This window comes from Algoriphagus ratkowskyi (genome assembly GCF_002150505.1).
GTDB classification, from domain to species: Bacteria; Bacteroidota; Bacteroidia; order Cytophagales; family Cyclobacteriaceae; genus Algoriphagus; species Algoriphagus ratkowskyi.
Genome location: NZ_MSSV01000002.1, coordinates 115343 through 173013 on the forward strand (window position 1 = coordinate 115343; position 57671 = coordinate 173013).

Sequence of the window (57671 nt, forward strand, 5' to 3'; positions counted from 1 at the left end):
ACACCGGACAAAATTCTCAAAAAGCTGAAATTGGATAAGGCAGATTTCTTCGCCACTGGCGTATCAATTGTCCTGCATCCTAAAAGTCCAATGGTCCCTATCATACATATGAATATTCGATATTTTGAGATGGACAATGGGGAACATTGGTTTGGAGGAGGAATAGATCTGACCCCACATTATCTCAATGGTGCCGACGCATCGTATTTTCATCAGGAAGTGAAAAAGGTCTGTGATCTATATGATGACAACTATTACCCGAAATTTAAGGACTGGGCTGATGATTATTTTTACATCAAACATAGGGATGAGACCCGTGGTATCGGTGGGATTTTCTATGATAGACTAAAGCCAGTAGATGATATTGAATTTGAAAACACACTTCAATTCAGCTTATCACTAGGTCGCTTATTTCCAGAAGTTTATGGATATTTCATGAATAAAAATTCTCAGATTCCTTATGGGGAAAAAGAGAAAACATGGCAAAGTCTGCGAAGAGGCAGATACGTAGAATTTAACCTCGTGTGGGATGCTGGAACCAAGTTCGGCTTGGATACAAATGGCCGAACAGAAAGTATCTTAATGAGTATGCCTCCGATGGCAGAGTGGGAATACATGCATGAAGTTGAGTCCGGCTCTCAGGAGGAATTCACCCAAAACAACCTTAAAAAAGGGATTGACTGGATATCTTTTGCAAAATGATCGAAAAAATTATGAAGTGGGATGAGGATTTATTCCTCTTGCTAAACTCCTTTCACACGGACTGGTTGGATGCAGTTTTATTCCAAATGACTCAGACCGTGACGTGGATACCCTTCTATCTTATACTAGCCTTTTTCATCTACAAAGCGGAACCAAAGTACAGTTGGTGGGTTTTTGGCGGCATTGCATTGACTATACTTATTGCAGATCAGACCACCTCCGGACTGATGAAACCTTATTTCGAAAGATTGCGGCCTTGTCATGATGAGCGCTGGGATGGAGTGATTCACAATTATGGGAGATGTGGTGGTTTGTTTGGATTTGCATCCTCACATGCTGCCAACACCTTTGGCTTGGCTGTCTTTCTCAACTTAAAAATGAAAGGCAAACTTCGATTTCTTCCTTGGCTTTTTCTTTGGGCTGCTTTAATCTCGTATACTAGAATTTACCTGGGAGTACATTACCCATCGGATATTTTAGTTGGAGCGTTTATAGGCGCTTTAGCTGGATTTGTCTCTTGGATAATTGTAGTTTTTATAAAGAGAGAAATCTTAAAAAAGATTTTGAGATAAAATGATTAAACACCTTAGATGCTAAGTAATTATAGGTTCTTCAGTATATGAAAGTGAAGATTTTTTGAATGTGGAAACAGCGATGAAGCTTGTTACCAATTTCGCTATAGAGTATGAAATCCGCCTGAAAGAAAACCTTTCTAAACTTGGAAGTTTTAGAACAGATTTTTCGTATTTTGATAAGGAGGAGATAGAAGGCAACCAATTGAAAACAGAAATTCCGCAATGGAATATTTTCGATGTCTCTCTGGGAACTGAAATAAAAAAATCAAGAAATAGCCTAACATTAGGCTTGGTTATTAGTTTTGAATGTACCCAAGAGTATTTTCAAAGAGGTTGTTTTAGTAGCTCAGAATCAGATAATATTCTAGAGGGAGCATTGGTCCTTACGAGAGTGGGATATTCTAATTTTATTCTTTTAGTGGTTATTCATTTAAGTTTAAAAATTCAACTAACAAATTATGAAAAAAATCATACTACTTATATTAGTCCTTGCAGTAGGCATACTAGAGCTAAAGGCTCAAGTGACTACTGTAAATCTAGACTTAATCACTAGCAAAATAAATGGGGGAATGCCGCTCCCAGCGGAGGAAGAATTCTACGTTCGTGGCGCTATTCCAGAGAAAATAGAAATGGTGAAACTTTTGATTTTCCCCTCAAACAAAACAGAGAAGTCAGGATATACCTATTTCTGGAAAGCTCCTTTTGGATATAAAGAACTCTCCTATCAAGTATTGATGTCCCAACCTCTACGCTCTAACACAGATTACCATCTGGAATTCGGCTATTATCAGAAAGCTGGTTCAGATCAGATTTCGGAAGTTAGAAACCTCATTCAGCAAAACATTAAAACCTATCTTAGCACTGTCACCTCAATCAAGAGGGGCGGAATCAAGTTCTCAGAATCTGATCAAATCCTGATTAATAATCTTTCCAAAATCGTTGAACAGGGCGCATTTTATTTTGAATTGCCTAATGGTGCTAAATTCCCAGGCTTCAGCGACATTACCCGAGCTAAACTAGAGCAAAGAGGAAGGTTGAAAATGGGTAATGCGAAGTTCAACGTGCTAGGGCTTAGAAAAGAAGATAATGTGCGTGCAGTATTTGCAAATGACTACCTCACCGAATTAGAAGACATCCTATTTTCAGAAGTAAATCAATACCTGAGTCCAAACATGCTGGTACGCGTAGATGAAACTATTTTTGAAAAGTATGCAACAGAGAAAACAGACAATTCCTTACCCATCAATATCGGATATGGAGCTATTTCCCTTAGCAATGATTTGACAGATCGAGAATATGTTACGAGTCCCTATGTTGGTCTCTCCTTTCCTCTCGGCAACCGTACCTTCGCAAGGTTCATGAATAATATGTCGGTTTCCACTGGTTTCTTTTTATCTGATAAATTAGAAAATCAACTCGGTGAAACTATTTCTGGGCCTGTTTTAGATCGTCCCATTTATGTGGGACTGGGTTACAATTTCTTCAGATTTATTAGGCTAAATGCCGGCGGCACATTTATTACTACGGAGCAACTTGGAGGTTCTAAGGCGAATAGCTTTCAGCCTTTTGTTGGGATCAGTGCAGAATTCAACATTTGGATGGGCATAGGGAGCAAAAAAAGATAAAGACATGAAAAAGCTAACTTTATTAATTCTCGCTTTCGCTTTTGCTTTTTCTGCACAGGCTCAAATGCATGGCTTCAAATGGAGATTTGGTGTCAGTGCTGGTACGACCAATTACTATGGAGACATTCGCCCTTTCAAAGTGGATAACTTCAAGGATGTCACTAATTATTACAAGCACTACAAAACCTATTCAGATCAGCTTTCTTATCAAATTTCGATAGAATATGCACTCGGCAATTCTGTAGGCTTGATGCTCACTGGAGGCAGTTACCAATTCGGATCAAGTGACCGCCTGATACAGAATGACGGTACTTTATTTACTGAGAGTGCTTCATTTGACCGGGCGTTGAATTTCCAAACAGAGGTATATGACGCAGGATTATCATTTGTATTTAAACCCGATAATAACTGGCTCTTGTCAGGCAAATCGTTCTTTGCTCCATACCTCACCTTAGGCGCAGGCGTACTAAGCTTTAGTGTTCATGGAGATCTTTTGGATGCCAATGGAAATCGATACAATTATACCAACCCAAGTATAATCCCTGACGGAAAGTTCGAAACAAATCTTTCCACCTTAGGAACTGAAAGTTCTACGAATTATGAGACTACTTCCTTCTATGCCAACGTAGGGTTAGGCGTACGTTTTCGGATCACCAAAAGCATAGAAATATTCGCTCAGTCAGACTTCAAAATGACCAACACTGATTACCTTGATGACGTGTCAGGAGTATATAGAACTTCTTATGATAACGCTTTTCAAAGCTATGCAGCAAAGCCAGGTACTAATAGAGTAACAGCCGACAACCCATATCGAGGCATGGAAAACGGAAATCCTGACTGGTATGTATATCATGGAATGGGAATCAAGTTCAGTTTGGGAGCTAACAAAAAGTCTTTCAATCCACCAGTAATTACCCAACGTTATACTTACATACCTACTGAGCTTTCAAACGCTCAAATGGTAAAAGAAGATTCCTCCGCCAACCGTGATCTGAGTAATCTTCCAGTGACTAATAATTACTTCACAGTTATCCAGCTACCAGGTTACAACCAATCAAGTATTCAGGGTAATAAATCAGAATTAGATTCTGCTTCATTGGCACAAATTAACTTTGCCATTGACTCGCTTGGAACCAGTAAATCCCATCTAAGAGCAAAATTAGCTTCTGCTGTATGTGAACTGGTAGAAATAAATCAAACAATGTCTAATGCGAAGCAGGATACGAGTGTATCTGCTGAAATGACCCAGACTCTTGTTCAAAATCTGGAAGAAGAAAGATTAATTGCCCAAAGCAAATTAAAGACCTTGAACATGACTGCTGAGGAAAATCAGTTCAAAATAGATTCTCTAAAATCTTTGCAAACTAAGACCACTCCTAAAGTTTCAATAGATTCTGTTTCAATGATGAAAGAATTAATTATTTACCCAGGTCAGGTAAGTAGAATTCTCTATTCTAGTACTCCCTCAGTCCTCACTATAGACTCTGCTACGCAAACAACTGTCACTTCCTCGATGGCAGCGAAACCTAAAGAAACGAGTGACCCAGAGACTATGACCAGAGGTGAATTTGATGAGGAAATGGCCAAATTTCGTGCGAATATGCTCTCATCACAAGCAACTCGAGACTCAGCTATGATGATAGCTTTTGCTTCTCGTGCTCGAGCCGAAGAAATTGTACAAAGTATTCCTCAGGCATTAACTTACAATGGGACTTTAGTTGATAACACAAGCAAGAAGCAAGAGCGGCTGAATAAGGAAAATAATGAACTTCTTAAAGATGCCTTGCTCGTAGGCGCCACGGCTACTACCACAGCAGCTATTAGCAACAGTGGAGATAGGAAAATGGCTAATGCTTCTGCTCAAAATGATTCTATCCTACGTGCCAGAATTGCGCTGGACTCTGTATTGATCGACAGCTTATCTAATATTCCAAGAATTGTAGATACTGTCACGGTCACAAAAATCCAAGAAAAAACAGTTGAGACATTACTTCATGAGAGCAAAGTTGAAGTTTACTTTGGAATCAATGAGGACTCCATATCAGATCTAGAGAGAGATAAACTAACCCCTATTGCAGAATTTTTGAAGAAAAATCCAAATGTTGCCGTGGAACTCGTAGGCTTTGCAGACAATACCGGCTCAGTAGCTTATAATATCTCACTTACCGAAAAAAGAGTAGCAGCAGTTACCCAAATGTTAACTGATTATTTCAAAATTGCCAAAGATAGAATTGCGGTAAGTAATGGAGGATTGATAGTCAGAGGCTCGACAAAAGGCACAGTAGAAAAAGATCGAAAGGTTGAAATTCGTGTAGTAAAAAAGTAAAAGGCACAAAAGGCTAATGATTGGTTCTAGCTAAATAGTAAAAAGTATTTTCATCAACTGTAGCGTAATAAACAATATTGAATTCAGGAAAGGAAATGGATATAACTGATTTCAAGGATAAGGATTTTGCTGCATAAATCGCAAGGTATTTCATGGTTGAAATAGACAATCAAAACAGGTTATCAAGTTCCAATTTGGACCTGATTGAGCTTGGACGACAAGTCTTCTTTAAGTATTCAGACAAATTTTGCTAGCTGATTTAGTCGAAAAGCATCGGGAAATTCAAAAAATTCCCGATGCTTTTTGCGTTCTTTGCCCTTTAAATTCTTCTTATTAATTTATGTTTCAGGTGTACCACAGAATTTCCTCAACAATTGTATTACTGTGTTTAGTTATTTTTTTCAGAGTAGAATCAACAATTGCACAAGAATTAGATAGTACACTCACCAATCCCGAGAAAAAAGAAACTTTCCTTAACCACACCTCCAAAGGATTTATACTTGCGTCTGAAGATGGTAAATATGAGATGCAGATCGCAGCAAGATTACAACTACGGTTTGCAGTACCGGATGATCAGGATCCAATTACATTCTCAGATTTTGCAAATCAGGATCAGCGGATTTTTAAAATCAACAGAGCTCGACTAAAAGTAGGAGGACATGCCTATCAACCTTGGCTCAAATATTATTTTGAATATGAACTTTCCAGAAGTTTACTCCTTGATTATAGAGTGATGATCGAAAAATGGCCTTGGCTGAATTTCAAAGCCGGTCAATGGAAAGTAGAATTCACAAGAGAGCGATTCATCAGTAGTGGGGAGCAGCAAATGGTTGACAGGTCACTACTCAACAGGAAATTCACTGTGGATAGACAACAAGGAGTTGAAGTTTATGGAAATCTTGATGGTGGCGGGATCGCAAACTTCAATTATTGGGCTGCCGCATTGACAGGAATGGGGCGAGGTGCTACGCAAAATGATGATTCCAAAATGATGTATTTTGGGAGATTTCAGTGGAATTTCTTAGGAAGAGAAGTACCTTTCTCAGGAGGAGACTTAACTATTTCTCAAAAACCTGCAGCGATTATAGCCATTGCAGCAATCAGTAATACAAGCCCTTATACACGTTTCTCTACATCAGGAGGTGGAAATCTGTCAGGTTTTGAAGGAACAAACGACTCGCAATACACCGTAAATCAATATCAATTAGAGACTGCTTTTATATACAAGGGCTTTTCTTGGGCGAGTGAATTTCATCGCAAAAATATCTTAGACAACTTTGACGAAGAAGAAACATTGCTCGGGGGCTTCTACATAACAGCCGGGTATCTAGCCCATCAAACCTTAAACTTTTGGCCAGAACCTTTGGAAATTGCAGTTAGATACGCTGAAGTGAGACCAGACTTATCTATATCAAATAATATTCAAAGAGAAACTGCTATAGCATTTAACTGGTTTTTTGCAGACCATAAAAACAAGCTAACTACTGAGCTTACTCGATTTAAATTTCAGGATCAGGAACTTGCTCAAGACGATGAAATAAGATTCAGGTTACAACTTGACATATCTTTTTGATGAATCGCATCACGATTTTTCTGCTTTTCTTTTGGATTTCCTCACCTATCCTAGCCCAGGACACAATAGTATATAAGTCAAATCAGATTCGAGATTTCAAATTAATTCCATTACCCGCTATCGCTTCAAATCCTGCAAATGGCTGGCTATTTGGCATTGCTCCCTCAGCTACCTGGAGAATGGGCAATCCAGAAAGAACTCATTTGTCAAACTTGGTAGGAAATCTTCTCTACACTACAAAAAAACAGTGGCTAATTAGCTCTAGAAGCAATATTTTCCTTGCAGATGACAATTGGATTTTAGTTGGTGATTGGCGCTATTTCATTACATCACAGCCGACTTTCGGCTTAGGTAGTTCCACACCCAACTCACCTCAAGAAAACCCAAATCAACCTGGAGTGTGGTGGGGAGAGCAACAAATGGATTACAATTGGGTAAGATTCTACGAAACTGTTCTGAAACGTATCTCGTCCTCTAAGTTCTATTTAGGAGTAGGCTATCACTTAGATATCTATTCCAAAATTGACAATTTTATGGATGCTGAAGTTACAAAGGAGCTTACATTCTCAAACGACTACTACAACCAGCGCAAGGGGATTAATTTAGATAAGAACACTGTATCTGGAATTACCTTGAATGCTGTGATGGAAAACCGGGACCTTGCAGTATCTCCTTATGAAACCAACTTTGCGTTAATCTCTTTTAAAATCAATCCTGAATTTTTGGGATCAAATCAATCTTCTTCCACTCTCCTACTCGATTATCGGCATTACTTTCCATTGAGTCAAACCAGAAAACGTCATTTATTGGCGGTATGGAGTTATGGCAATTTTCTAGTATCAGGCCACCTACCCTATATGGCATTACCTTCCATAGGCTATGATATGTTTGGACGCGCAGGCCGAGGGTACTCTCAAGGACGATTTAGAGGAGAAAATATGGTCTATTCGGAGGCGGAATATAGATTTCCGCTGCAAAAAAACAAGGAGACCTTTGGCGGGACAGTTTTCGTAAATGCTGCAAGTTTTGGAAGTAAACTAACGAAAGAAAACTTATTTGCAAAGATCAATCCTGGCTATGGTTTAGGATTTCGAGTAATGATCAACAAAGAAAATAGAACCACTATTTCGGCTGATTACGGCTTTGGTCAAAAGGGGAACTCGGGTTTTTACCTCAATATTAATGAGTCATTTTAAGCTAGAATTGAAGTTTACCCTTATTCAAGGATATCATCAGATCTATTCTTTTTAAGTTATTCACGTCCTTTTTGAATCTAGTTTCGCTTTCCACTTAAGCAATCCCCTTAGATCAAATCATGTTTGTTTTTTGCCAGTAAATCAAAAAGCCCCGATAGAAAATTCTATCGGGGCTTTTATTGTACTATACTAAATTGAATTATTTAGTCTCGTTTTTCTTTGCTGTAACTTCAGCTCTGATTTCTTGTGCAAGATTTTTGATGGCTTGCATGCCTGTTCTTACTCTAGTACCAGCTGCTTTGTTGCCATTTTCGTAGAACTTTGCAAAGTCTGCTTCTAAAGAATCGACCAAATCTTTTACTTCTTGGTGTCTGCTCATAATCGTTTTTTGGTTGGTTATAAAATGTAATTGAATACAATAAACATCATTTATAGTGCCTTAAGAAGTCTTTTGACGTTTATTTTTAATTTTTAGTGCAGAAAAATGATGTTTTCATCAAAACACTCATTTTTTTCAACTTTTAGCAATATTTCTTACTTAACATTACGTTTAATGTGCTTTTGAAAAATGACTCTATCCTCCCCAGATTGGGATATTGGCTACCTAAAAGGACTAGACTTGTCTATATCAGTATTCTCTTGCCCGTTTTCGCAGACTCTAATATAGCTTCAACAATTCGAATGTCACGAAGTCCTTCCTCTCCAGGCACAGCTTGAGGTTTGCGTTCCATAATTGTTTGTGCATCATTATCCATTTGCCAGACCTGCTCCATTGGAAGTTGAAATGGAAAATTAATTTCTCCCAATGGGCTTTGCCCTTTGTTGCCGGCATATGCAGAAAAAGGTGCCATCTCTATCATTCCGTTTTCACAGTTAATAGTGAGAAAATTCATATTGTCCCCAAATGAAGTTTTAATTGTCCCGATCACTCCTCCTGGAAACTCCAGCTCAGCTTCCACTATTTCACCGAGCCCATCCTTGTAAATAGCTGGACGTTCGGTCCATACTTTGGCAGAATTAACTGCAATAGGCTCCATACCCGAACCAAGTCTAGCTCCCTGGATCGCATAAACACCCATATCGTAGATCACTCCTCCACCCATCTCAGCCTTTTGTTTCCAGTGGTCAGTACGATTTTCCCTGTAGCCAGCTGCACAATCCAGCCCCATTACCTTGCCAAGACTTTTCTCTTGTACAATCTTCTGATAAGCCAGCGTATTCGGCTCATGCTGGCATCTGTAGCCTATCGACAGAGAGACATTCGCTTGCTTACAGGCATCAATCATTGCCTGACAATCCTCTACTGTCACAGCCATAGGCTTCTCACACCAGACGTGCTTGCCTGCCTTGGCTGCGCGTATCACATATTCCTTGTGCATTGAAGGTGGTAATACTATATATATTACATCTATATCTGGATTCTCAGCAATAGTGTCGAAGGTTTCATAATTGTAAATATTCTTTTCTGGAATCCTGTACTTAGCTTTCCAAACTGCTGCCTTAGAAGGAGTGCCAGTCACAATTCCAGCCAGGTAGCAATTTTCTGTTTTTTCAAGCGCTGGAGCCAATAAGTCATTACTATAATACCCTAGACCTACTAAGGCTACTCCAAGTTTGTCTTTGCGCGATTTAGTAGATGATAATACGCTAAAAGGTGAACTCATGCTCACGCCAACTCCGAGAGCGAGAGATTTCAAAGTGGTTCTTCTGGAGATAAAACTCATAGGTTATAGGTTTGGTGTTTGAATTTTAAAAGGATTATCAAGATAATGCTTTTGGCTATAGCTCCAAAAAATCGCTAATTTCAATGACATTTACTATCTCCATTAATTTCGTACCCATGAAAAAACTAGCACTACTCATTTTTCTTCTTTTTCCAATTATCACTCAAGCGCAAGACTACATGCAACCTTATTTAACGCTGGAAGACGCAACTCGCATTTCGAATGCTGCAGAAGCCAAATCAAAGGCTGAAGGATGGAATATGGTAATTGTAATAATGGATGCTGGCGGCCATATTATTTCCCTTCGGAAAATGGACGGTGTCCAAATTGGAAGTATAGATGTAGCTATAGCCAAAGCTAAATCTGCTGTCTATTTCAAGCGTCCAACCAAAGTCTTTGAAGACGCAATGAAAGCAGAAGGAGGAACTAGAATAGTCACCTTACCAAACGCTGTGGCCATTGAAGGCGGATTGCCTATATTTAAAGACGGAACTATTATAGGATCTATTGGGATATCTGGTGCTAGCTCCGCTCAAGATGGAACTGTAGCATCTTTTGCTGTGGCGGCGTATTGACTATTATATACGTTGTCAAAAAGCTACTATACAAAATTGCCTCCGATAACTTTTTATCGGAGGCAACGATTAAATCTAGTTCTAAGAGTGATTTAGCTACAAATGAATTTCTGACCTGAAAAGGGTTTTTCAATTATATACGTTAGAAATAATAGAATGCCCGGCTGATTTACAGCAATTCTCGCATAAATCCACGTCTTGTTTCAGTGTCAGCGCTTTTCTCAAGGCCTCATTCCCTGTATTATATGGACCTAGGTAATCCCTGTCATAGGGATCAGGAATTAGGACACAATCTCGATCATGAACCTCATGCAGCCCTTTATTATTTGGTTTGGAAGAAAGGTAAAAGAATTTCATAGCTAAGTCGATGATTATATATTTCATCAAAATTACCCATCTCATCTATATGAAAACATACCCTATACAGGGTATTTATGGTATGAAAAAGTGAAAATTTTATTTATTATCCTCGATTCTGGACTGTATTTCTGATTGGCGCATGGGCATTTGATCAATCAATGAAAATACTTGCTTCATTGAAAATTCCTGAAAAGTCCCTGAAGCTTTCACACCACCATCTAGTCCTATAAGCACCCATTCGGTTGTTGAGCTTGTTTGAGATAGGACTTTCAGAAATCCAGTGGAATCTATCTCATCCTCCCCGGAGGTTTGTATGAATTCATCCTTGTTGAACTCCACTAGAAGGAGCTTCCTTTCCTCAATTTTCTTCTCGGAACTCTCCAAAATGGAGTCGAGAATTGAGTTTTCAAAATTGATGATAAGCAAACGGTTTTTCCACCGAAAGTCTTCAAGGGTTTTACCGGTCTGAGGCACCATAAAAAAAAGATACGTTAGCAAAATGCATGAATTCATAAGGACATAACTACCAAGTGTCCTTTTGGTTACAAAATTTCCTTACTAATTCAAATATCGACCAAGCAATTCAGCCCATTCCTCATCTAGGGTCATATCTGGACAAGGCTCACCCGCTCTCCTATACCAATAGTCCGCATTCCATTGATCTCCTTCCTTTCTGTGCAGATAGGCATGAATTCTGGCGGCAGCCTTTCCATCAAGACCATCTACCTCATTATGGGCTTTTTCCCAATCGCCATTTCCATCAAACCATAGTGCCTTTACTATTGGACTGTAAGCTTTGATTTTATCTGCAGATCCTAAAAATTCAGCAATTAATATTTCATCAATTTTCATAGTTACCTTAATTTACTCCTCCAATAAAAGACTCTCTCATCCAAATGTCCTTACTCATGTTCTAGAATTTTAAATATTTCATTTAAAATTGCCTCAGATATATTTGCACAAATACACACCATATCTCCCCAAATCATGCTTTTGCAAAGATAACTGATATTTTTCTTCATCATTTTGGTTAATTCCAATGGCCTAACTACCCAGACAGACAATGCTCCTCATCTAAAAGCAATTGTGAACGAACTTGAAGATACTTTTGATGGTGATATAAGGTTTTACATCAAAAATCTAAAAACTGAAACGTTAGTAGAAATCTATTCAAAATCCATTTTCCCAACCGCCAGTATAGTAAATAAAGCAATCCTCTTGGACATTTTTAATATAATAAATGATGGGATCTGTGCTTGAAGACAGCCTTTGATTTTTCAGAATTCCATCAATAATGGTTGTTTTAGTATCATGCATTTTTTTTTAGGATTAACCACAGACGAATCATTACATGTTAATCGCATTCATGCTGAGTTATTCATACAACATTACTTCACTTTGGAATTATGCACTAGCAGGCGGAGGAGTCCAAATAAGTGAGTCAATGAATAATTTGGGATAAAAATACGACAAAGTTAACAGTCGCAGACTTGGAAAAGAGGGAGTCTTGGAAAAGTACGACTATGACCATTCTACCATCAATGAAATGAATGTCATCCTTATCAGATTAAACAACCTAGAATAAACACCCTGTGAGGGTTGGCTTACTAAAAAGTCAAATTGCGGCTTTAGATAATTTGTCAATTTGAGACTTAAGAAATTTCAGATTCTTGTCTTTACCAGGCTTAAAAAACTTGAGAGCATAAGTTGTATGGTATTGGTGATCCACCATGAATTTCTCAGAGTTTCTCAACCAATCTAAAAGATCTACTTTTTGCTCGTTTAACTGCTCGAATTCCTGCTTCAGTAGCAAGGTCTGCGCATAACATTGATCCGAGCTCAAATGATACAGGTCAGCATCGCATAAAATTGACTCAAAAAGATTACTGGGCTGTTGTGGAACTTTGGTAGCAAGTATTGCCCTGCAGATATTATCTATTCTCTTTTGCGTAAGCCCTAACTCCTGCAAAAATGTTTGAGCAAATTCTGCTCCTCTGAGCTCATGTTCAAGTGCCTTTCCATTCCAATAACCAACATCATGCAACCAGCCAGAAAAAAACACTTCCTCCAACTCTGACTTTTCTAGTTTATAATACAACCCGATCTCCCGCACCCGATCTACTATAGATAAGGTATGCTCTAGGTTATGATAGCAAACGTCTGGATTTAATTGCTCTTCAAACATTTTTCTAATGATGATTTCAAAGTTATCTAGATTTCTATCCACAGGTTTTTTATAGATTATTCAAGTTTAAAGAAAACTAATTTACTATTTATATTGAATTAGTAACATTTAAGCTCTTGAATTTTAGCCAATTGAAATAAATACATCAGCAACTAGGCTATAAAAACATTGGGATTCTATAAGAACAATAACATTTCACACCTCAAAGAATTATTACAAATCGTGAGAACTCGAATTGTGTTCTCAATTTACATTTCTTCAACTAAACCAAAATCTTTTCTAGAATATGGAATTTAAAGCAGGATTTCATTACACAATCATTAATAAATCTTGCAAAAACAGCAGTATAGCACATAACATTTTGTAATTGGTCAGTAATGTAGAAGTTATATATTTGCTCAATTAACATTTTCAAAATAACAGTTCGACTTACTTTATGGAACAAGCTTTAATTTATGCAGTCCCCGCGCTGGGGCTGGTGGGCCTGATCGTGATGGCCATTAAATCTGCCTGGGTGACTAAGCAGGAAACAGGTGACGAAAACATGATAGAGCTTGCAGGCTATATAGCTGATGGAGCAATGGCATTTTTGAAAGCCGAATGGAAAGTACTTTCCTATTTTGCAGTTATTGCCGTAATTCTATTGATATGGTCAGGAATGTCCGTTGAGACATCAAGTCCTGTGATTGCTATTTCCTTCCTTATCGGAGCTGTATTATCAGCCTTAGCAGGATATATAGGAATGAACATCGCTACCAAAGCGAATGTGCGTACCACTCAAGCTGCTAGAACTAGTTTGAAACATGCCCTTAAGGTATCCTTCACCGGAGGCTCTGTCATGGGACTTGGCGTTGCTGGATTGGCAGTATTGGGACTCGGTTCCTTGTTTATCTTATTTTACAATATGTATGTTCTGAACGTTGCTGGTGCAGGAGTGAATGGTTTGGAAATGGAAAAAGCACTTGAAGTTCTTGCAGGTTTTTCATTAGGAGCTGAGTCTATTGCACTTTTTGCGCGTGTAGGTGGTGGTATTTATACTAAAGCTGCTGATGTCGGGGCCGATTTGGTAGGAAAAGTAGAAGCTGGTATCCCGGAAGATGATATCAGAAATCCTGCAACAATAGCTGATAATGTCGGTGACAACGTAGGTGACGTAGCAGGAATGGGCGCTGATTTATTTGGTTCTTATGTAGCTACGATCCTTGCTACCATGGTATTGGGACGTGAGATTGTATCAATAGATAATTTTGGAGGAATCGCTCCTATCCTACTTCCAATGGTTTTGGCAGGTTTGGGGATTGTATTCTCTATCATGGGAATGTTCTTCGTGACTATCAAAAATGATAAAGGAGATGTGCAGCATGCACTGAACATGGGCAACTGGTCATCTATAGTTTTCACGGGTATTGCTTCATTTTTTGTAGTGAAATATATGCTTCCTGAGACCTTGTCGATTAGAGGATATGACTTTACTAACATGGATGTGTTCTATGCAATCATACTTGGCTTAGTAGTAGGAACTCTGATGAGTATCATCACAGAATATTATACAGCTATGGGTAAGCGACCTGTGCAATCAATTATCAAGCAATCTGCTACTGGACATGCTACCAATATCATTGCAGGACTAGCAGTCGGAATGGAATCAACAGTTCTCCCTATCCTAGTTTTGGCAGGTGGAATCATGGGTTCCTACGCTTTCGCTGGACTATATGGAGTAGCAATCGCTGCAGCAGGTATGATGGCGACTACCGCTATGCAACTTGCGATTGACGGCTTTGGCCCGATAGCGGATAATGCTGGTGGTATCGCAGAGATGAGTCAACTGCCGGAAGAAGTGAGAGAACGTACAGATATCTTGGATGCCGTGGGTAATACTACAGCAGCTTCAGGCAAAGGCTTTGCAATTGCTTCTGCTGCTTTGACTTCACTTGCGCTATTTGCAGCATTTGTGGGTGTGGCAGGGATTGATGCGATTGATATTTTCAAAGCCCCAGTTTTAGCTGCTCTTTTTGTGGGTGGTATGATTCCATACATTTTCTCATCCTTGGCTATTGCCGCTGTCGGTCGAGCAGCTATGGAAATGGTGAATGAAGTAAGGCGCCAATTCAGAGAGATTCCAGGGATCATGGAATACAAAGCCAAACCAGAATACGATAAGTGTGTGGAGATATCTACCAAAGCTTCTCTTCGCGAGATGCTTCTTCCAGGAGCTATCGCTTTGATCACTCCTCTTATAGTTGGATTTGGTTTTCAAGGTGTTTTTGAGCAGGTTTCTTCTGCAGAGATGCTTGGAGGATTACTTGCAGGTGTGACAGTTTCCGGAGTATTGATGGGAATGTTCCAGTCCAATGCTGGTGGCGCTTGGGATAATGCAAAGAAGTCTTTTGAAAAAGGTGTAGAGATCGATGGTGAGATGTATTATAAAAAATCTGAACCACATAAAGCTTCTGTCACTGGAGATACGGTAGGTGATCCATTCAAAGATACCTCTGGACCATCTATGAACATTTTGATCAAATTGATGTCTATCGTAGCACTGATTATAGCCCCTCATATCAGTCAAAAACCTCACCTCGATACTATGTCAGGAAAAGTAGAGGTCAAAAAAGAAATCAGGTATGAAAACCGGGAAAAAGTGGTAACTGAAACTATCACTAAAATTAATGAGGTTAATTAATACCCTCCTACTTTTCAACTATTAAAAGACTGCCTCACACGGGGCAGTCTTTTTTTTGCTCTCATCTCCAGCATTATAGCTCACTATTGCGGGTATCAAAATTGCAATACCGCAAAAACACGCAAGAACAATTTTATTTAGGCTTAAAAAAATATTTAGAGATTTGTTAAAAATCAGCTGATTAAGATTAAAATAACTGATTCATTATTCTTAATTTAAGATGTTATGCTAGGTAGATTAACCAAATTAAGCAGGATTATCAGTTATTTTCGATATGAGTGATGAATATTGAAGCAGCTATTAGACCTGCAATAGTATGCCAGAGTTTTAAAATTTAAGCAATTAATAAGGAGCTAGCACACTGACAACGCGCCACTTAAGCTCCAAAAACATTCTAAACAGTTCAGTAATTTGCCATATATCAAATAAAACAGCAAACCAATTAATATATTATAACTAACAAACACATGAAGAAAAACTACGCAATAACATTGCTTTTTCTTTTGGGGTTTCTGGTCAGCATACCGCTGTATGCCCAGCAAACTGTAAAAGGTAAAGTATCCGCCCAAGAAGATGGTGCACCACTTCCTGGCGTAAGCATAGTCGTTCAAGGTTCCTCCACAGGAACTGTGTCTGACTTGGATGGAAACTACTCCATCTCCGTACCCGGATCTGAATCAGTTCTGGTGTATTCCTTTATAGGATATACAACCCAAAGAAAAATAGTAGGCAATTCCGCTGAAATCAACATCATCTTAGGAGAAGATATTTCTCAGCTGGGTGAAGTAGTGGTGACTGCGCTTGGAATCACCCGAGATGAGCGATCAATCGGTTACTCGACTCAGGAAGTGAAAGGTGAAAACCTAACGTACACGAAAGAACAAAACGTACTAGGTTCACTTTCTGGTAAAATAGCAGGTGTACAAGTCACAGGATCATCCGGAGCAAGTATGGGTGGGACTCAGAAAATCAAAATCAGAGGGGTTAACTCCATTTCAGGAGGAGGCGAACCATTGATGGTTATCGACGGCACCCCGATCTCAAACTCTAATTTCTCCGGTTCATCTGGACAGGATTACGGTAATCTTGGTCAGGATATTAACCCTGAGGACATAGAAACAATCAACGTATTGAAAGGCCCCGCTGCTTCAGCACTTTATGGGATCAGAGGACAATATGGTGTGATTATGATAACTACCAAAAAGGGTAAGAAAGGTTCAGATGTAAAAGTGGAATTGAGCTCTGCAGTATTTGTAGATAAAGTAAGTAACCTAATGCCCTATCAGAATCAATATGGTGGAGGCTCCAGCCAAACTTGGAGAACACTTCCTAATGGTGACAAATATGTTGATATGTCTGTAGATGAAAGCTGGGGACCAAAAACTGACGGAACATTGGCTCGTCAGGTTATGAGTTTCTATCCTCAGGACCCTACTTTTGGTCAGTTGACGCCTTTCGTGTCTTATCCAGATAATATCAGAGACTATTACGAAACAGGTACAAACGTAAACAATGGAGTCACTATTACTGGTGGTGGTGCCAATTCCAACTTCCGAGTTAGTGTAAATGACACTAGAATTCAAGGGGTTGAGCCTAATACCTCGTTGAAAAGAAATAATGTGGGAGTTAGCTTAGGGGTTGATCTTACTAAAAAGCTTAAGGTAACGACTAATGTTAACTATGCTGCAAACAATGGCCGCAGGCCTGGGCAAGGTTCTGAAGATGGTTCAAGATATTTGGGACAATGGTTCCAAAGATCTATGGATATGAATAGACTTAAAGACTATAAGTATGATGATGGTACATTCCTAAACTGGAATTTAAGAAGACCAAGCACTTCCACAGGAGAAATCACAAATTTCAATCCCCTCTATTGGGCAAATCCTTATTTCTTAGCTAATGAAAACTTTAGCGATGATAATAGAGATCGATTCTTCGGGGATGTAGGTATTTCATACCAAATTTTACCAGAGTTAAAAGTAAGTGCATTTGTCAGATCTGACATGTATACACAAAACATTAACTCCAGAGCATCATTTGGAGGAACGGGTAACCCGGGATATTCTATAGGAAAATATCAAAACACAGAAATGAATTATGAGTTTTTGGCCCAATACAATAAGGTTTGGAATAAATTCTCATTGGATGCAAATGTTGGTGGAAATTTTTATGACAGAGACTATTCTTACCTATCTATGGCGACAGTGGGTGGTCTTACATCACCAGGATTCTATAATATTAATGCATCAATAGATAGACCATCTACAACCTCATATCAGCAAAACAAACAAATCAAAAGTGCTTACGCAATGGTTTCTTTAGGATATAACAACACCTATTTCATAGATGCTTCCATAAGAAATGACAATTCTAGTACACTTCCAGTTGAAAACAACTCGTATTGGTACCCATCTATTTCTACATCATTGGTATTTAGCGAGTGGATCAAATCTGACGTAATGACACTTGGTAAACTCAGACTTAGCTACGCTCAAGCAGGTTCTGATTTGAATCCTTATAGCACAACCTCCTTCTTTAATGTGGGAAGTACTTATACTGGATCCTCTACTGTGAATACACTTTCTGTTCCTGATAACTTGAACAATCCTAATATCAAGCCTTCATTTGCTCATTCTTATGAAGCTGGTGTGGATTTCAAATTTTATGAGGGAAAAGTAGGATTATCCTTTACTTATTACAATCAAAGAAATGAGAATCAAATCCTAAACTTAGATGTTTCTGGAACGAGTGGATATGGATCTGCCACTATTAACGCTGGTGAGATTGTAAATAAAGGACTTGAGTTGGCCATTACAGCTACTCCATACCGAAATGACAACTTCAGCTGGGATATGTCATTCAATGTTAGTAGAAACAGAAATGAAGTAGTGGAGCTATATCCGGGTATAGACGTGTATCAATATGGAAGCACGACATATTCTTCTACAACCAGTTATTTGAATTCCTACGTTGGCAAACCATTTGGAAGCTTGGTGGGTCAAGCATACAAAAGAGACGAAGCCACAGGTAAAATCCTTTTAGGAGGCAATAATTTACCGCTTTATACGGATGCTACTCATGATTTCGGAACAGTTTTACCTGACTTTAATGGAGGTTTTCAAAACGTCTTAAATTATAAAAACTTCCAATTGGCAGCCATGATTGATTTCCAAGCTGGTGGTCAGTTTTTCTCCAGATCAAAAATGCTTGCCGTAAGAACTGGATTGGATCCACTATCTGCAGCTACTAATGAAAATGGAATGAATGTCAGAGATCCACTTGCAGAAGGTGGTGGCGTGAGAATAGAAGGAATTTCAGCGGAGACTGGAGAAGAGGTGACAGCCTTTGTTGATGCAAAAGCTTATTACGGCGTAGTGGCTCGAAGAATCTACGAAGATTGGTTGTATGACGCTTCTTTCATCAGATTGAGAGAAGTTAGCTTGAGCTACAATTTCTCAAAAGCTCAATACGCTAAACTGCCTGTGGAAAATGTAAGACTTGCACTAGTTGGTAGAAATTTGGGAATGCTTTTCCAAAATGCTCCTAAAGGAATCAATCCAGCCGAGCTATCTACTGGTTCACAAGCAATAGGCTGGTATGAATCGGGTCAATTGCCAAGTGTACGTTCGTTTGGTTTCAATCTTAACGTTACATTCTAATTACAGAAATCATGAAAAAATTAAATATAATGATCGTTGCAGCCCTTGTATTGGTAGGCTGTAACAATTTCGATGATAATATCAACATCAATCCAAACGTACCAAGTCAGGCTTCTGGAACACAGCTGATTGCCAATGCTATGTTATCACTATCTGGGCTCAGTTCCTCTCCACAAGGAGAGTTCATGTCTCAATATTTGAGTGAAACTCAGTATGTAAATGCATCACTTTACCCACAATCATCAACAAGCTTCTATGGTTGGTACCAAGGACCCTTAATGAATTTGGAGACTGTACTTACTGCTGATGATCTCAGTGGAGTGGAAGGTCCAGTGCCTAATCAGCTTGCGGTTGCAAAGATCCTGAAATCGTATTATATCTGGCATCTAACTGATCGATGGGGAGACATTCCCTACACCCAGGCATTAATGGGAGCAGACAATTTCACTCCAGCTTATGATTCACAGGAATCCATTTATACGGATTTGTTCAAGGTCCTTGATGAAGCTACGAGTCAAATAGTCTCAGGTAGTATTACCAATGACATAATTTTCAATGGTGATATGACGAAATGGTCAAAACTAGCTAACACCCTGAAAATGTTAATGGCACTTCGCCTTTCTGAAGTTAATCCCACATTAGGGAAAGAAAAGTTTGCTGCAGCTTTGCAAGCCGGCGTAATTACTTCCAATAGTGGAAATTTAGTGTTTAAACATTTGGCAGATGCCAACAATCAAAATTATTGGTATAATCAAATTGACCTTCAGGGAAGAGAATGGTGGGCAATTAGTGAAACTTTGATGGATAAAATGAAGCCTGTCTCTGATCCTAGACTCATGGTTTATGCTGCTCCAAATCGTACGGATGGAAAATATACAGGATTGGTTTTTGGAGAAACTGTCAATATTGACACCGAAAAGTATGCTCTTCTAGGTAAAGCTATTCATGCTCAAGATGCCCCTATTTATTTAGTAACTTATGCTCAAGCTCTTTTTGCACAAGCAGAAGCTGCTAAGCGCGGCTGGATTTCCGGTGGTGATGCTTCAGCAGAAGACAATTACAAAAAGGCAATCGTAGCATCTATGGATCAATGGGGAGCTGATAAGAGCACACTCAATAATTTCATGACTCAACCAGAAATCGCATATTCCCCAGCAATGGCTATGGAGCAAATCGCTACTCAGCGATGGGTTCACCTTTTCATGCACGGCTATGAGGGTTGGGCAGAATATCGTAGAACGGGCTATCCAAATAATATGGTGTCACCTGGCGGATCCGATGTACCAAATAGGCAAATCTATATAGAAACTGAGCAGTTTAACAATACAGACAACTACAACGAGGCTGTTCAAAGACAATTCGGAGGACCCGAAAGTCTATACGGAAAAGTCTGGTGGGATGTCAATTAACCTGTAGTTAATAGAAAATCTTTTATAAATAATCCGCTTTAATTTAAATCCCTTGGTACTTTATCAAGGGATTTTTTTTGATTAAAAATTCTGCATTCTGCTCTATTTGAACCCAGAAAAAAGCAGAATATTGCAAATTTATCTCCCTATTAGTTCGAATAAATCATAAATGTATTGTGAAAAATTGATTGGTTAAATTTAATTATCACATCTATTCTCATTAAATTAAGCTATCAATAGATGATTTCAACTCATAATTAATTGAATAAAACGGAAGTTTTACTAATAAGAAATTTGATTTTTTACAGTTTTAGATCATTTCTGTAATTGATTCTTACCTAATTATGGATAGACCTTAAAGTACTATTGAGCAGTAAAAAACAGCATTATAAATTTAAACCAATATACACATGAAGAAAAACTACGTAATGACCTTGCTTTTTCTTTTAGGGATTCTGGTTAGCATACCCCTGTATGCCCAGCAAACTGTAAAAGGAAAAGTAATAGCCCAAGAAGACGGGAAACCGCTTCCTGGTGCTAGTATTTTGATCCAAGGTACCAATACTGGCACTGTGACGGACATTGATGGATTTTATAGCATTAATGTTCCAAACGCAAAATCAGTATTGGTTTTCTCTTTTATTGGCTTTGATTCCAAAAGCCTGCCTGTAGGTTCTGCTACTATACTTGATGTAGTCTTGGCTACTTCAGCATCTGATCTTGATGAATTTATCGTAACAGCATTTGGTATTTCTCAGGAGAAAAAATCTTTAGGATATGCAGCTCAAAGCATAGACTCAGAGGCGATCACAGCCACTAAACAAGTGAATGTAGTCAATGCGCTACAGGGGCAGGTTGCTGGAGTCCAGGTAACTAATTCTGGTGGCGCACCAGGACAATCTGCTAGGATTATTATACGCGGGATCAATTCACTCGACCCTAATGCAGATAATCAACCATTATTTGTAGTAGACGGTGTTCCTGTGGACAACTCTACAGTCGAGTCTGCTGGGACTCCTAGAGGAATGACCAACAGAATTGCCGATATCAATCCGAATGACATAGAGACTATGTCCGTATTGAAAGGTGCTGCGGCTACAGCCTTATATGGTGTACGTGCAGCAAATGGTGCGGTAATTATTACAACCAAAAAAGGTAAGTCAGGACAAGTCCAAGTAAACTTCTCTAGTTCATTTGGCATGGATGAGCTCGTAAAGAAGCCAGCACTGCAAGATGAATATGGTCAAGGATTTAGTGGAGTTAGAGATGACAGCAGCTTTTGGCCTTCTTGGGGAGCTAGTTTTGCTGAAGAAAATGACCCTAATTATGTTTTTCAGGATAATTGGACTAATGCCTTCAATACCGGGAAAACTTTTGACAATAACTTAAGTGTATCAGGCGGAAATGATAAGGCTACCTTTTACGGGTCTTTTGGCCGATTAGATCAAGAAGGAATTATACCTTTCTCCAATTGGGAAAGAACTACTGCAAAACTTTCTGGTACAGTCACCGCAAGTGAGAAATTTAACTTCTCAGGATCGATCAATTACAGTAATTCCGGAGGAAATAGAGTCCCTCACGACAGATTTCTTGAACGGATGATGTATTGGTCAGAATCAACAGATGTCACTGATTACATTAATGAAGATGGCACCATGAAAACTTATGGTAACACCAACCCAATCTACGATGCTAGATTTGCCACCTATGAGGATGATGTAAATAGAGTAATCGGTAATATCAATTTCAATTATAGTCCAACGGATTGGTTGATGTTCTCCTATAGATTGGGAACTGACTTCTACAGTGATAGCCGAACAGAAATCACTCCGGGTCCGATGGGGATTGTTGGTGAACAAGCATTGGATGATATAGGGTTTTTAGAAGAAACAAGAATCAACAGCAAAGACCTGAACTCCAACTTCTACATCACTTTGAAAAAACAATGGAACGAAAGTTGGAACACACAATTAAGGGTAGGTAATGATATTTTTCAAAGAAAATACGACAGAATTACTGCTACTGGGAAAGAGTTTGTAATTCCAGGATTTTATAACCTAAGTAATACAACTCAGATTTTCGCTAGTCAGGGAAAAAGTGTCCGCAGATTGGTAGGTTTTTATGGTGACTTGATGGTTGATTACAAAAACTTTCTGTTCTTAAACGTAACAGGAAGAAATGACATCTCTTCTACCCTACCTAAGGAAAATAATTCCTTCTTTTATCCATCTGTAAGCTTAGGTTATGTGTTCAGTGAAAATTTTGACATGCCATCTTGGTTTACCTTCGGAAAGCTTAGAGCATCATGGGCGCAGGTAGGTAAGGATACCAATCCTCACATCTTAGGAGCAACTTTTGTTTCTCCATCTGTTTTCCCATTGAACGGTCAAGTAGGATTCTCTAAAAACTCTACTTTCGGAGATCCTGCCTTGAAACCAGAGAGAACAACCTCCGTTGAGTTTGGAACTCAACTGGCATTCTTTAACAATAAGTTGAATTTGGATGTGACTTACTATAAGTCCAACTCAAAAGATCAAATCATTCCAGTTCCTATTTCCGATGCAACAGGTTTTTCATCCTACATCACAAATGCAGGAGAGATCGAGAATAAAGGATTTGAATTCGTCATTGGTGGAACTCCTCTTGAGCGAGGCGATTTCCGTTGGGATGTAACTGCTAACCTTACTACTAACAATAATGAGGTGAAAAGTATCCGTGAAGGTATAGATCAGATTGTAATTGGTTCGCAGTATGGTTATGCATCAGCGACAGTAACTATGATTCTTAAAGAAGGTCAATCTTATGGTAATATATATGGCGCATCTTATGTGAGAGCTGGAGCTGATCCAGAATCTGAATTTCTAGACAGAAGCCTTCCGCAGGTAATTGCAAGTAATGGGTTCCCTTTAAGAAATGGCAATCAGCTTATACTAGGAAATGCAGTCCCTAAATTATTTGGAGGCTTGAAAAACCAATTCAATTACAAGGGATTTGAATTCTCCTTCTTGGTTGATTTCAGAACTGGGTTAGAGCAGTATAATCAATTTGGCAACTTCCTTTCCGCGTTTGGAAAGCAAGAAGATGCCGAAAGAAGAAATGAAACTGTAGTATTTCCAGGAGTTTTAGCTGATGGATCACAAAACACAAAACCTGTATGGCTTGGTCAAGGTAAAGGCCCTGATGGAGTGGATTATGGTGCTGGATATTGGAGAAATAATTACAGAGGATCTTCAGAGAATTTTGTAAATGATGCCAGCTATATCAAGCTTAGAAATATCACACTGGCTTATAATTTACAACCAGAGGTACTTAATAAAACACCATTTAGAACTGCAAGAATTGCTTTGGCAGCAAACAATATTATCCTTTCCACACCTTGGGATGGATTTGACCCTGAGTCCTTCTCAGCAGGCGCAGGTGGTAATGCTGTAGGATTCACCGGACTAGGATTTCCGGGTGTACAGAGCTATTTCGTTACTTTAAACCTGGGATTCTAACCTCTAAAAGACTAGAAAATGAAATTAAAAAATAAAATAAAAACACTTTTGGGCGTATCTCTGGTTCTTTCGGCTTCTGCCTGTGAATCATATCTTGATGTGAACGATAACCCAAATAATCCTCAGGACGCACCAATCTCAGGGCTTATGACAAACATTACCTATGAGACAAGCTGGAATGTGTATCGGGAAGGAAGCGCTGTGAGTAATTATGTCCAGTATTTGGCTTCGCCAAATCCTGGAAGCAGCTCTGATACCATGGAGCCTTTAAATTTCAGCTCACTTTGGTTCAGTCTTTACAATGTGATGACTGATCTATATACTATGAATGAAAAAGCTGAAGCTGAAGGAGCGCGGCATTACCTAGGCGCAGGCCAAGTCTTGATGGCTCTCAATCTTGGAATGACCGTAGATTTATTCGGTGATGTACCGTTTTCTGAAAGCTTCAATTTCACCACTGTAACCCCTGCTTATGACGATGACAAAGCACTTTATGGTAACATAATGAGTCTTCTTGACCAAGGGATTTCTAATCTTCAGGCCACCACTACTTCATCAATGGGTAATGACGATTTCATATACGGTGGAGATCTCGATTTATGGTTGAAATTTGCGCACACCCTGAAGGCACGTTACATGATCCACCAGAAAGGTGACCCAGGATATAGTGCTGCAGAGGTGCTGGCAGCAGTGGATAAAGGCTTTAAGACAAATGATCAAAATGCTCAAGTCGTTTTCTTTGAGCAACGTTTTAATCCTTGGGCTTCAGACGCGATCGCCAATGCAAACCTTAACCTAACCGGATGGATCTCAGAGCAATTTATCCAAGCATTGGACGGAACTTCCTACCCTACGGTGGATCCAAGACTTAAATTGATGGTAGGAACTACTAAAGAAGGTAAATTTGTCGGAACAGTGAATGGTGCAGGTCGAGGAAATGCACCTGAGCAAGGAGCTAGATCTACGCTCGTGGAAGGTCAATATTACACTAGCAGACAGGCTCCATTGTTGATCGCTACCTTTGCTGAATTGAAGTTCATCGAGGCAGAGGCCGCATTCGCCACTGACAAAACCAGAGCTTATGCAGCGTATTTGGCTGGAATCGAAGCACACATGAATATGCTAAGTGTAAACTCTACTGAAAAATCTGCTTATTTAACACATCCTAGCGTAAGTATGGGCGCAGCTGCATTAACAATCGATGCTATTTTTAAAGAGAAATACGTAGCGATGTTCTTGCACCCAGAAACATGGAACGATGCTAGAAGGTATGACTATGGATATAAGAACATGACTTTGCCTGAAAATCTCAACCCTGATCTTGGTGGTAAGTACCTCAGAAGACTTGCATATCCAGATAGTGAAGTGAGTAGAAATGGTGCAAATGTACCAGTTGTATCTTTGCTTGACCGAGTTTGGTGGAATCAATAGTTTTAACTTCTTTTTTAAGTCTCCTGCCAATTGGCGGGGGACTTTTTTGTTTAAATTGAATTGTAAAAAATTTCGAAATGAAAAAACTCCTTATTGCCTGTCTGATACTATTTAGCTCATGCACCGTACAGAAAATAAATAATTCACTCACCAAATCTGACATCTTTGACAAAGGTCATTTGGGATTTATGCTCTTGGATCCTGATAAGGATAAAGTGCTAGTGGACATCAATTCAGATAAGTATTTTATCCCAGCTTCTAACACCAAACTTTTTACTTTCTACACTTCCTACACCATTCTAGGTGATAGCCTGATCAATGGACTGAATTATCTGGAGCGGGGAGATTCATTAATATTCTGGGGTACCGGTGATCCAAGTTTACTTCACCCCGATCTGAAAAATACTGTAGCGCTAGATTTTCTAAAAAATCAAACCAAGCAGCTCTATCTGCTCGATAACTTTGATCAAGTGGATGCATTCGGTCCGGGATGGGCGTGGGATTGGTACAATTACTATTATGCCACCGAGCGATCTGCTTTTCCAATCTATGGTAACGTAGTGCGATTTGACAAGAAGGATGAGAATTCAAAATTTGAGATCATCCCAAGTCAATTCAAGAATTTACTAAAAGCAGAAACCCCAGAAAACTGGAAAAGTTATAATTTCCAGCGAGATCAAAATGCTAATCTTTTCACCTATCAACTTCCAGAAAAATGGGAAGGTACTTTTGAGACTGATATCCCTTTTATGACCTCACCCGAATTAGCTGCTTATTCCCTTACAGAAGTACTTGGTAAAAAAGTGACGTTGATCAAGAATGAAACCTATCTCAGCGCCAATTCAAAAAAACTTCAAACAGCCGCCGCCGACAGCATTTATTCGCAGATGATGAAAATCTCTGACAATTTCCTAGCAGAACAACTTTTGCTCTTGGTTTCAGACCAACTAGACAACAAGCTAAGTACAGCTGACGCCATTGCTTATGCCAAGGAAAATCTTTTGGCAGACCTACCTGACGAACCTATTTGGGTAGATGGTTCTGGGCTTTCTTCCAAAAATATGTTCACTCCCCGAAGCATCATTGCATTGCTTGGCAAGATCCGATCGGAAGTTCCTTTGGAGAAAATCAAAGCGTATTTCCCAGCGGGTGGTGAATCAGGAACGATTCGTAATTGGTATCCTTCAGACCCAGGTCAACCTCCCTACATCTATGCCAAAACAGGCACACTATCTATGAGCAATGCCTTGAGTGGCTACTTACTGACTAAAAGTGGGAAAATTCTGCATTTCTCCTGCCTTATGAATAATTATCCTATCTCGGGAAATGAGCTAAAAACTGAGCTCACGAAGGTGCTTTATTACATTCACGATAAGTATTAAGACCCACTGATGAACTAAAAGAAGAACTGCCATGACCTCAAAGCCAGAAGTGAACAAATACGAATCGCTCAAAAGCCGGATTGGAGAACTTCTTCTTCTCGGTCGGGAAAATGCAGGACGAGCAGTGAATACTATTCTGGTACAGACCTACTGGCATATTGGAAAACATATTGTTGAATTTGAGCAGGGCGGCAACGAAAAATTGGAATATGGAAGTTCTGTTTTGGATCGTCTTTCTAGGGATTTGACATTACAGTATGGAAAGGGATTTGGTAGATCCAACTTGTTTTACATGCGTAAACTTTATCAAGCAATTGGAAATAGTGGGACACTGTCCCACAAATTGAGCTGGGGACATTATTATGAAATCCTGAAAGCTGATAATAACCTAGAAATCGGATTCTACTCCAAAGAGTGTGAAAAGGAAAAATGGAGTGTACGAGAATTGAAGAGACAAATGAAGAGCATGCTTTTTCACAGATTGGCACTGAGCAAGGACAAAAAAGCTGTCTTAAAACTAGCAGAGAAGGGTAGCGAAATTCAGAATCCAACCGACATACTCAAAGATCCTTACGTATTTGAATTTCTAGGTATTCCAGATCCACTGACCTATTCAGAAAGTGAATTGGAAAACAGATTGGTTGCTAACCTGCAAAGCTTCCTTCTAGAACTAGGAAAAGGCTTTGCCTTCCTGACAAAGAAGCACTTGCCTATGAACTGGAAAAATTTCTAGAACAAGAGTCAAAATCCTAAACACTATATTTTTAAAACCATGAAGATATCTACACTTCCCAAATTCATCATCGGACAGTCTTTCTACCTCTTACTATTTACTATTTACCTCTTACCTCAGACTGTCCATTCCCAATCCTTCACTATGGAGCAGGTAGGAAAGTTCAGTTTCCCTTCTGAACTCACCTCCTCACCTACGGGCGAGAAAATAGCTTGGGCGATGAATGAGCAAGGAAAACGTAACATCTATTTTGCAGAAGGTCCAACGTTTGACCCTAAAAAATTGACTGATTTCAATGAAGACGACGGACAGGAAATTAGTAGTTTGCAATTTACGCCAGATGGTAACTGGATAATATTTGTACGCGGCGGGGATCATGGAGGTGGCAATGCTTCCTCCACCGTTAATGCTCAAAACCTCCCTACTCTGCCTAAAGTACAGATTTGGAAAATCAACCTAGCTGGTGGAAAAATAGAAATTGTCACCGAAGCAGACGATCCTATAGTTGGGGCACCTAACCAACTCGCCTTTCTAAAAGGTGGGCAAGTTTGGACAGTTGATTTAAAAAACTCAGCTAAGCCAGCCCAGCTTTTTGAGGTCAAGGGAAATGTGAATTACGCTCAATACTCGCCTGATGGGAGCAAGTTGGCTTTTGTCTCCAATCGAGGATCACATTCCTTGGTGGGAATTTTTCAGGATAACTCTACACCTATCCAATGGATTTCACCTTCATTTCATCGTGATGTTATACCTCAATGGTCACCCGACGGAAAGCATCTTTCTTTTATCAGACTTCAAGGAGGAAAAGGAGCTGAATATCCAGTGCTAGAGCCGCGACACACGCCTTGGGAAATCTGGATCGCAAACGCATCATCAGGCACAGCTAAAAAACTATGGAAAGCTCCTGAGACACTTAGAGGTTCATATCCAAACCCATTCTTTTCCTTTAGTGCAGATGGAAACTTAATCTTCCAGTCTTATGAAGATGGCTGGCAACATTTATATGCACTCGAAGTTGCTTCAGGTAAGACTACATTACTTACACCAGGTGATTATATGGTCGAGCAGGTCAACCTAAGTTCCGATAAATCAAAGTTGATTTTCTCTGCAAATACTGGATCTCAACCTCAAGATTTAGATCGTCGACACATTGGAGCTATAAATCTAGCAAGCAAAAAACTTAATTGGATAACGGAGGGAGAAGGTATAGAAGCCTATCCTGTATGGATCGGAAACGCTGGAAAAACAGCATTTTTCAGCGCTAATTCACAGCGTTCACACCTTATTGCAGTTAATGATGGCATCAATACCAAGCTATTACAAGAGAGTATTATCCCGGCAGATTTCCCTCAAGCCTCACTAGTAGTTCCCACACAGGTGAAATTCACCGCTCCAGATGGCACCACGGTCTATGGACAATTGTTCCAAAAAGAAGGCGGATCAACTTCAAAACCAGGAATTATCTTTGCCCATGGCGGACCACAGCGGCAGATGCTTTTGGGCTGGAGCTACATGGATTACTATTCCAACACATACGCACTCAACCAGTATTTGGCAGAGCTTGGCTTCGTGGTGCTATCTGTGAATTTCAGGTTAGGGATCGGCTATGGGTATGAATTCCACCGCCCGGCCAATGGCTATTATCAAGGAGCTGTAGAATACCAAGATATCAAAGCAGGAGGAGAATATTTAGCTAAGTTATCTCAAGTAAATGGCGATAAAATCGGGATATATGGAGGAAGCTACGGTGGATACTTGACAGCATTAGCGTTGGCTAGAGATTCTGATCTCTTCAAAGTGGGCGTTGATATTCATGGAGTTCACGACCTAGATGGACGATATGAGTTACCAGAGACTTATGAAGCTGCCCCTGATCTAGACAAAGCCAAGAAGATAGCATGGGAATCTTCACCCATGGCAGATTTGGCTACGTGGACTTCTCCTGTACTGTTTATTCATTCTGATGATGACCGAAATGTCGATGTTGCTCAAACAGCTTATATAATTCGGAGATTTGAAGAATTGGGGAACCCTTACGAATCCATCATTATTCCTGGAGATACTCATCACTGGATGAAGTGGTCAAATATGATAAAAGTGGATCAAGCGACTGCTGATTTTCTGAAAAAACATCTAATGGACTAAATAGACTTCCGTGATTCAATTATTAAATATTCATCATATTGCCATTATCTGCAAGGATTATGAGCGCTCCAAAAAGTTTTATACTGAAGTATTAGGACTTGAGATAGTAAGAGAAGTTTATCGTGATTACAGGAAGTCTTACAAACTAGACTTGAGTCTGAATTCAAATTATATTATCGAACTATTTTCATTTCCTTCACCTCCGGATAGAGCATCTAGACCGGAGGCAGCTGGATTGAGACACTTGGCTTTTGCCGTGAAAAACCTGGATGAATGCATTCAGCATTTGGCTGTGCATGATGTCACTGCTGAACCTATCAGAATGGATGAGTTCACTGGAAAACGATTCACTTTCATAGCTGATCCAGACGAGTTGCCAATAGAATTTTACGAGGTTTAGTCGGTAAAAAATATCAAAAAAAAGCCCGAGGATTTCTCCACGGGCCTTTTACATTTTCAAAAAACCTTATAATGGATTCTGCACCATGTTGTCATTGGCGTTAATCTCACTGATAGGGATCTGCCACTGCCAGTTGTTAGTGCCAGCTTCCTCAGTGTATTTACCATTGATAACTGATCCAACGTGATTGGAACCAACTCTATCAAGTGGTAAGTTAAGGCGCTTCAAATCATAAAATCTGAAACCTTCACCCCATAGTTCAACTCTTCTTTGAACCATGATTTCCTCAATTAATTCATTGCCCGTTTTAGTTGATCTAACATATTCAGGATTTCTTGTAGAAGCGAAATCAAATAGAACCTGAGCAGCGTCAGCATCATTTCCGCTTCTAGCTAAAGCTTCAGCTTCGTTCAAATACATCTCAGCCGCTCTCATATATGGCACATCACCTACAGATGACGCATTTGCCTGAGCAAGAAACTTACGATTCATGTAATTGATTTTAGAGAAACTAGTCAAGGTCACCTCATCAATAAATGGATCTCTCTTAGAAGCAGTCCCTGCATTGGCATCCCATAAAATTTTTCTGTAATCAGTAGCAGGGATCTTGTCGTAAAGCAACTTATTAATTGCTTTAGGATTACCTCTGATGTTTGTAGAGCTAAAGTTAACAGACATGTAAGCAAAGAAAGATGCAAAGAATGTACCTTGATCATCTACCTGACGACAACCCCAAATCCATTCTGGATTGTCTACGCTATTGAAACCTTGATACAATTGGCTTTCAGACATTAAATCATAGCCTTCTCGGGAAGCTTTGGCAGCCTGAGCTGCCTCCGTGAACTTGCCTTGTGCCATTGCTACACGAGCTTTAATTCCATTTGCCACATCAATATTGATGTGAGAAGTAGCATTTCTACTCGTGGATAGAAGAGCTAAAGCATCAGTAAGGTCTACGTTTATCTGTGCATAAACTTCTTCTACAGTATTTCTAGCACCACCTTCTGATATTGGCTCTATTACGATAGGCACTCCTAGCTGAGAGTTACTGCCACCAGCGTTATAGCGTTCGGCAAACATTTGCACAAGGTTGAAATGAGCCCAAGCTCTGTAGGCTAAAGCCTGACCTTTTATCTCATCTTTTTCGGCTTGAGGACCTACAACATTGTCAATTTTGGAAATAATCATATTAGCGTTACCAATAACCTTGTAGTAATATCTCCAGACAAAGCGAACATCTCCTGAATTTTCATTAACGTGATTCAACCATCTAACAGTAGATACATACCACCCATTTCCTGAAGTAGTAAATACAACATCTTCCGCTAGTACATCACGCATGATCATCACGCCACTCTCTGCAGCCTGTCCTTGACTGTCAAATCGGATATGAAGCATTCTGTGAATCCCATTTAATGCAGCCATTGCATTCTGAGTAGAAGTAAATACTGCCTCTTCAGATACTGCATCGGTTGGAACTGTGTCCAAGTAATCATCTGCGCAGCTCGTGCCTACTAGTAGCGCTCCTGCAATAACTATTTTACTTATAATATTTTTCATAGTCTTTCTAATTAAAGGGTTAGATTAACTCCCAATGTGAATGATCTCGCTGGAGTGAAGGTATTAGAAGTAGTACCACTAAAAGTACCAGATACATACATACCTTTTCTAGAAGAACCCCAACCCAAGTTTTCACCTGCTAGATAAACCGAAGCATTTTTAACCTTTATTCTGCTCAAAAATGGCTTAGGTAAATTATAAGCAAGATTCACAGATCTCAGGTTTATATAACTAGAAGATACCAACCAACGATCTGATGCAACATTCGTATTAGCTGAACCTGTAACGTCCATTTTTGGAACGTCTGTGATATCACCTGGCTTCTGCCATCTATTAAGAATATCTGTATGCAAAGCTCCACCTTCAGTACCTGCATCCATCAATCCTCCATAAATACCATCGTAGATATCTCCTCCTACAGAGAAACTCATCAACACACCTAGTGTAAATCCTTTATAAGTAAAGGTATTAGTCACACCTCCGAAGAAGTCAGGAATTGCAGTTCCAGCATAGTGAAATCTAGCATTGCCCTGCGCCACTGTCAAAGTATCTGACCCTATGATTTTAATATTAGCATCATCTTCAGAGTATTCGTCAGCTCTGAAAAGGCCTTCACCTGTCTCTGGATCTACACCATACCAGTCTCTCAACCAGAAATCATAGATTGAACTTCCTACTTCGTACTTCTTAGTTCCGTTGATTTGCTCCTCAAATGGCAACTTCTTGAATTCGTTGGCAAATGTGGAGACGTTCAATCCCAAATTCCATGTGAAATCACCAGTTCGTACGATATCACCAGCAATACTAAACTCGATGCCTTGATTAGACATAGTACCAATATTTTCAACTCTAGTTTCTAATCCTGTAGTCAATGATAAAGGAACTTGGAATAGTAAATTTTGTGATTCTCTATAGAAATATTCAAGAGTACCTTGGAATCTATTTCCAAAAGCAAAGTCTAAACCTATATCGTAAGTATTATTTGACTCCCATAGAAGTTCTCTTGCTGATAAAGATGCTTGCAAGATTCCTGGCTCAGAAGCATTGTTATAACCTAAGTCATAAAGTGCCTGCCATGGATAATAACTCGGACTTCCGTTAGAATTCTGAATCTGGTTGTTCCCTACCTGGCCATAAGAAGCTCTTAATTTCATCATTTGCAGGTAGCTAGAGTTGAAGAAGTTCTCCTGATCTATGCTCCATGCTCCACCTACGGAGAAGAAATTACCCCATCTTACATCTTCGTAAAATCTGGAAGATCCATCACGTCTTAATGACGCTGAGAAGGAATACTTATCTTCATAAACATAATTTACTCTACTGAAGTAAGATTCGATTCTATCCACATCTACTCTACCAGTACCTGAAGTTGTAGTTACAAAGTTATCTGGCTCAATATTACCTGCCAAAATCTGATCTTGCTTACCTAAGTATTGTCTATTGATTTGTAGATTATAATTCTCATGTCCAACTAATGCCTCAACAAAATGCTTCTCTTGGAATAGCTTAGAGTAAGAGAGAATTTGATTAAATGTCACTGAATTCGTTCTGACATTTCCTCTATTTGTTCTACCTGCTGGAGCACCATCACCTACGATTTGGTTATCGTAACCGATGTTTAGCTGAGACTCCATATCTGTAGAGATATTTGTTCTGATATTGAAATTCTTAAGGAAGGTAGCTTCTACATACGCTCTAGCTGATAATGCATCTCTATCGAAAGAGTCTATGTTAAGCAAGGTTTCTTGTACTGCATGACGACCAGCAGATGCATCAGCACCTCTACTTGGAAGACCTAGTTCAGATAGGTTACCTGTATCATATATTTGATTTCCAGCTTCATCCAGAATATAACCACCAGTTTGCATGTTTTGTGCATATACTGGGTAGATTGGCCCAATATTTCTTGCGAAGAAGAACGGATTAACATAACTAGAGCTACCAGTAGATCTAGAATTATTACCCTCACTCATCGTAGCAGAAAGGTTCAAGCCTGTCTTCAACCACTTAGTTGCCTGTGTATTTACATTCACACGACCAGTGAATCTTTCGATATCAGACTTGATAACAAATCCCTGCTCATTCAAATAATTGATAGAAGTATAGAAATCAGTCTTTTCAGATCCACCAGAATACGTCATATTGTACTCTTTTCTATCTCCAGTTCTCTGCAATTCGTCAAACCAATCTAATCCTTCGAAATTACTAACTGCATTTGGATTCAATTTTCCATCTAAACCTACTACCTCCTTATTAGGGACATTGTAGATATTATATTTTAAAACGTTGTCAATCAAATTGTCAGATGCGTATTGAGCAGATGCTGCAGCAGACTGACCGGCGCCCAATCTACTGTTGTTCAATGACTCCCAAACAAGTGGATAATACTGATCTGGATTCACACGATCATATTCAGGAAGTGCTCTTCCTGAGAATCCTTGTTGAATCTTCAAATTGAAAGATGGCTCATTTTTCTTACCAACTTTGGTAGTAATCATGATCACACCGTTAGCAGCACGAGCACCATACAATGCAGAGGATGATGCATCCTTAAGGATAGTCATATCTGCAATATCCGATGGGTTAAGATTAGAAAGATCTCCATCAAAAGGAACACCATCTACTACGTAAAGTGGTGATGAAGATGAGTTCACAGAACCCACACCACGAATTCTAACTACAGGAGTTGAACCGGGCTGTCCAGACGCCGATGTTGTGATCACACCAGGAGCTTGACCTTCTATCGCATTTACGATATTGTTGATCGGTCTATCCGCAATTTTATCGCCTTTGATTGACACTGCAGATCCGGTGAAATTACCCTTATCAATAGTTCCACCGTAAGCGGTAATAACTACTTCTTCCAAATTCTGAGAATCCGGAGCCAAAGTCACATTAATCTCAGATCTGTTTCCAATAACTTCCTCTTTCTTCAGATAACCTATATAGCTAAATACTAACGTATTAGCACCATCTGGAACCTGAACAGTGTAATAACCATCCAAATCGGTCACTACACCTGTGAGAGTTCCTTTCACCAAAATGTTGACTCCTATGAGTCCGTCGGGCTCTTCTACTGATATAACCCTTCCAGATATACTACGCTGCTGCGCAAATACCGCACTGGAAATCAGTAATCCAAAGAGCATACTGAGTAATGCTTTTTTCATTAAAGTTAATTTAATTGTATACAACCACAGCTCCGCCTTGAAGCTGTGTTTTTCTTAAATAAGACGTTAGTGGAAGGTTGGGATTCTATAGATAAATCTGAGAAAACAGATATAAATGATCCTTTAAAAACAAGTTCTGTGAATCGGAAATAACTCTCATTATCCTTTAATTAATAGTGTCAGATTTCGGATTGGCGCGAAAAAAATAGATCACACAACTTCATTGAAATCGAGCACTTGATGAAATTATATTTGGGTTTTGAATTATCCAAAATTAACATCGTTTATGGATTAACAAAGTGTTTTTTTTAAAAAAAACAGATATTTTCAAAAATAACCCCAAATTATATGGCAATAAATATTTATTAGCTAGAATAACTAACTAATAACCCCCAAAACACAACCTACTTTCTACAAATTTATGTAAAAAGTAGGTTTTTAGAATAGTCGTAAATAAAGCGTTATTTGCTTACCTCGATCTCATTTTTATTTTTCACATATTTTTCCAACCAATTATCCATTTCCCACAGCATGTGATTGATAGACTCCTTTGCTGCATAGCCATGACTTTCATTTGGTAAGAACACTAATCTCGCTGTAGCACCATGGCCTTTCAGTGCATTGTAATAGCGCTCGGACTGAATAGGAAAAGTCCCTGAATTGTTATCAGCCTGACCGTGTAACAAAAGAATAGGTGTTTTTACTTTATGGGCAAATGAGAATGGAGACATGTTGAAATAAACTTCTGGAGCTTCCCAATAAGTTCTCTGCTCATATTGGAATCCGAATGGAGTCAACGTCCTGTTGTATGCGCCACTTCTTGCTATGCCTGCAGCGAATAGGTCAGTATGTGAAAGTAAATTAGCTGTCATAAAAGCACCATATGAGTGCCCTCCCACTGCTATTCTATTTCTATCACCTATTCCTAACTCCACGATCTCATCTATAGCAGCTTCGGCATTAGCTACTAGCTGATCGAGGAAGTAATCATTAGGTTCTTTTTCACCTTCTCCAACAATTGGCATCTCAGTTCTATCCATGACCGCATAACCACGAGTCACCCAGAAAAGAGGAGATCCAGAACTCACGCGTGTAAAAGAATACTGCGAACCTCTTACTTGCGAAGCAACTTCTTTGGATTTGTATTCCCTAGGATATGCCCACATCAAAACAGGAAGTGGAGCATCTTTACCTGCCTCAAAACCCTCTGGAGTATAAATCACAGCTGATAGATTCAAACCATCATTTCTCTCATAAGTAACCAATTGCTTTTGAATCCCTTTGATAGACTCATATGGATTATCGAAATTGGTTATTTGCTGAGGAGCGATTCTCTTCTTAGTATTAACTAACCAGTAATTTGGCTGGATATCCGTACTCTCTTTAATGGTGATGAATTCGGTAGCATCGTCATTTAGAACTTTTGCCACTCGCTCATAATATGGAGCCTGCGATCTCCACAGGATTGTTTCTTCCTTCGTTTTGGTATTGAAAGTAGATAGGTAAGGCATATCGCCTTCATCTGAACCTCCTGGGCTTCTCATATACAACAAATCTCCCTTTCGAAGCAACACTAACTCACCAAATTCATTTTCTGTCATCACTGGATCTCCTGGATCATTGTATAGATCGTCAGATGACCTGTCTATAATGACCTGCTTAGCTTGCGATGAATTAGATGGGTTTATCACAGATCTCATGTCTTTTCTGCTACTTGACCAGCGCTCGCTAAGAATCGCGAAGGAGTCATCTCCCCATGCAATACCACCAAATCTATACGCCGATGTAGCAAGTTTTTGCTTTGATCCTGAGAAAGGTGCCGCCAATGTATAAACGATATCACGCTCTTTCATTTCTACTCGTCCATCTCCGCCATCTTGCGCTTCTACCCAATAGAGCATTGCAGCTTTGTCAGCCCTCCAGTTGATGTTTCTAGGTCCTGTCACCGTAGCGTCAAATCCTGTAGGTCTATTTTCATCCAATGGGATCTGTGCTAAAGCTTTTACTTTCTTACCCTCTTTTGACCAAATCTCAACATCATATGGAAATCTGCTCGCTGGCACCAAGTAGGAGAATGGCTTCTTTATCAAATCAACCATTAGATAACTTCCGTCTGGAGAAAGATCCATTGATTTGATCATTCCAGTTGGGCCAATTGGCTTTTTATTTCCTTCCAAATCAATTTCCATTAATTGGGAATCCATGAAATAAGCGAAAAGCGCTTCGTCGTATGGATTCTCCAATAAATCCTGGTAGGTTCTGCTTGGTGCTGCATCTCCTGTAGTTTCTTGGATGATTGGACCTGCCGGAGCCGACGGTCTCACTGGAATAGAGCCACGTGTTGGGTTCACTGCTTTCACCAGCAGCTTATTCCCTGGAGTCCAAAGCACAGAATTTCCATAGACATCATTGACGATTTTATCTGTCAATTTCTTAGCTGAATTTGTAGTCAAATCAACTAACCAAAGACTAATTCCATCAGCATCGCTCTGCGTAAAAACCATGTATTTCTCATCATCTGAAATACTCATCCCACCCATATTAGGCTGAGCTGGTAACCCTGTAATCTGAATTTCTTCTCCGGTTTGAGTTTTCTTGATTTTTATATTTTCTACACCTATCTGACGGCTAGGTCCAGAAGTAGCTGGGTTGATTCGCATACCTGCAATTTTCAATTCAGGTTGTGAAAGTGTTTCAATGCTAGGACTATCAGACCTCTCCATCACTAGCATCCAATCTCCGTTTTTACTAAACCGAACCGATGGTGTGCTAGGCGCATTCACCAAATCAGCAATTGATTTGGGAGGAGTTTGATAAGTTCCTTGAGCTATAACTTCAGCTTGAAATAAACTGAGCGAAATACTAAGGACTAAAATTGTAATAACTCTTAATTTCATATTGTTATATTTTGGATCGCTCAATTTACTGATTTCTGTTTATGAGCATATTTAGATTAAGATAAATGGCAAATAGCTCGTTTGAACTCGTGATTTTGTAATACTTTGTAGAAATCTAATTCTAAATAAGTGACCAAATCTCAAGCTATTTATCAGCTAACAAAACGCATTTCCTTCATGAATCACTAGCCTAATTCCCGTGTCAGAACTTAAAACCAACGCAACCGATGCCTCTGTAATTGACTTTCTCAATGCAATAGCACCACCGATTCGCAAGATTGATGGGCTGAAATTGCTACGACTATTCAAGGAAGCAACTAATGAAGAACCAGTAATGTGGGGGCCAAGTATAGTTGGATTTGGGGCCTACAAGTACATCTATCCTTCAGGTAAAGAATTGGAATGGTTTCCTGTAGGCTTTTCCCCTAGAAAACAGGCTATTACAATTTATATAATGCTTGAAAATGCCCATTTAGAACCTTTTCTAGCAAATCTCGGTAAACATAAAAAATCAAAAGGCTGCCTCTACATCAATACACTAGCAGATATTGATGAAGTAGTTCTTAGGGAAATGATTAGAACTTCCATAAATTTAATTAAAACTAAAAATCAATAAATATGCTCCATATTTTGAATGGGGATTCGCTAGCAGAAGCATTTCCTGCTAGTATTCCTGGTAATATCGCAGTACTTCGCGAGTGTCTAGTCGATGGACCTGTAGCTGCTGATTCTATCGAAGAATTTGCTATTATTCGTGCCAATTACCTATCCACAACTTATCCGGAAGCTACTGAAAAAGATTATTTAGCCGAAGTGATCTCGGAAATTGAGAAGATACTAACAGCAACTTCTGCTACGCAGGTCTATTTGTGGTTTGAGAATGATCTTTTTTGCCAAGTCAATTTATGGTTCGTGGTTGACCTATTGAAGTCCCACAAAGGGCAGCTTTATCTAATAAGTCCCACTACCGATCTAATCGAAGGTTTTGGTGGGATGAAAGAGCCCCAACTCGAAGAAGCCTACAGAAATGCCAAGGCACTAACCCAAAATGAAAGACACGTTTTAGTAGATATGTGGGACATCTATCAAAGAAAAGATGTGTCGGAGGGAATTACACTTTCTAAGCAGGTACTTCCCGAAATCCCCTTTCTATATCCAGCTGTATTGGCCTGGAAAGAATCTATTCCTCATGGTGAATATCTGGGTAAGCCAAAAGAGGCACTGAAAGAAATCGCTGCTCAATTGGGGACAGATGATTTCGGGAAAATATTCCGTGCTTTTCATGTCAAGTATGCAATTTACGGATATGGTGATCTGCAAGTGAGGAGACTATGGGAAGAAATCAAGAATGAAGAAATGAAATAATTTCGAAAAGGGAGCTGCGCTAAGTAGCTCCTTTTTCATAACAGTTATTCAATTTTAAGAAGAATTTTTTCAGATGAATCTATAACTCCTTTATACTTTTTCAAAGCCCAACGGCTAAACAAATACATAAAAACAAGGCCAGCAGGAATGTATATCATCCAGAAAGTTGGATTTGCTATCATTTCACTATTGTCACTCAATTCAGCCAAAGGAGGCAATATTGTAACCATCACTAACGAGCCAAAAATCACCCCATAACGCTGCACCTTCCAAAATCGAATTTTACTCTTAGTAAACTTATCCAAAATCGTTGCTGGTGTTTCAGCGTCTATGCGTACGTTCTGCATTCCCTTAATGGCTAATAAACTAGCTGTAGGTAAAGCGATCAATATGAAAATAGTAACCAAAGCTAGAATCTGATTATACCATAACTCAAAATCTCCAAATCTCGATAGTAAATACATAGCATAAACTACGCAAACTAATGATCCCAAAATCTCTGGAATTCTGACGCTATTCAGTTTATCTCTAAATTTCTGCTTGGTAATCTGTAACAGCAATTCTTTTTGAATTCTATCCTGTTTTTCTACTTGCACACTAAGGTCAGACCACAGTGATTTCATTTCTTCGAGTTCCATTTTTAGTTTGTTTGAGTAGTAATTCCTGATTTTAACTTGGCTTTAATCCTAGACATTCTTGTCCCCACATTGCTTTCAGAGATCCCTGATATTTCTGCTATCTCCTCATAGTTTTTTCCTTCCAAAAAGAGAAACACAATTCCCCGATCGAGTAGATTCAGCTTTCTGATTTGCGCATAGAGTTGCTGGATTTTCTCTTCCTTTTCAGTGTCGCCAGATTCTGCAAATTGCAATTTCACATCCTGTAGCGGCACCACTTGAAGTCGCTTCTTGGTGCGATTCAAATGTGTAATTGCCGTGTTCATACCAACTCTATACAACCATGTACTTGGTTTAGCTGCATTTTTGAAATTATCAAATGACTTCCAAGTCTGGTAAACAATCTCCTGATAAAGATCATCTTGCTCCTCCTTCTCACGAGAGTAGATTGAAGCAATCTTATAAATCAGTCCTTGATTTTGGTGAATAAGGCTGACAAACTCTTCCTCTTTGTTCATTTGGTTTCTTTTACTCTATTAGTCTCTGACTTTTGGGAAAAAGCACAGAAATGCTGAAAAACTTCTAGAAAATAATAAAATCATGCATTAGATAGTCATTCGAGAGGAATCTAGCAACAACAGGGAAACTGTTTGTGAGATTCGAACAGAGTGGCTAAGTGATTTATAAGTTAACCGTAAAAGGTAAGTTGTGAAAAGTGGTAAGAAGCAAATAGACGACTTACCTGCAACTAAAAAGTTTGCTACTTTGTAAACAGTCCAGCTTCTGGAGAAGCAGGGCAACTGTGTCGTAATGCGGTTAAAATCCGAAATCCATCACAATTCCTTATTTTCGTGTTATGCAGTGGTTCACTCCTATTTCGATTCCAGAATCTCCATTTCCTATTTCCCATCAGAGTAAAATCCTGAGTATGGGGTCTTGCTTTGCGCAGACGATAGGACAGAAATTAGTAGATCATAAATTCAATTGCTTGGTCAATCCTTTTGGGACGATTTTTAATCCCTATTCTTTAGTGAAATTACTAGAAGGCGCACTTCTCCGAGATCATTTTGAAGAGGCAGAAATTATAGAGCGAGACGGTCTTTTTTTTCACTACTCAAGTCACTCTGATTTGGTAGCAGATTCTAAAGAGGCCCTTGTTCAAAAGCTTTTGGCACAAAGAAATCTAGTTCAGGAATATTTAGAAAGCGGAACACATTTGATTCTCACACTTGGCACAGCTTGGGTGTATGAGTTGGAAGACAGTGGCGAAACGGTAGCTAATTGTCATAAGCAAGCTGCCTCAAAATTCACCAAGCGATTACTGACATTAGAAGAAATGAAGGACAAGCTCTGGTTGCTATTTGACAATTTATCGAGAGTTTGCCCAGGCTTAAATATCATTTTGACTGTCAGCCCTGTTCGTCATATCAAAGATGGAATCCCGGAAAACCAGCTGAGCAAAAGTCTTCTTAGAGTATTATGTCATGAGTTAGAAAAAGGAAACAGTAGAGTATCATACTTTCCTGCTTACGAAATACTTATAGATGAATTACGAGACTATCGCTTTTATGCGAAAGATCTAATTCATCCCAGCCAAGAAGCAGAGAATTACATTTGGGAAAAATGGCAAGCATCCAACTTTAGCATAGAAACTCAGCAAAAAACTACGCTAATTCAAAAAATAATTCAGGAACTGGCTCATCGCCCATTAAATCCTAAAAGTGAAGCGAATCTCAAATTCCTGAACAATCTTCTCCAAAAGCTGGAACGATTGAATGGAGAATTTGATTTTTCAAAAGAGATCAAAAGAATTAAATCCCTAAACCCTCCAAGGGTTTAAATCCCAAACCCCTCGAAGGGCTCAAAACCCTTCGAGGGTTAATTCCTCTAAATTTTCCATTCTTAAAATTTTTCAATCAAAGATGTCCAACCGCCTAATTCATACCCAATCCCCCTACCTACTTCAACATGCGCACAATCCAGTGGATTGGTTTCCTTGGGGAGCTGAAGCATTGGAAAAAGCGAAAACTGATAATAAGCCGATTCTGGTTTCCATTGGCTATTCGGCCTGCCATTGGTGCCATGTGATGGAGCGGGAAAGTTTCGAAGATGCAGCTACGGCAGAGTTAATGAATGCGAATTTTGTCTGCATTAAGATCGATAGAGAAGAGCGTCCAGACATCGACAATATCTACATGGACGCAGTGCAGGCGATGGGCGTGCAAGGTGGTTGGCCATTGAATGTTTTCTTGATGCCCAACCAAAAACCATTTTACGGCGGAACATACTTCCCAAATCAGCAGTGGAAAGGCTTGCTGTCCAACATCGCTGATGCTTTTGATAAGCACGAAGATCAATTGGCTGAAAGCGCAGAAGGATTTGGGAATACGCTCAACAGAAAGGAAACAGAGAAATACGGAATTTCGGCTGGTAATCAGGAACTAGATCCAGACGAACTTACAGAAATCATTGCTAAAATAACTTCTCAGCTAGATCCTGAATGGGGTGGAATGAATCGCGTTCCTAAATTTCCAATGCCGACGATCTGGAGTTTTTTATTGGACTATGCGTTGTTGGCCAAGAATACTGAGCTTCAGGAGAATGTCTTTTTTACGCTTCGCAAAATCGGTATGGGTGGGATTTATGATCAGTTACGCGGTGGATTTGCTAGGTATTCTGTGGATGGAGAGTGGTTTGCACCGCATTTCGAAAAGATGCTGTATGATAACGGGCAACTTTTGGAGCTTTATGCAAAAGCGTATCAAGTGAGTGGCGAAACTTTTTTCAAGGAAAAAGTATCTGAAACAGTCGCTTGGTTAGAAGCAGAAATGCTAAATGGAGAAGGAGGATTTCATGCCGCTCAGGATGCTGATTCGGAGGGTGTGGAAGGAAAATTCTATGTATGGAAATACGAGGAACTGCTCAACCTAATTCCCGATGAGATGCCTTGGTTCAGTAAGCTCTACAACCTTAAGGCTGGTGGTAACTGGGAAGAAGGAGTAAATATTTTGTTTCAAACCATATCTGAAAATAAAATTGCGGAGGATTTCGGGATGAGTATCGATCAGTTTCAAGCCAAACTGAAAGATGTAAAAGCTCAGCTTCTGGAAGTAAGAAATCAACGCATTTACCCGGGAAAAGACGATAAAGTTCTCAGTGGATGGAATGGCCTAATGAGCGCTGGTTTGATTCAAGGGTACTATGCTACCGGCGAAAAAAGTATGCTTAACCTTGCGATCAAAAACCTAGAATTTCTACAGGATAAACTAGTAGTAAATGGAGTTTTAAATCGAGCTTACAAAAATGGAAGCGCTTACACTCCAGGCTTTTTGGAAGATTATGCTACCGTGATCAAAGCAAGTATGATGGCTTTTGAGGCCACTGGAGATGCCAGATGGCTGGACTTTGCTCGATCACTAACAGATTTTTGTATTGCAGAGTTTTACGATGAAACAGATGGGTTTTTCTATTTCAACAACCCAAAAGCTGAAAAACTCATTGCCAATAAAAAAGAGCTTTTTGACAATGTCATCCCTGCTTCCAATTCTGTTATGGCAAGAAATCTTCATCGTCTTTCCCTTTTCACCTACGAAGAAAAATACTCAGATCTCGCATCCAAAATGCTGGGAGGAATGAAGGAGCTGATCCTAAAAGAACCGAGTTTTCTGTGTAATTGGGCAAGTTTGTTTCTAGAAAAACTTGTTCCAACGGCTGAGCTTGCAATTGTAGGAAATGGAGCGATAGTGAAGGCTAGCGAATTTCAGAAAAATTACATGCCTAACTCTGTTCTAGCATTCTCAGAAAGTTTGACAGAAAATGCCGCGATTCTTGCAGACAAGACGCCTGATGCAGCAGGAAATGCTTTAATTTATGTGTGCTTTGATCATGCCTGCCGCAAGCCAGTAAGCAGTCGTGAAGAAGCGATTTCTCAACTCCCTTATTTAGCCTAATCCTTGGAAAGCCTGTTTGGAGATCAAGATTTATTCCCTGCCGATAGCGGAAATAATTTCGCAGACATTATACTGCCTGTGCCGATTCCACGGATGTTCACTTACAGCATCCCCTATTCCATGCAACCTGAAATCAATCTTGGTTCGCGTGTGATTGTGCAGTTTGGTAAGAAAAAAGTCCTCACAGGAATCATAGGTAAAGTACATAACAAACCTCCACAAGCATATCAAGCTAAGCCGATTCTAGAGGTTCTGGATGAGCAACCCAGCGTCAACCCACTACAAATCCGTTTTTGGGTATGGATGGCGAAATATTATTTCTGCCACATAGGTGAAGTGATGCATGCTGCCTTGCCTTCAGGACTGAGATTGAGCAGTGAAAGCAAGGTTCAGCTCAATCCTAATTTCGACAGAGAAACAAGCAAATACCCGCTGGATGATCGGGAAATCCTGATCTTGGACGTGCTGGAAAGCAAGCCTGAGATTTCTTATGAGGACTGCGAAAAAGTACTAGCTATTAAAAGCATTCATCCAATTCTCAAAAGCCTGGTAAAGAAAGAGGCGATACTAATTTTCGAGAAAGTTCAGGAAAAATACACGCCGAAAGTAGAAACCAGAATCCGACTTAATCCCGAAATAGCAGCTAATAAAAATGCGCTTCAAACCGTTTTTGAAGCTGTAGCTACCAAAGCAAAACAGGAATCCATCCTCTTGAAATACCTTCGTGACGTGCCAGTAATGAAGCTCCCAAAATCTAATGCATACGGAGTGGACAAGGCGCGATTGCTGGAAGAAGGAGATTCTGAGAGTTCGCTGAAAACTTTGATCAAAAACGAAATCTTCGAATCTTTTAAGGTTGTAGTCAATAGAATTCCAGAAGAAGAGCCTGAGTCAGAACCTGCCTCACTTTCAACCAGTCAGCAAGCAGCATTTGAAGAGATAAAGCAACAATTTGAAAGCAAGCAATCAGTCTTGCTTCATGGAGTAACTGGTAGTGGAAAAACAGAGATTTATATACAAATGATTCTGGAAGTGCTGAATTCTGGATCACAGGTTTTATTGCTTCTACCTGAAATAGCACTTACTACCCAAATCGTTTCCCGCCTTAAAAAGGTTTTCGGAAGTAAAATGGGTGTGTATCATTCGAAGTACTCTGATAATGAGAGAGTCGAAGTTTGGAATGGAGTACTTAGCGGAAGATTTTCATTTGTGGTGGGGGTTCGCTCATCTATTTTCTTGCCTTTTGATAGTTTGGGACTGATCATCGTGGATGAAGAACATGAGTCGAGCTATAAGCAATTTGATCCTGCACCAAGATTTCAAGCCAGAGATTCTGCGATTATGCTTGCTTATTTTCATCAGGCTAGGACGCTCTTGGGTTCGGCTACACCTTCTTTTGAGTCTTATTTCAATGCCAGTCAAGGCAAATTCGGCTATGTAGAATTGACTCATCGATTTGGTGATGCCAGCATGCCGCAATTCCACTTGGCAGATTTGGCAGCAGATAAGCGCAAGAACTTGCTCAAATTAGATACGACTCGTATTCTACGAGAGAAAATCCAAGATGCACTAGCTAAGCAAGAGCAAGTTTTGATTTTCCAAAACCGAAGAGGCTACTCACCATATATTCAATGTGAGGATTGCGGTTGGACAGGCCAATGCGTGCAATGTGATGTCAGTCTTACTTACCATCAGTTTTCTGAAGAACTGCGCTGCCACTACTGCGGATACAAAGAGAAAAGTCCTAGCTCCTGCCCTGCTTGTGGTAGTACGCAACTGACTACGATGGGAATGGGAACTGAACGTATTGAGGAAACGCTGAGCTTACTTTTTCCAGAAGCCAGAATCGGCAGAATGGATCTGGACACGACAAGAAACAAGCATGGCTATCAGCGTATCTTAGATGAATTTGGAGCTGGAAATTTAGATATTTTAGTAGGCACGCAGATGATCACCAAAGGGCTGGATTTCGGTAGAGTGACGGTTGTGGGGATTTGGGATGGAGATCGAATTCTGAATTTCCCCGATTTCCGTGCAGGCGAAAGAGCCTATCAGCAGATCACTCAGGTGGCAGGTCGCGCAGGACGTAGAGAAGCGCAAGGACAAGTAATTGTGCAAACCAGAGATCCAGAAACTCCGATATATGCTCAGGTGATTAAGGGAGATTATTTTGAGTTTTTCAATCATGAGATTCATGACCGAAAGAAATTCTACTATCCACCTTTTGTAAAACTGGTAAAGATCACCACACGACATACCGATTATAAAGTAGCCGAAAAAGCGGCACTAAATCTTCATCATGGAATGGCAGAGATCCCAGTCAAGAAAATAGTTTTAGGCCCAGAGAAAGGGATTATTGCTAGAATCAAAAATCAGTATCAATATGAGAGCTTAATCAAGTTGGATCGCGCGAGTAATACGGCTGTAGTCTTCAAGGAGTATCTGTGGAAAATCACGGAGGAGCTAAAATCGAGGCCTGAGTTTCGTTCGGTTAGGTTTGTGGTGGATGTGGATCCTAGTTGATTAGAGATTGGAAGATTGAAAAATTAAAAGTTTACAGATCAAATTTATACCCTATATATCAATAAGTTAGAAACTGTTTAATATATTTATGCGTATAATTTTCGAATCATGCGCATAAATTTATGAAGAAGCGACTCAATATTACCATCGAGGAAAACTTACTAGACAAGGTCAAAACTTACGCTGTTCAGAATGACACAAGCGTTTCAAGTCTTGTGGAAGAACATTTTGAAGCATTAGTGAAGCCAAAGCCTAAGCTGAAAAATGGAATGACCTTGGTTGAATACATGAAATCGTTACCAAAATTTGATATTCCAGAGAACTACGATTACAAAGAAGAATACTATAAAGCCAAAGCAAAAAAAATGGGTTATGAAGATCTTCTTTGATGTAAATGTACTTCTAGATATAACTATTAAAAGGAATGCTGATCCAGAGAAATTTTCAATAATACTCAAACACTTATCAACTGGCAAAATTCAAGGTTTCATTACAACTGGAGTTGTTCAAACATGTGCTTATATTATGCTCAAGTTTTTAGATTATGAAAAAACATCTGAAATTTTAACTAACCTTATTCCTAATTTTGACTTTTTAGATGGTAAAAAAAGTGATGTCCAGAATGCTCTAGCAATGAAGTTTCCAGACATTGAAGATGCCATTTTTTTTCAAATTGCCTTTGATCACAATCTAGATGCTATCGTGACATCAGACCGTGATTTCCTCAAACTTTCAAAGCCCTATTTGCAAGTGATTACTCCTGAGGAATTGATGGAAAGTCTTTCGAAATAAGCAATCCCTAGTCGCTCTTCAAATAGCCTTTTTCAAAGGGTATTCTTTTATCAGCCTTTCTGCAGGGATTTTAAGAAGATGGCTAAATTTCCTGATCATAGCCAATGAAAGTGACTGCTTATAATTTAGCACTTTACTAACGGTTCCTTTATCTCCATTTTCCTTGGCCAAAGTTGTAGTATTAAAGCCAAAATCTTCCATTCTTATTTTAATCATTTCTACTGGATCTACCTCAGGTAAATCCCTATCCATGTCCACAATTAGTTAAATGGTAATAGCATCAATTTTGTCATATTCAGCATGTGTACCGATGAATCTGATTTCAATAATTTGACCATAAATTCAATTATCCTCTATAAACCCCAACACGTCTCTATACACTCTTCCCGGTGTCCATAGAAACTGAGTGATCATCGGAATATGCTTTTTCTTAGGATAGATTTTCACCGTAACATCTTCAATTCCCACTTCTCCAACTCGCTTCATAAATCGCTCACGACTACCTTGAATGCTAGGATATGTACGCTCACCTTCCAATATCAGCATAGGCGACAAATCATCGGTCAAAAAGTACATCGGAGAATATTCCTTCCAAACTGCTGGGTCATCGGTAAATGCATTTAAGTACTTCTTGCCCTCTCCTTTGCCGGTTTCTTGCAAATAGCTATACATATCCAGACCAGCTGCGTCAATTAAGATCGACCCCGCCAACTTATTCCCATTTTCCGAAGGAGCTAATTCCGCTTCCTTCACTGCAATCAAGGAAGCCAAATGCCCACCTGCAGAATGACCTGAGACGAATATCCGATCTGTATCACCACCAAAATCAGCAATGTGATCCTTCGTCCAATTCACAGCCTCCAAAGCTGCTTCCTGCATACTTGGAATGGTGTATTCAGATGCCAGAGGATAATCCGCAACCACTACAATCACTTCTCTCCTAGCTAACCTATTTCCAAGAAAATTATAAATTTTCTTCTCTCCACTTTCCCAACTTCCTCCGTAGAAAAACACCATTACAGGTAGATTATCAGCTTTTTTGGGAGCATATACATCCAATTGTTTCGTAGGAAGATTCGCATTCGAATCTGTATAAGTGATGTCTTTGTGACGATGAACTGAGCGAAATGCACAGCTGCTTGCTACAATTAAAATGGTGACGACTAGAAATATTTTGCTCATTGAATAAAGTGTTTTCACAAGAAACGAAGCTAAGTGGGTAATAGACTAAAACCTATGGAAAATAGCACATTCATGCCTCTGGTAAAGCGGTAACGTGAGAAACATTTTTATGTCATCAATTCAAAACATTTTGAGGATCAAAAAAACTCAAAAGTTAAAAAGCCAATCGCCTTTGCGCCTTTGAAGCAGATATACGTTAATTTCGCAATCCACCAAAAACTATCAACTCGTTGAAACGTCTCGCAATCCTAGCATCTGGATCTGGTAGCAATGCCGAAAAAATAATGGAACATTTCCAATCTTCCGACAAAGCGAAGATTGCTTTGGTGGCTTCGAACAAGGCAGATGCTTTTGTGCTGGAGCGCGCAAAGAAATTCGAGGTTCCTACAATTACTTTTACCCGAAAGGAAATGGATGCTGGTGATTTACTGGAGAAACTTAAAGCAGAAAAGATCGACTGGGTCATTCTAGCTGGTTTTTTACTAAAAATCCCAGTTGAATTGACCAGAGCTTTTCCAGATAAAATGGTGAATATTCACCCAGCACTTTTGCCTAAATATGGCGGAAAAGGAATGTACGGAAGCTTCGTACATGAAGCAGTAAAAGCTGCCGGCGACACCGAAACTGGTATCACTATCCATTTGGTTAATGAAAATTACGATGAGGGAAGGATCGTTTTTCAGGCGTCTGTCCCACTTTCAGAGTCCGATACACCAGATTCTATCGCAGAGAAAGTGCATGCGTTGGAGCATGCCCATTTTCCTGAGGTGATTGAGGGGTTGATGTAAATTGTCAACAGGAGATTTTGGCAAAATCCATCCTCATATTTTTTCAAGTAAGTAAGTCAATTCAATTAAAAAATCTATCCTAGCGGAACTGCAAGGTGAACTATCCGTTTGGACACTTAACCCTAATTGCCAATAGCTTCGTAGATAAACCAAAATACGAGTGAGGCGTCAACTTCCTATTTACCACACTCATAGAATATGATCCCAAATAATTTACCATGAATTATAAATCCCACCTTTCATTCGGCCAATTCTTCACCTATATCATAGTGTCGATAATTAGCTTTTCTTCCATAATTGATGCCAAAGCACAGGGAATTACTATTCCCAGCAATGCAGAAATTAATTCCGGTATCAAGGAAGCATTGGAAAAAGCCACCGGATTAAGTGCCGAGCGTTTGGGAGCAAAAGACGGATATTTAGGTAATCTAGATGTGAAAATCCTTTTTCCGGAAGAAGCTAAAAACATTGAGAAAACCCTTCGTTCTCTTGGGCTGGACAACATGGTTGATCAGGTGATCACCAGTGTAAATCATGCTGCTGAAGATGCAGCTTTAGAAGCGAAGCCTATCTTTACCGATGCTATCAAGCAAATGAGTATTTCCGATGTGAAAACCATCCTTTTGGGAGAAGAAAATGCGGCTACGAATTATTTCAACACTACTACGTCACCTGCACTCACAGAGAAATTCTCGCCGATTATTGACAGCAGCCTGAAAAAAACCGGCGCAACAAAATACTGGCAAGATGTAATGACCAGATATAATAAGGTTCCTTTTGTGAAAAAAGTAGATACCGATCTCACAGCTTATGTGACTAAAAAAGCGATTGAAGGCTTATTTATAGAAATAGCAAAGGAGGAATTGAAAATCAGGGAAAATATTTCCGCAAGATCCTCTCCTTTGCTCGAAAAAGTATTTGGTTTCGCCCAGAAAAAGGGAAAATAAAAGGAAAGAAGTAAAAAGGTCTGATGTAAGAAGTGGCATGTAGTCAATTCAAATAAAGACCAAAATCCCCCTAACTACTTACTCTGCTATTCGCGTCGCCAATTTCAAATTCCAAATTTATTTATTCGCTCTTCAAGCTCTCCACAGGATTCATCAGTGCGGTTCGGATAGACTGAAAACTAACGGTAAGCATCGCGATCATCAAAGCAACAAGTCCAGTCAAAGCAAAATACCACCATTGCAGTTCAATTTTGAAGGCGAAATTTTCCAACCATGTATTCGCTAGATAAATACTGAGTGGAATAGATATAATAATTGCCAGCAAAACTGTCTTTCCAAAATCCTTCGAAAGCAAAGTCACGATACTCCAATCAGTGGCACCCATGGTCTTGCGAACGCCAATTTCCTTAGTTCGCTGCTCTGTCATAAAAGCCGTAAGTCCATACAATCCCAGACAAGCAATAAAGATAGCAAGCATAGCAAAAGCGATAATGATATTCGCAATTCGCTCTTCCTTCTCATAATTTCGCTGAAAGTCCTGGTCCAAAAATGAATAGACAAATGGTTCAGACAGATCTGCTTGTTCCCAAATAGATTTTGCACTTGCCAGTACTTCATTGGTATTGCTTCCAGAGAAATTAGCGATCAGGTATCCACCATTATTGCCTTTGATAAATGCATAAGGCTGTATCTCCTTATGCAGACTTTGAAAATTGAAATCCTTCACCACCCCTACAATCTCCAAACTGTTCAATTTTCCTCCCCAATCGAAATGGGCTTTCTTGCCAACTGCATCAGTAACCTGATACCCCAAAGCCTTGACCGCTGACTCATTCAAAATCATCATAGGATACTCTGAAGTATAGTCTTGATTAAAGCTTCTGCCTTCTAACAACGTAAACCCGAGCGTTTCCAAATAATCCTCTCCCACATAGGCATTGATGATAGTTACCAAATTATCTTTAGCCTGTCCATCGGCATAGTACATCATACTTTCTATGCTTTCAATTCCTGGATAAGTAGTTGCAATGCTCACCGACTTAAGATTAGAATTTTGAAGCAATCCTGCCTTCAACACTTCATATTTCCCAGCGGCTTCCTCACTCTGAAGCGGTATGATGAGCTGTTGATTTTTACTAAATCCAAGATCCTGATTTTGGACAAAACTCAATTGATTTTTGATCACAAAAACCATCAAAATCAGACAGGCTGAAATAGCAAATTGGAACACAACCAAAACCTGACGAAGTGAAAATCCTGATAGTCTTCCTCTGAACTTCCCTTTCAAGACCGAACTTGGAGTAAAAGACGAGAGGAAAAAAGCAGGGTATGTGCCTGCAAGCAAACCAGCCGCTATTGCCAGTAAGAAGATTGTAATTAATGGAAAAGCACTATGATATATATCAAGCTCTTTTCCAGTCAGCTGATTAAAATAAGGCATCAAAAGAGAGACGAGTAAAAAAGCAATAAATAATCCCAAGAGAGAAATAAGCATTGATTCTCCCAGAAACTGACGAACCAAGCCACCTTTATTAGCCCCAAGCAGTTTCCGAATCCCAACTTCCTTCGAGCGCTTTTCGGATCGGGCTGTCGCCAAATTCATAAAGTTGATACAAGCGATTAGCAGGATAAATCCTGCCACTGAGCCAAAGACATATAGCGTAGTAATATTGCCAGTTGTGCCTAATTCATATTCTACATTGGAATGAAGATAGATATCCTGAATAGGTTGTAGAAACAGACTTTTCTCCACTCCCATCGCCTTCAAATCAGCCGCCCCATGCTTGTCTAAAAATGCTTGGAGTTTGGCTTCAAAAGCGCTGGACTCAGTATTTGGCTTTAGTTTCACATAGGTGTAGAAGATATTGTTGGCCGCCCAACTCGTCATGCGATTGACTGCATTTCCGATGTCATTATTTTCCATGGAAAGGAAAAAATTCGCGTCAATATGTGACTGTCTATTCTTATCCTGGAATACGCCCGTGATAGTATAATCAAAGTCGCCGAAAGGCAATCCAATGGTAATAGGCTGATTCAAAGGATCTGCTTCTCCAAAAAACTTCTTCGCAAGTGAAGCAGATAAAATCACAGAATTCGGAGCTTTCAAGGCGCTTGATTTAACTCCGCTAACAAACTCATAGCCTATTACCTCAAAAAAGGTCGAGTCAACATAATATCCTTTGGTTTCATAAAACTGAGTCACTTCCCCATTGCTTTCAGATTTCAACAGCATTTGGTCGAGCTCTGGGAACTTCATGATACGAGTGGAACTCTCCACTTCTGCGAAGTCATTTTTCAATCCTTCTGCCAAAGGCCCAGGACTTCCCGCCCATTTGGAATCTGAAGTTTCCAATGCGACCCGATATATTAGATCGCCATCTTTGATGTTTTTGTCATAGGCCAATTCATCAAAAATATACAAGCCGATCAGCAAACATGCCGCCAAGCCAACCGCCATTCCAAGCACATTGATCACCGTGAGTGACTTATGCTTTCTGAGATTTCTAAAGGAGATTTTTATGTTATTTCGCCACATGGTTTATTAGGATTGAAAAAATTTGAAAATTATGGATGGTTCATTCTGTCCTCAGCCTACTACTAATTCTACAGCTACTTTTTACTACTCATTTTTTTCTTCCCACTTCCTACTTCTCACTTCCAACTTCCCACTTCACCTTACCTGCATCCACTTTTTACTCTCGCGATCCACAAAAGTGATCGGAACAAACTTATCCGTGGGTGCCCCTATGTAATAAACCGTCCAGTTAGGATCGTGCTTCGTCAGCATTTCTGAGATACAATCTGCACGATGCGCAGTGGGATTTTGGCAATCATCCCAGTAGAAAAGCTCCACCTTATAATGAAGAGATTTTACCTCGTTGTTGATGATGACCTGGATGTCGATATTTTGTTTGCCTGGAAGGTTAGGGATTGGGATGGCGATGTGACTCATGAGTTAGGATGTTTAGGTGTAATGGTTAATTCATGTATTGTGGGTTGGTTTCTTATAGCCACGGTGCCCACAGAGAGAAGCACCGAGGTCGCAGTAGATAATAATAGATTTTTTAAGCTATTGACTTGCAACTTTCTAAGTTGTTTCTTCCAGTTTCATGCCAGCCTTTACCCTTCTTTGCAGCCTGATTTAGCCATAAAACCACCTTTAAAGATAATTTCAGCGAACAAATTTGTCCGTTTGTGGGCAAAGAGATTTGAGCTATCGTATCTTGAAGTATCGCAGCAAACCAGACACGAACATGAAGAGCACTAGTCATCACGATGAAAAATTTGCAAAAATGACCTTCTCCTCTGTCTATCCGCACTATGTCAACAAAGTGGAGCGGAAAGGAAGAACGAAGCAGGAATTGCATGAGGTTATTGAGTGGCTAACTGGCTTCTCAGAAAAAGAGATCCAGCAACAGATCGAAGAAAAATCAAGCTTTGAGAAATTTTTCGCAGAGGCGAAATTGAATCCCAAAGCCAATCTCATCACTGGCAACATCTGTGGCTATCGGGTAGAAGAAATCGAAAACCCGCTTACTCAGAGGGTTCGGTACTTGGACAAGGTGGTAGATGAATTGGCAAAGGGACGGAAAATGGAGAAGATTCTTAGGAAAATTTAGATTGCCATAAATCTTGTAATTATGATTGCTTCGCCTCGGGTTGTGTATGCCGTGCAGAAAAGCAGGTCTCCTTTAATCGAGAGAACTTATATGTTTTTATCTAATCATCTAATCAAAATCTTCAAGAAGATTCCACCTTCTTCGAAATAACTTACTTCCCGGCAGACAGGCACATAAAGATTTATAATTAACCTCGGCAGCTATGAGCATCGGACACCCGACATCTGTCACCCAACATAATTACTCGCTCTTCAAACTCTTTACCGGATTCATCATCGCCGCTTTGATCGCTTGGAAACTTATAGTGACTAGAGCCACAATCACCGCTAACAAGCCAGAAACTAAGAATATCCACCAATGAACTGGCACCTGATAGGCAAATCCTTCCAGCCATTTGTTCATCGCAAACCAAGCCAAAGGAGTAGCGACTACAATCGCCACCAAAACCAACTTGATAAAGTCTTTGGAAAGCAATCCCACGATGCTTCCGATATTTGCACCCAACACTTTTCGTATGCCTATCTCTTTTGTTCTCTGCTCAGCTGTGTAAGTAGCAAGACCTAACAATCCCAAGCAGGCAATCAAAATTGCCAGTATGGAGAAGGTGGTAAAAATCTGTCTGAACCTGAAGTCTGACTCATATTGCTTATTGAAATCTTCATTCAAAAAGCTATAGATAAAAGGACGATGTGGAGCTAGTTGCTTCCATACCTTTTCTATTTGTGACAGCGTAGCGGGAATATCATCTCCCGACACCTTTAAACTCACATACCTACTAGCATATGCCTCAAACGGAAGGGTCAATGGCTCCACCTTGCTGTGCAAAGAGATATAGTTAAAATCTTTGACTACCCCGATTACTTCCCCGGCTCTTCCCCACTGGTCAAACTTTTTCCCAACGATATCCGCAGGATTAGCATAGCCATATTGTCTGGCAGCCGCTTCATTCAGTACCAAAGCCGACGTGGAATCCGAAGGGTAATCTCTGGAATATGATCTTCCAGCAACTAATTCAAGATCGAAATGATTAATAAAATCCAAACCTACCTGAAAAATACCCTGACCCATCATGACCATCTCTCCTTCAGGGCTTTCAATCGTTGTTCCGGCATTAGGGAAATGGCTACCTGGCACAGACCGTGAAAAGGCCACCGATTGAATCGTTGGAATATTCTCTAATTCACTTTCCAAAGCTGATGACACATTATTGACTTGCTCATCGTAATTATAGTCAATCACAAGCATCTGCTCCTTGTCAAACCCCATGTCCTTGTCTAGCAAATGACTCATCTGAGAATACACGATGATAGTACCTGCTATCAAGGCAATGGAAAGACTAAACTGAAAGACAACCAATCCTTTTCGCAAATTCACTCCTCGGGCATCTGATTTATTGATCCCTTTCAAAATAGAAACTGGTCTGAAGCTCGATAGTACAAATGCTGGATAAGATCCTGCCAAAAGCCCAATCGCAACTACAATCCCAAAAAACACTGCAATGGTTTGCCAATTGATCACTCGATTTACCTCAAGCACTTTTCCCGTAAGATTATTCATCATCGGTAGCGCCACTGACACGAAAATCACTGCGACTATAGCAGCAAGAATCACAATGATCAAGGACTCTCCCAAAAACTGAAATATCAAGCTATTTCGATCCGCACCGATGGATTTTCTGATCCCAACTTCCTTTGCCCGCTCCATGGATCGCGCCGTAGATAGATTCATAAAATTGATCATGGCTATCGCCAAAATGAATAATCCTATGACGGAGAATACATAAATATTTGTCAGCGAACCCGTATCGCCTGGCTGCCGCTGAGCTACGGTTCTGAGATAAACATCTTTCAATGGCTCTATGGCTATAGTATAATTTGGGACATTATCTTCGCCAGCTCTTTTTTCTATAAACCCAGGGACTTTCGCTTGAAAATTCGCCTGATCAAATTGCTCATTTGCCAAGAAATAAGTGTAGGTATCCACGTAGCCCCAAGCATCAAAAATTCCTGGCCGGGACTGCTTAAATGTACTAAGAGAAAGTAAGGTGTTGAATTTAAAATGTGAATTGGACGGTAGATCTTTCATTACTCCGGTAACCGTGTAGTCCCCAGCATTTGCTCTTCCTGCAGCCTCGCTACCTTTAATGGTTTTACCAAGTGCAGCTACATCACCAAAGTATTTCCTGGCAGTGCTCTCCGTCAAAACCACAGAAAATGGAGCTACTAACGCTGTCTTTGGATTTCCTTCCACTAGCTCCCAACTGAACACATCAAAAGTGGTGGAATCCATAAAAAAAACGCCCTCTTCCTGCTGAGTTTGATCGTTTACGGTGAAAAGAATATCTGCTCTACCTGAGAACTGAACAACTTTTTCGATCTCCGGAAAATCAAGCTGCATAGCTGGTCCAATCGGAGCGTTTCCCCAAACCCAAAAGTCTTCTGTGGAACTTCCTTCTTCCACTCCATCAACTGCCGCTTCCCCATGAAGAACCCGATAAATCCGATCGCCTTTTTCATGGTAGTTGTCATAGGAAAGTTCATCCTGCACAAACATGAAAATCAGCACACAACAAGCCATGCCAACGCCCAATCCTACAATATTGATAAATGAATACACCTTCTTTTTTTGAAGATTTCTCCAGGCGATTTTAAAGTAGTTTTTGAGCATGGCTTTGTGTATTGGTTTATTGGTTCAAGTCTTCAGACTTGGTCAATTTGTGTTTTGTATAAGTTCGAGTTTATATTCTTGGACTCATTGCACTTATTTACATTTCCACTTTTATGCCACTAAAACCAGCTTCAAATTGCAGAAAATCGGGTATTCTGAATTTAGTAAATTACAACACGGACAATTTTGTTCGCTTTCGGGCGATCTTCATTTATTTTTTTGAAAAAATGAGTAGAAGGATTTCTAACTAGATCTCTTGCTCCAAGCTTCTAAATGAAAATTGTCCGGCTTCTACATTACTTCATAAGAGAGCTTTCGGATCACGAAACCAATCGATTATGAAGTCTAAAAAATAGGTCCAAAGTACTATCCTTGTCTGCACAACAAATTACCCGTGAAGTTATAAGCACTAATTAATTTCCGGTGTTGCTTTTTCGATTCGATCGATCATATCTCTGGCATTAGTGTTGTCAGGATTTAATACTAAAGATTTCCCATAGTTTGCTTTTGAAAGCCCAAACTGACCAATTGAAAAATAGACCTCAGCTAAGCTATCAAAGGCATTGAAGGAATTTGGGAATACTTCTGAATTGAGTTTGAAAACCTCCACAGCTATATTTTTCTGGTCATCTCTCAAATAGGTATATGCAAGTCCATTTATACTGCTTTCATCGATTTTATAAGCCTCTGGATTTTTGCTAATCGCACGTTTAATTTTACGAATTGCGATTGTTACTTCCTCTGCTTCCAACTCCTTTACGATCAAATTCGCAATAGGTATTTTCGGTTGTATATACTCTGATTTTTCCAGGATACTATCTATAGCCTTTGTCAGCTCATCCATGGCAAGACTATTTCCGTGATTGGTTAAAAATGTATAGTCGTAGCCATCAGTTAAGTTTTTCTTTATCAAAGACCTGTAACCTTCAACTGTTCCATCGTGTTGCACATAATTTCTCCCGTTTTTCTGATAGGGCATCCACCCAAAACCATATCCATATGTCTCACCATTCATTGTGATGGATATTGGCCCATCGCTCAATTCTCCATTCTTAAAAGCCTCACTTAGCGTTTGACTTGAAACCAATTCGTTTGAATTCAGTGCTCTGTTCCATTTTTCCAGATCGTCCACTGTTGAATAGATTCCACCAGGACCGATAACAGAAGATCCGTACCTACTTATTGTCCCAATTTGATTATAGCCTATAACCAGCTGAGAACTTGCCTCGACCAATGATTTTGTCGCCGTAGTATTTTCCATTTCTAGCGGTTTAAAAATCTCTTCATCGAAAAATTGATCAATTGGTTTTTCTGCAAGCTGTTGTATGATCAAGGCAAGCATCACATAACCTGAGTTACTATATCGAAAGGTTTTTCCATTTTCCAATTCAAGAGAATCCTGCTTCATAAGAATTT

General features: G+C 39.6%; 44 protein-coding genes (2 of these 44 running past the window's edge). 27 read left to right on the plus strand and 17 right to left on the minus strand.

Features of this window, described 5'->3' with window-relative positions; genetic code table 11:
* The 7 genes from hemF to BVH02_RS02275 all read left to right on the plus strand — a co-directional run.
* Positions 1-702, plus strand: partial view of an oxygen-dependent coproporphyrinogen oxidase gene (gene hemF / locus BVH02_RS02245; protein WP_086498424.1) — the 3' portion only. 210 nt of this gene lie to the left of the window's left edge; only the last 702 of its 912 coding nucleotides appear in the window; the start codon falls outside the window, past its left edge; the stop codon is at positions 700-702.
* Positions 699-1274 (plus strand): phosphatase PAP2 family protein, encoded by a 576-nt coding sequence (locus tag BVH02_RS02250; RefSeq protein ID WP_086498426.1) that lies wholly within the window; start codon positions 699-701, stop codon positions 1272-1274. The genes hemF and BVH02_RS02250 overlap by 4 nt, the downstream gene beginning before the upstream one ends.
* Before the next feature lie 70 nt (positions 1275-1344).
* The gene (locus tag BVH02_RS02255; protein WP_143244173.1) at positions 1345-1830 is read left to right on the plus strand and encodes a hypothetical protein; all 486 of its coding nucleotides are present in this window, start codon (positions 1345-1347) and stop codon (positions 1828-1830) included.
* Entirely contained in the window at positions 1736-2902 is a 1167-nt protein-coding gene (locus tag BVH02_RS02260; protein WP_143244174.1) for a hypothetical protein, read from the plus strand. Before BVH02_RS02255 ends, BVH02_RS02260 begins: the two co-directional genes overlap by 95 nt.
* Positions 2903-2906: 4 nt before the next feature.
* The gene (locus tag BVH02_RS02265) at positions 2907-5228 is read left to right on the plus strand and encodes an OmpA family protein (protein ID WP_086498432.1); all 2322 of its coding nucleotides are present in this window, start codon (positions 2907-2909) and stop codon (positions 5226-5228) included.
* Between the two features lie 340 nt (positions 5229-5568).
* Positions 5569-6801, plus strand: a complete 1233-nt coding sequence (locus tag BVH02_RS02270; RefSeq protein ID WP_086498434.1) for a porin — start codon at positions 5569-5571, stop codon at positions 6799-6801.
* Positions 6801-7997: a BamA/TamA family outer membrane protein gene (locus BVH02_RS02275; RefSeq protein ID WP_086498436.1), complete on the plus strand. Its 1197-nt coding sequence runs from the start codon at positions 6801-6803 to the stop codon at positions 7995-7997. The genes BVH02_RS02270 and BVH02_RS02275 overlap by 1 nt, the downstream gene beginning before the upstream one ends.
* A 199-nt stretch (positions 7998-8196) precedes the next feature.
* On the opposite strand, the gene BVH02_RS02280 is transcribed toward BVH02_RS02275, so the two are convergent.
* Both BVH02_RS02280 and BVH02_RS02285 read right to left on the minus strand, forming a co-directional pair.
* Positions 8197-8376 carry a histone H1 gene (locus BVH02_RS02280; RefSeq protein WP_086498438.1) on the minus strand — a complete coding sequence of 60 codons (180 nt, stop codon included), beginning with the start codon at positions 8374-8376 and terminating at the stop codon, positions 8197-8199.
* Between the two features lie 244 nt (positions 8377-8620).
* Positions 8621-9721: a Gfo/Idh/MocA family protein gene (locus tag BVH02_RS02285; protein ID WP_086498439.1), complete on the minus strand. Its 1101-nt coding sequence runs from the start codon at positions 9719-9721 to the stop codon at positions 8621-8623.
* A 116-nt stretch (positions 9722-9837) separates the two neighbouring features.
* Between BVH02_RS02285 and BVH02_RS02290 the strand changes: the two genes are divergently transcribed.
* A complete protein-coding gene (locus BVH02_RS02290) occupies positions 9838-10296 on the plus strand; it encodes a GlcG/HbpS family heme-binding protein (protein WP_086498441.1) in 459 nt (152 codons plus the stop codon).
* A 129-nt stretch (positions 10297-10425) separates the two neighbouring features.
* Here the strand turns inward: BVH02_RS02290 and BVH02_RS02295 are convergent, their stop codons facing one another.
* The 4 genes from BVH02_RS02295 to BVH02_RS02315 all read right to left on the minus strand — a co-directional run bounded on the left by BVH02_RS02295 (position 10426) and on the right by BVH02_RS02315 (position 12883).
* Positions 10426-10653, minus strand: coding sequence for a hypothetical protein (locus tag BVH02_RS02295; RefSeq protein ID WP_086498962.1), 228 nt, complete (start codon positions 10651-10653; stop codon positions 10426-10428).
* 99 nt (positions 10654-10752) lie between these two features.
* On the minus strand, positions 10753-11133 hold the full coding sequence (locus tag BVH02_RS02300; RefSeq protein WP_158093849.1) for a DUF4174 domain-containing protein: 381 nt from the start codon (positions 11131-11133) through the stop codon (positions 10753-10755).
* Positions 11134-11214: 81 nt separating this feature from the next.
* Entirely contained in the window at positions 11215-11508 is a 294-nt protein-coding gene (locus tag BVH02_RS02305; RefSeq protein ID WP_223271804.1) for a hypothetical protein, read from the minus strand.
* Between the two features lie 763 nt (positions 11509-12271).
* Entirely contained in the window at positions 12272-12883 is a 612-nt protein-coding gene (locus BVH02_RS02315; RefSeq protein ID WP_086498446.1) for an HD domain-containing protein, read from the minus strand.
* Positions 12884-13277: 394 nt separating this feature from the next.
* On the opposite strand from BVH02_RS02315, the gene BVH02_RS02320 reads away from it, so the two are divergent.
* The 9 genes from BVH02_RS02320 to gloA2 all read left to right on the plus strand — a co-directional run bounded on the left by BVH02_RS02320 (position 13278) and on the right by gloA2 (position 30177).
* Positions 13278-15521, plus strand: a complete 2244-nt coding sequence (locus tag BVH02_RS02320) for a sodium-translocating pyrophosphatase (protein WP_086498448.1) — start codon at positions 13278-13280, stop codon at positions 15519-15521.
* A 467-nt stretch (positions 15522-15988) separates the two neighbouring features.
* Positions 15989-19180, plus strand: a complete 3192-nt coding sequence (locus BVH02_RS02325) for a SusC/RagA family TonB-linked outer membrane protein (protein WP_086498450.1) — start codon at positions 15989-15991, stop codon at positions 19178-19180.
* Positions 19181-19191: 11 nt separating this feature from the next.
* Complete coding sequence (locus BVH02_RS02330) at positions 19192-20589, plus strand: SusD/RagB family nutrient-binding outer membrane lipoprotein (RefSeq protein ID WP_086498452.1); 1398 nt, start codon at positions 19192-19194, stop codon at positions 20587-20589.
* A 410-nt stretch (positions 20590-20999) separates the two neighbouring features.
* Positions 21000-24086, plus strand: a complete 3087-nt coding sequence (locus BVH02_RS02335) for a SusC/RagA family TonB-linked outer membrane protein (protein ID WP_086498454.1) — start codon at positions 21000-21002, stop codon at positions 24084-24086.
* An 18-nt stretch (positions 24087-24104) separates the two neighbouring features.
* Positions 24105-25517, plus strand: coding sequence for a SusD/RagB family nutrient-binding outer membrane lipoprotein (locus BVH02_RS02340; RefSeq protein WP_086498456.1), 1413 nt, complete (start codon positions 24105-24107; stop codon positions 25515-25517).
* A 77-nt stretch (positions 25518-25594) separates the two neighbouring features.
* Positions 25595-26899: a D-alanyl-D-alanine carboxypeptidase gene (locus BVH02_RS02345; RefSeq protein ID WP_086498458.1), complete on the plus strand. Its 1305-nt coding sequence runs from the start codon at positions 25595-25597 to the stop codon at positions 26897-26899.
* A 31-nt stretch (positions 26900-26930) separates the two neighbouring features.
* Positions 26931-27632, plus strand: a complete 702-nt coding sequence (locus BVH02_RS02350) for a PDDEXK nuclease domain-containing protein (protein WP_086498460.1) — start codon at positions 26931-26933, stop codon at positions 27630-27632.
* Positions 27633-27671: 39 nt separating this feature from the next.
* The gene (locus tag BVH02_RS02355; protein ID WP_086498462.1) at positions 27672-29777 is read left to right on the plus strand and encodes a S9 family peptidase; all 2106 of its coding nucleotides are present in this window, start codon (positions 27672-27674) and stop codon (positions 29775-29777) included.
* A gap of 10 nt (positions 29778-29787) precedes the next feature.
* A complete protein-coding gene (gene gloA2 / locus BVH02_RS02360; RefSeq protein ID WP_086498464.1) occupies positions 29788-30177 on the plus strand; it encodes an SMU1112c/YaeR family gloxylase I-like metalloprotein in 390 nt (129 codons plus the stop codon).
* A gap of 66 nt (positions 30178-30243) precedes the next feature.
* Here gloA2 and BVH02_RS02365 read toward each other — a convergent pair whose 3' ends face one another.
* From BVH02_RS02365 to BVH02_RS02375, 3 genes are all read right to left on the minus strand, one after another.
* Complete coding sequence (locus BVH02_RS02365; protein WP_086498465.1) at positions 30244-31737, minus strand: RagB/SusD family nutrient uptake outer membrane protein; 1494 nt, start codon at positions 31735-31737, stop codon at positions 30244-30246.
* An 11-nt stretch (positions 31738-31748) separates the two neighbouring features.
* Positions 31749-34907: a SusC/RagA family TonB-linked outer membrane protein gene (locus BVH02_RS02370; protein ID WP_086498468.1), complete on the minus strand. Its 3159-nt coding sequence runs from the start codon at positions 34905-34907 to the stop codon at positions 31749-31751.
* Between the two features lie 461 nt (positions 34908-35368).
* Entirely contained in the window at positions 35369-37804 is a 2436-nt protein-coding gene (locus tag BVH02_RS02375; RefSeq protein ID WP_086498470.1) for a S9 family peptidase, read from the minus strand.
* Between the two features lie 199 nt (positions 37805-38003).
* Between BVH02_RS02375 and BVH02_RS02380 the strand changes: the two genes are divergently transcribed.
* Together BVH02_RS02380 and BVH02_RS02385 are read left to right on the plus strand one after the other, a co-directional pair.
* Positions 38004-38420 (plus strand): DUF1801 domain-containing protein, encoded by a 417-nt coding sequence (locus tag BVH02_RS02380; RefSeq protein WP_086498472.1) that lies wholly within the window; start codon positions 38004-38006, stop codon positions 38418-38420.
* Between the two features lie 2 nt (positions 38421-38422).
* Positions 38423-39169: a DUF1835 domain-containing protein gene (locus tag BVH02_RS02385; protein ID WP_086498474.1), complete on the plus strand. Its 747-nt coding sequence runs from the start codon at positions 38423-38425 to the stop codon at positions 39167-39169.
* 44 nt (positions 39170-39213) lie between these two features.
* Here the strand turns inward: BVH02_RS02385 and BVH02_RS02390 are convergent, their stop codons facing one another.
* Together BVH02_RS02390 and BVH02_RS02395 are read right to left on the minus strand one after the other, a co-directional pair.
* Entirely contained in the window at positions 39214-39807 is a 594-nt protein-coding gene (locus tag BVH02_RS02390) for a hypothetical protein (protein ID WP_086498475.1), read from the minus strand.
* Between the two features lie 2 nt (positions 39808-39809).
* Entirely contained in the window at positions 39810-40304 is a 495-nt protein-coding gene (locus BVH02_RS02395) for an RNA polymerase sigma factor (protein ID WP_086498477.1), read from the minus strand.
* Positions 40305-40642: 338 nt separating this feature from the next.
* On the opposite strand from BVH02_RS02395, the gene BVH02_RS02400 reads away from it, so the two are divergent.
* The 5 genes from BVH02_RS02400 to BVH02_RS02420 all read left to right on the plus strand — a co-directional run bounded on the left by BVH02_RS02400 (position 40643) and on the right by BVH02_RS02420 (position 47051).
* Positions 40643-41626, plus strand: a complete 984-nt coding sequence (locus BVH02_RS02400) for a GSCFA domain-containing protein (protein WP_086498478.1) — start codon at positions 40643-40645, stop codon at positions 41624-41626.
* A gap of 82 nt (positions 41627-41708) precedes the next feature.
* Entirely contained in the window at positions 41709-43736 is a 2028-nt protein-coding gene (locus tag BVH02_RS02405; protein ID WP_086498480.1) for a thioredoxin domain-containing protein, read from the plus strand.
* A 3-nt stretch (positions 43737-43739) separates the two neighbouring features.
* Entirely contained in the window at positions 43740-46259 is a 2520-nt protein-coding gene (gene priA, locus BVH02_RS02410) for a replication restart helicase PriA (protein WP_086498482.1), read from the plus strand.
* A gap of 122 nt (positions 46260-46381) precedes the next feature.
* A complete protein-coding gene (locus BVH02_RS02415) occupies positions 46382-46648 on the plus strand; it encodes a DUF6364 family protein (RefSeq protein ID WP_086498484.1) in 267 nt (88 codons plus the stop codon).
* The gene (locus tag BVH02_RS02420; protein ID WP_086498486.1) at positions 46632-47051 is read left to right on the plus strand and encodes a type II toxin-antitoxin system VapC family toxin; all 420 of its coding nucleotides are present in this window, start codon (positions 46632-46634) and stop codon (positions 47049-47051) included. Before BVH02_RS02415 ends, BVH02_RS02420 begins: the two co-directional genes overlap by 17 nt.
* Before the next feature lie 18 nt (positions 47052-47069).
* Here the strand turns inward: BVH02_RS02420 and BVH02_RS02425 are convergent, their stop codons facing one another.
* Together BVH02_RS02425 and BVH02_RS02430 are read right to left on the minus strand one after the other, a co-directional pair.
* A complete protein-coding gene (locus BVH02_RS02425) occupies positions 47070-47303 on the minus strand; it encodes a helix-turn-helix domain-containing protein (RefSeq protein ID WP_191278302.1) in 234 nt (77 codons plus the stop codon).
* Positions 47304-47393: 90 nt separating this feature from the next.
* Entirely contained in the window at positions 47394-48233 is an 840-nt protein-coding gene (locus tag BVH02_RS02430) for an alpha/beta hydrolase (RefSeq protein WP_086498487.1), read from the minus strand.
* Positions 48234-48463: 230 nt separating this feature from the next.
* Between BVH02_RS02430 and purN the strand changes: the two genes are divergently transcribed.
* Both purN and BVH02_RS02440 read left to right on the plus strand, forming a co-directional pair.
* Complete coding sequence (purN, locus tag BVH02_RS02435; RefSeq protein WP_086498488.1) at positions 48464-49021, plus strand: phosphoribosylglycinamide formyltransferase; 558 nt, start codon at positions 48464-48466, stop codon at positions 49019-49021.
* A 218-nt stretch (positions 49022-49239) separates the two neighbouring features.
* Positions 49240-49968, plus strand: a complete 729-nt coding sequence (locus BVH02_RS02440; RefSeq protein ID WP_086498490.1) for a DUF4197 domain-containing protein — start codon at positions 49240-49242, stop codon at positions 49966-49968.
* A gap of 121 nt (positions 49969-50089) precedes the next feature.
* Here BVH02_RS02440 and BVH02_RS02445 read toward each other — a convergent pair whose 3' ends face one another.
* Both BVH02_RS02445 and BVH02_RS02450 read right to left on the minus strand, forming a co-directional pair.
* Positions 50090-52504 carry an ABC transporter permease gene (locus BVH02_RS02445; protein WP_086498492.1) on the minus strand — a complete coding sequence of 805 codons (2415 nt, stop codon included), beginning with the start codon at positions 52502-52504 and terminating at the stop codon, positions 50090-50092.
* A 135-nt stretch (positions 52505-52639) separates the two neighbouring features.
* On the minus strand, positions 52640-52921 hold the full coding sequence (locus BVH02_RS02450) for a hypothetical protein (RefSeq protein WP_086498493.1): 282 nt from the start codon (positions 52919-52921) through the stop codon (positions 52640-52642).
* A gap of 301 nt (positions 52922-53222) precedes the next feature.
* Between BVH02_RS02450 and BVH02_RS02455 the strand changes: the two genes are divergently transcribed.
* Positions 53223-53588 carry a DUF2200 domain-containing protein gene (locus tag BVH02_RS02455; RefSeq protein WP_086498495.1) on the plus strand — a complete coding sequence of 122 codons (366 nt, stop codon included), beginning with the start codon at positions 53223-53225 and terminating at the stop codon, positions 53586-53588.
* A gap of 240 nt (positions 53589-53828) precedes the next feature.
* On the opposite strand, the gene BVH02_RS02460 is transcribed toward BVH02_RS02455, so the two are convergent.
* The gene (locus BVH02_RS02460) at positions 53829-56255 is read right to left on the minus strand and encodes an ABC transporter permease (RefSeq protein WP_086498496.1); all 2427 of its coding nucleotides are present in this window, start codon (positions 56253-56255) and stop codon (positions 53829-53831) included.
* 409 nt (positions 56256-56664) lie between these two features.
* On the minus strand, positions 56665-57671 hold the 3' portion of the coding sequence (locus tag BVH02_RS02465) for a serine hydrolase domain-containing protein (RefSeq protein WP_158093850.1). It continues 484 nt past the right edge of the window; the window shows 1007 of its 1491 coding nt (coding positions 485-1491); its start codon lies beyond the right edge, outside the window — the gene reads right to left on this strand; its stop codon occupies positions 56665-56667.

Coding starts and splice junctions, on each gene's coding strand:
- BVH02_RS02250 (WP_086498426.1), top strand. CDS start 699: ATGATCGAAAAAATTATGAAGTGGGATGAGGATTTATTCCTCTTGCTA.
- BVH02_RS02260 (WP_143244174.1), top strand. CDS start 1,736: ATGAAAAAAATCATACTACTTATATTAGTCCTTGCAGTAGGCATACTA.
- BVH02_RS02265 (WP_086498432.1), top strand. CDS start 2,907: ATGAAAAAGCTAACTTTATTAATTCTCGCTTTCGCTTTTGCTTTTTCT.
- BVH02_RS02270 (WP_086498434.1), top strand. CDS start 5,569: ATGTTTCAGGTGTACCACAGAATTTCCTCAACAATTGTATTACTGTGT.
- BVH02_RS02275 (WP_086498436.1), top strand. CDS start 6,801: ATGAATCGCATCACGATTTTTCTGCTTTTCTTTTGGATTTCCTCACCT.
- BVH02_RS02280 (WP_086498438.1), bottom strand. CDS start 8,376: ATGAGCAGACACCAAGAAGTAAAAGATTTGGTCGATTCTTTAGAAGCA.
- BVH02_RS02285 (WP_086498439.1), bottom strand. CDS start 9,721: ATGAGTTTTATCTCCAGAAGAACCACTTTGAAATCTCTCGCTCTCGGA.
- BVH02_RS02290 (WP_086498441.1), top strand. CDS start 9,838: ATGAAAAAACTAGCACTACTCATTTTTCTTCTTTTTCCAATTATCACT.
- BVH02_RS02295 (WP_086498962.1), bottom strand. CDS start 10,653: ATGAAATTCTTTTACCTTTCTTCCAAACCAAATAATAAAGGGCTGCAT.
- BVH02_RS02300 (WP_158093849.1), bottom strand. CDS start 11,133: ATGGTGCCTCAGACCGGTAAAACCCTTGAAGACTTTCGGTGGAAAAAC.
- BVH02_RS02305 (WP_223271804.1), bottom strand. CDS start 11,508: ATGAAAATTGATGAAATATTAATTGCTGAATTTTTAGGATCTGCAGAT.
- BVH02_RS02320 (WP_086498448.1), top strand. CDS start 13,278: ATGGAACAAGCTTTAATTTATGCAGTCCCCGCGCTGGGGCTGGTGGGC.
- BVH02_RS02325 (WP_086498450.1), top strand. CDS start 15,989: ATGAAGAAAAACTACGCAATAACATTGCTTTTTCTTTTGGGGTTTCTG.
- BVH02_RS02330 (WP_086498452.1), top strand. CDS start 19,192: ATGAAAAAATTAAATATAATGATCGTTGCAGCCCTTGTATTGGTAGGC.
- BVH02_RS02335 (WP_086498454.1), top strand. CDS start 21,000: ATGAAGAAAAACTACGTAATGACCTTGCTTTTTCTTTTAGGGATTCTG.
- BVH02_RS02340 (WP_086498456.1), top strand. CDS start 24,105: ATGAAATTAAAAAATAAAATAAAAACACTTTTGGGCGTATCTCTGGTT.
- BVH02_RS02345 (WP_086498458.1), top strand. CDS start 25,595: ATGAAAAAACTCCTTATTGCCTGTCTGATACTATTTAGCTCATGCACC.
- BVH02_RS02350 (WP_086498460.1), top strand. CDS start 26,931: ATGACCTCAAAGCCAGAAGTGAACAAATACGAATCGCTCAAAAGCCGG.
- BVH02_RS02355 (WP_086498462.1), top strand. CDS start 27,672: ATGAAGATATCTACACTTCCCAAATTCATCATCGGACAGTCTTTCTAC.
- BVH02_RS02365 (WP_086498465.1), bottom strand. CDS start 31,737: ATGAAAAATATTATAAGTAAAATAGTTATTGCAGGAGCGCTACTAGTA.
- BVH02_RS02370 (WP_086498468.1), bottom strand. CDS start 34,907: ATGAAAAAAGCATTACTCAGTATGCTCTTTGGATTACTGATTTCCAGT.
- BVH02_RS02375 (WP_086498470.1), bottom strand. CDS start 37,804: ATGAAATTAAGAGTTATTACAATTTTAGTCCTTAGTATTTCGCTCAGT.
- BVH02_RS02385 (WP_086498474.1), top strand. CDS start 38,423: ATGCTCCATATTTTGAATGGGGATTCGCTAGCAGAAGCATTTCCTGCT.
- BVH02_RS02390 (WP_086498475.1), bottom strand. CDS start 39,807: ATGGAACTCGAAGAAATGAAATCACTGTGGTCTGACCTTAGTGTGCAA.
- BVH02_RS02395 (WP_086498477.1), bottom strand. CDS start 40,304: ATGAACAAAGAGGAAGAGTTTGTCAGCCTTATTCACCAAAATCAAGGA.
- BVH02_RS02400 (WP_086498478.1), top strand. CDS start 40,643: ATGCAGTGGTTCACTCCTATTTCGATTCCAGAATCTCCATTTCCTATT.
- BVH02_RS02405 (WP_086498480.1), top strand. CDS start 41,709: ATGTCCAACCGCCTAATTCATACCCAATCCCCCTACCTACTTCAACAT.
- BVH02_RS02415 (WP_086498484.1), top strand. CDS start 46,382: ATGAAGAAGCGACTCAATATTACCATCGAGGAAAACTTACTAGACAAG.
- BVH02_RS02420 (WP_086498486.1), top strand. CDS start 46,632: ATGAAGATCTTCTTTGATGTAAATGTACTTCTAGATATAACTATTAAA.
- BVH02_RS02425 (WP_191278302.1), bottom strand. CDS start 47,303: ATGGATAGGGATTTACCTGAGGTAGATCCAGTAGAAATGATTAAAATA.
- BVH02_RS02430 (WP_086498487.1), bottom strand. CDS start 48,233: ATGAGCAAAATATTTCTAGTCGTCACCATTTTAATTGTAGCAAGCAGC.
- BVH02_RS02440 (WP_086498490.1), top strand. CDS start 49,240: ATGAATTATAAATCCCACCTTTCATTCGGCCAATTCTTCACCTATATC.
- BVH02_RS02445 (WP_086498492.1), bottom strand. CDS start 52,504: ATGTGGCGAAATAACATAAAAATCTCCTTTAGAAATCTCAGAAAGCAT.
- BVH02_RS02450 (WP_086498493.1), bottom strand. CDS start 52,921: ATGAGTCACATCGCCATCCCAATCCCTAACCTTCCAGGCAAACAAAAT.
- BVH02_RS02455 (WP_086498495.1), top strand. CDS start 53,223: ATGAAGAGCACTAGTCATCACGATGAAAAATTTGCAAAAATGACCTTC.
- BVH02_RS02460 (WP_086498496.1), bottom strand. CDS start 56,255: ATGCTCAAAAACTACTTTAAAATCGCCTGGAGAAATCTTCAAAAAAAG.